General features: G+C 40.3%; 49 protein-coding genes and 1 pseudogene (1 of these 50 running past the window's edge). 14 read left to right on the forward strand and 36 right to left on the reverse strand.

The window, feature by feature from the left end; translation table 11 throughout:
- Positions 1-689: 689 nt before the first annotated feature.
- The 6 genes from H6G08_RS17940 to H6G08_RS17965 form a co-directional block, all read right to left on the reverse strand.
- Positions 690-1,202, reverse strand: coding sequence for a PAAR domain-containing protein (locus tag H6G08_RS17940; protein WP_190545346.1), 513 nt, complete (start codon positions 1,200-1,202; stop codon positions 690-692).
- A gap of 263 nt (positions 1,203-1,465) precedes the next feature.
- Positions 1,466-3,205 (reverse strand): VgrG-related protein, encoded by a 1,740-nt coding sequence (locus H6G08_RS17945; RefSeq protein ID WP_190545348.1) that lies wholly within the window; start codon positions 3,203-3,205, stop codon positions 1,466-1,468.
- A gap of 94 nt (positions 3,206-3,299) precedes the next feature.
- A complete protein-coding gene (locus tag H6G08_RS17950; RefSeq protein WP_190545350.1) occupies positions 3,300-3,848 on the reverse strand; it encodes a CIS tube protein in 549 nt (182 codons plus the stop codon).
- 41 nt (positions 3,849-3,889) lie between these two features.
- The gene (locus H6G08_RS17955) at positions 3,890-7,756 is read right to left on the reverse strand and encodes a hypothetical protein (RefSeq protein WP_190545352.1); all 3,867 of its coding nucleotides are present in this window, start codon (positions 7,754-7,756) and stop codon (positions 3,890-3,892) included.
- A 109-nt stretch (positions 7,757-7,865) separates the two neighbouring features.
- The gene (locus H6G08_RS17960; RefSeq protein ID WP_190545354.1) at positions 7,866-8,387 is read right to left on the reverse strand and encodes a contractile injection system inner tube protein; all 522 of its coding nucleotides are present in this window, start codon (positions 8,385-8,387) and stop codon (positions 7,866-7,868) included.
- Positions 8,387-8,626, reverse strand: a complete 240-nt coding sequence (locus tag H6G08_RS17965) for a hypothetical protein (protein WP_096641634.1) — start codon at positions 8,624-8,626, stop codon at positions 8,387-8,389. Before H6G08_RS17965 ends, H6G08_RS17960 begins: the two co-directional genes overlap by 1 nt.
- A 190-nt stretch (positions 8,627-8,816) precedes the next feature.
- On the opposite strand from H6G08_RS17965, the gene H6G08_RS17970 reads away from it, so the two are divergent.
- On the forward strand, positions 8,817-9,701 hold the full coding sequence (locus H6G08_RS17970) for an eCIS core domain-containing protein (protein WP_199322644.1): 885 nt from the start codon (positions 8,817-8,819) through the stop codon (positions 9,699-9,701).
- 143 nt (positions 9,702-9,844) lie between these two features.
- On the opposite strand, the gene H6G08_RS17975 is transcribed toward H6G08_RS17970, so the two are convergent.
- Genes H6G08_RS17975 through H6G08_RS17990 form a run of 4 tightly spaced genes read right to left on the reverse strand, consistent with a single transcriptional unit; the run spans position 9,845 to position 14,610 of the window.
- On the reverse strand, positions 9,845-10,606 hold the full coding sequence (locus H6G08_RS17975) for an FHA domain-containing protein (protein WP_190545357.1): 762 nt from the start codon (positions 10,604-10,606) through the stop codon (positions 9,845-9,847).
- Positions 10,584-12,782 (reverse strand): substrate-binding domain-containing protein, encoded by a 2,199-nt coding sequence (locus H6G08_RS17980; RefSeq protein ID WP_242046184.1) that lies wholly within the window; start codon positions 12,780-12,782, stop codon positions 10,584-10,586. Before H6G08_RS17980 ends, H6G08_RS17975 begins: the two co-directional genes overlap by 23 nt.
- A gap of 15 nt (positions 12,783-12,797) precedes the next feature.
- Entirely contained in the window at positions 12,798-13,481 is a 684-nt protein-coding gene (locus H6G08_RS17985; RefSeq protein ID WP_190545359.1) for a response regulator transcription factor, read from the reverse strand.
- Positions 13,474-14,610: a sensor histidine kinase gene (locus H6G08_RS17990; RefSeq protein ID WP_190545361.1), complete on the reverse strand. Its 1,137-nt coding sequence runs from the start codon at positions 14,608-14,610 to the stop codon at positions 13,474-13,476. Before H6G08_RS17990 ends, H6G08_RS17985 begins: the two co-directional genes overlap by 8 nt.
- Before the next feature lie 738 nt (positions 14,611-15,348).
- Between H6G08_RS17990 and H6G08_RS17995 the strand changes: the two genes are divergently transcribed.
- A complete protein-coding gene (locus H6G08_RS17995; RefSeq protein WP_190545364.1) occupies positions 15,349-15,945 on the forward strand; it encodes a hypothetical protein in 597 nt (198 codons plus the stop codon).
- Positions 15,946-15,965: 20 nt separating this feature from the next.
- Here H6G08_RS17995 and H6G08_RS18000 read toward each other — a convergent pair whose 3' ends face one another.
- The 5 genes from H6G08_RS18000 to H6G08_RS18020 form a co-directional block, all read right to left on the reverse strand.
- Entirely contained in the window at positions 15,966-16,787 is an 822-nt protein-coding gene (locus H6G08_RS18000; RefSeq protein ID WP_190545366.1) for an SDR family oxidoreductase, read from the reverse strand.
- Between the two features lie 598 nt (positions 16,788-17,385).
- Complete coding sequence (locus tag H6G08_RS18005) at positions 17,386-17,871, reverse strand: glutathione peroxidase (RefSeq protein ID WP_190545368.1); 486 nt, start codon at positions 17,869-17,871, stop codon at positions 17,386-17,388.
- 26 nt (positions 17,872-17,897) lie between these two features.
- The gene (locus tag H6G08_RS18010; protein ID WP_190545370.1) at positions 17,898-18,791 is read right to left on the reverse strand and encodes an isocitrate lyase/PEP mutase family protein; all 894 of its coding nucleotides are present in this window, start codon (positions 18,789-18,791) and stop codon (positions 17,898-17,900) included.
- Between the two features lie 125 nt (positions 18,792-18,916).
- Positions 18,917-19,198: a GIY-YIG nuclease family protein gene (locus tag H6G08_RS18015; protein ID WP_242046185.1), complete on the reverse strand. Its 282-nt coding sequence runs from the start codon at positions 19,196-19,198 to the stop codon at positions 18,917-18,919.
- A 94-nt stretch (positions 19,199-19,292) separates the two neighbouring features.
- The gene (locus tag H6G08_RS18020; RefSeq protein WP_190545372.1) at positions 19,293-21,290 is read right to left on the reverse strand and encodes a hypothetical protein; all 1,998 of its coding nucleotides are present in this window, start codon (positions 21,288-21,290) and stop codon (positions 19,293-19,295) included.
- A gap of 632 nt (positions 21,291-21,922) precedes the next feature.
- Between H6G08_RS18020 and H6G08_RS18025 the strand changes: the two genes are divergently transcribed.
- The 3 genes from H6G08_RS18025 (at position 21,923) to H6G08_RS18030 (ending at position 24,610) form a co-directional block, all read left to right on the forward strand.
- Positions 21,923-23,149 (forward strand): succinate--CoA ligase subunit beta, encoded by a 1,227-nt coding sequence (locus H6G08_RS18025; protein ID WP_190545374.1) that lies wholly within the window; start codon positions 21,923-21,925, stop codon positions 23,147-23,149.
- A gap of 86 nt (positions 23,150-23,235) precedes the next feature.
- The gene (locus tag H6G08_RS37210) at positions 23,236-23,433 is read left to right on the forward strand and encodes a hypothetical protein (RefSeq protein ID WP_190555571.1); all 198 of its coding nucleotides are present in this window, start codon (positions 23,236-23,238) and stop codon (positions 23,431-23,433) included.
- A gap of 295 nt (positions 23,434-23,728) precedes the next feature.
- Positions 23,729-24,610, forward strand: coding sequence for a succinate--CoA ligase subunit alpha (locus H6G08_RS18030; RefSeq protein WP_190545376.1), 882 nt, complete (start codon positions 23,729-23,731; stop codon positions 24,608-24,610).
- A 167-nt stretch (positions 24,611-24,777) separates the two neighbouring features.
- Here the strand turns inward: H6G08_RS18030 and H6G08_RS18035 are convergent, their stop codons facing one another.
- Positions 24,778-27,048 (reverse strand): RelA/SpoT family protein, encoded by a 2,271-nt coding sequence (locus H6G08_RS18035; protein WP_190545379.1) that lies wholly within the window; start codon positions 27,046-27,048, stop codon positions 24,778-24,780.
- A gap of 296 nt (positions 27,049-27,344) precedes the next feature.
- On the opposite strand from H6G08_RS18035, the gene patD reads away from it, so the two are divergent.
- A complete protein-coding gene (patD, locus tag H6G08_RS18040; RefSeq protein ID WP_190545381.1) occupies positions 27,345-27,701 on the forward strand; it encodes a heterocyst frequency control protein PatD in 357 nt (118 codons plus the stop codon).
- A 436-nt stretch (positions 27,702-28,137) separates the two neighbouring features.
- On the opposite strand, the gene H6G08_RS18045 is transcribed toward patD, so the two are convergent.
- Positions 28,138-29,034 (reverse strand): LysR family transcriptional regulator, encoded by an 897-nt coding sequence (locus H6G08_RS18045; RefSeq protein WP_190545383.1) that lies wholly within the window; start codon positions 29,032-29,034, stop codon positions 28,138-28,140.
- A gap of 243 nt (positions 29,035-29,277) precedes the next feature.
- Between H6G08_RS18045 and H6G08_RS18050 the strand changes: the two genes are divergently transcribed.
- Entirely contained in the window at positions 29,278-29,550 is a 273-nt protein-coding gene (locus tag H6G08_RS18050; protein WP_242046186.1) for a hypothetical protein, read from the forward strand.
- Between the two features lie 11 nt (positions 29,551-29,561).
- The gene (locus H6G08_RS18055) at positions 29,562-30,221 is read left to right on the forward strand and encodes a glutathione S-transferase family protein (protein ID WP_190545385.1); all 660 of its coding nucleotides are present in this window, start codon (positions 29,562-29,564) and stop codon (positions 30,219-30,221) included.
- A gap of 365 nt (positions 30,222-30,586) precedes the next feature.
- Here H6G08_RS18055 and H6G08_RS18060 read toward each other — a convergent pair whose 3' ends face one another.
- The 5 genes from H6G08_RS18060 to H6G08_RS38710 all read right to left on the reverse strand — a co-directional run bounded on the left by H6G08_RS18060 (position 30,587) and on the right by H6G08_RS38710 (position 32,816).
- Entirely contained in the window at positions 30,587-31,099 is a 513-nt protein-coding gene (locus H6G08_RS18060; protein WP_190545386.1) for a GNAT family N-acetyltransferase, read from the reverse strand.
- 213 nt (positions 31,100-31,312) lie between these two features.
- Positions 31,313-31,873 carry a pyridoxamine 5'-phosphate oxidase family protein gene (locus H6G08_RS18065; protein WP_190545388.1) on the reverse strand — a complete coding sequence of 187 codons (561 nt, stop codon included), beginning with the start codon at positions 31,871-31,873 and terminating at the stop codon, positions 31,313-31,315.
- 237 nt (positions 31,874-32,110) lie between these two features.
- Positions 32,111-32,521, reverse strand: a complete 411-nt coding sequence (locus tag H6G08_RS18070) for a hypothetical protein (RefSeq protein WP_190545391.1) — start codon at positions 32,519-32,521, stop codon at positions 32,111-32,113.
- Position 32,522: 1 nt separating this feature from the next.
- Positions 32,523-32,585, reverse strand: coding sequence for a hypothetical protein (locus H6G08_RS38705; RefSeq protein ID WP_339381896.1), 63 nt, complete (start codon positions 32,583-32,585; stop codon positions 32,523-32,525).
- 63 nt (positions 32,586-32,648) lie between these two features.
- Positions 32,649-32,816 carry a cupin domain-containing protein gene (locus tag H6G08_RS38710; protein ID WP_339381701.1) on the reverse strand — a complete coding sequence of 56 codons (168 nt, stop codon included), beginning with the start codon at positions 32,814-32,816 and terminating at the stop codon, positions 32,649-32,651.
- Positions 32,817-32,959: 143 nt separating this feature from the next.
- Here H6G08_RS38710 and H6G08_RS18080 point away from each other — a divergent pair, with 143 nt between their 5' ends.
- Entirely contained in the window at positions 32,960-33,499 is a 540-nt protein-coding gene (locus H6G08_RS18080; protein ID WP_190545393.1) for a PadR family transcriptional regulator, read from the forward strand.
- On the opposite strand, the gene H6G08_RS18085 is transcribed toward H6G08_RS18080, so the two are convergent.
- The 7 genes from H6G08_RS18085 to H6G08_RS18115 all read right to left on the reverse strand — a co-directional run bounded on the left by H6G08_RS18085 (position 33,496) and on the right by H6G08_RS18115 (position 41,131).
- Positions 33,496-34,767 carry an ATP-grasp domain-containing protein gene (locus H6G08_RS18085; RefSeq protein WP_190545394.1) on the reverse strand — a complete coding sequence of 424 codons (1,272 nt, stop codon included), beginning with the start codon at positions 34,765-34,767 and terminating at the stop codon, positions 33,496-33,498. The two genes, H6G08_RS18080 and H6G08_RS18085, sit on opposite strands and share 4 nt — an antisense overlap.
- Positions 34,768-35,167: 400 nt before the next feature.
- A complete protein-coding gene (aroF, locus tag H6G08_RS18090) occupies positions 35,168-36,223 on the reverse strand; it encodes a 3-deoxy-7-phosphoheptulonate synthase (protein WP_190545396.1) in 1,056 nt (351 codons plus the stop codon).
- Between the two features lie 442 nt (positions 36,224-36,665).
- Complete coding sequence (locus H6G08_RS18095) at positions 36,666-37,145, reverse strand: PAM68 family protein (protein ID WP_190545398.1); 480 nt, start codon at positions 37,143-37,145, stop codon at positions 36,666-36,668.
- An 11-nt stretch (positions 37,146-37,156) separates the two neighbouring features.
- Complete coding sequence (gene rpsO / locus H6G08_RS18100; protein WP_190545401.1) at positions 37,157-37,426, reverse strand: 30S ribosomal protein S15; 270 nt, start codon at positions 37,424-37,426, stop codon at positions 37,157-37,159.
- Positions 37,427-37,793: 367 nt separating this feature from the next.
- Positions 37,794-39,464, reverse strand: a complete 1,671-nt coding sequence (locus H6G08_RS18105; RefSeq protein ID WP_190545403.1) for an alpha-amylase family glycosyl hydrolase — start codon at positions 39,462-39,464, stop codon at positions 37,794-37,796.
- Positions 39,465-39,661: 197 nt separating this feature from the next.
- Positions 39,662-40,516: a cyanophycinase gene (locus tag H6G08_RS18110; protein ID WP_190545405.1), complete on the reverse strand. Its 855-nt coding sequence runs from the start codon at positions 40,514-40,516 to the stop codon at positions 39,662-39,664.
- A 411-nt stretch (positions 40,517-40,927) separates the two neighbouring features.
- On the reverse strand, positions 40,928-41,131 hold the full coding sequence (locus tag H6G08_RS18115; protein ID WP_190545407.1) for a hypothetical protein: 204 nt from the start codon (positions 41,129-41,131) through the stop codon (positions 40,928-40,930).
- A gap of 345 nt (positions 41,132-41,476) precedes the next feature.
- Here H6G08_RS18115 and H6G08_RS18120 point away from each other — a divergent pair, with 345 nt between their 5' ends.
- Positions 41,477-43,387 (forward strand): ATP-binding protein, encoded by a 1,911-nt coding sequence (locus H6G08_RS18120; RefSeq protein WP_190545409.1) that lies wholly within the window; start codon positions 41,477-41,479, stop codon positions 43,385-43,387.
- 36 nt (positions 43,388-43,423) lie between these two features.
- On the opposite strand, the pseudogene H6G08_RS18125 reads toward H6G08_RS18120, so the two are convergent.
- Positions 43,424-44,547, reverse strand: a pseudogene (locus H6G08_RS18125) (RNA-guided endonuclease InsQ/TnpB family protein).
- A 491-nt stretch (positions 44,548-45,038) separates the two neighbouring features.
- On the reverse strand, positions 45,039-46,361 hold the full coding sequence (locus H6G08_RS18130; RefSeq protein ID WP_190545411.1) for a DUF58 domain-containing protein: 1,323 nt from the start codon (positions 46,359-46,361) through the stop codon (positions 45,039-45,041).
- 786 nt (positions 46,362-47,147) lie between these two features.
- On the opposite strand from H6G08_RS18130, the gene H6G08_RS18135 reads away from it, so the two are divergent.
- From H6G08_RS18135 to H6G08_RS18145, 3 genes are all read left to right on the forward strand, one after another.
- Complete coding sequence (locus tag H6G08_RS18135; protein WP_190545473.1) at positions 47,148-49,031, forward strand: glycoside hydrolase family 2 protein; 1,884 nt, start codon at positions 47,148-47,150, stop codon at positions 49,029-49,031.
- Positions 49,010-50,110: a galactose-1-phosphate uridylyltransferase gene (gene galT / locus H6G08_RS18140; RefSeq protein WP_190545413.1), complete on the forward strand. Its 1,101-nt coding sequence runs from the start codon at positions 49,010-49,012 to the stop codon at positions 50,108-50,110. Before H6G08_RS18135 ends, galT begins: the two co-directional genes overlap by 22 nt.
- Before the next feature lie 353 nt (positions 50,111-50,463).
- Positions 50,464-51,930 (forward strand): MFS transporter, encoded by a 1,467-nt coding sequence (locus H6G08_RS18145; RefSeq protein WP_190545415.1) that lies wholly within the window; start codon positions 50,464-50,466, stop codon positions 51,928-51,930.
- Between the two features lie 400 nt (positions 51,931-52,330).
- Here the strand turns inward: H6G08_RS18145 and H6G08_RS18150 are convergent, their stop codons facing one another.
- Positions 52,331-52,528 (reverse strand): hypothetical protein, encoded by a 198-nt coding sequence (locus H6G08_RS18150; protein WP_190545417.1) that lies wholly within the window; start codon positions 52,526-52,528, stop codon positions 52,331-52,333.
- 262 nt (positions 52,529-52,790) lie between these two features.
- Here H6G08_RS18150 and H6G08_RS18155 point away from each other — a divergent pair, with 262 nt between their 5' ends.
- Entirely contained in the window at positions 52,791-53,339 is a 549-nt protein-coding gene (locus H6G08_RS18155; RefSeq protein ID WP_242046188.1) for a pentapeptide repeat-containing protein, read from the forward strand.
- 259 nt (positions 53,340-53,598) lie between these two features.
- Here the strand turns inward: H6G08_RS18155 and H6G08_RS18160 are convergent, their stop codons facing one another.
- The 4 genes from H6G08_RS18160 to galE form a co-directional block, all read right to left on the reverse strand.
- Positions 53,599-53,808, reverse strand: coding sequence for a hypothetical protein (locus H6G08_RS18160; protein WP_190545422.1), 210 nt, complete (start codon positions 53,806-53,808; stop codon positions 53,599-53,601).
- A gap of 372 nt (positions 53,809-54,180) precedes the next feature.
- Complete coding sequence (locus H6G08_RS18165; RefSeq protein ID WP_190545424.1) at positions 54,181-55,053, reverse strand: isoaspartyl peptidase/L-asparaginase family protein; 873 nt, start codon at positions 55,051-55,053, stop codon at positions 54,181-54,183.
- 14 nt (positions 55,054-55,067) lie between these two features.
- Positions 55,068-56,756: a GTPase HflX gene (hflX, locus tag H6G08_RS18170; protein ID WP_190545426.1), complete on the reverse strand. Its 1,689-nt coding sequence runs from the start codon at positions 56,754-56,756 to the stop codon at positions 55,068-55,070.
- A gap of 302 nt (positions 56,757-57,058) precedes the next feature.
- On the reverse strand, positions 57,059-57,671 hold the 3' portion of the coding sequence (galE, locus tag H6G08_RS18175) for a UDP-glucose 4-epimerase GalE (protein WP_190545428.1). The gene runs 377 nt beyond the window's last position; only the last 613 of its 990 coding nucleotides appear in the window; its start codon lies beyond the right edge, outside the window; its stop codon occupies positions 57,059-57,061.

The raw sequence follows: 57,671 nt of genomic DNA on the forward strand, positions 1-57,671 counted from the left end.
GGGGCAGGGGGCAGGGGGACAAGGGGGACAAGGGGGACAAGGGGGACAAGGAAGGGGCGGGGTGCTATGCCCTGAAGTGAAATCTATGATGTATTAGTGTTTTTCAATTACCTAATTTGTTTTGAGAACAAATGGGTAGGCGTAGCCTGCCTTCGGCATTGCAAAAAACTACAAAGGGTAGCTAGACAGCTGCTTATTGTCAAACATGGCAATTTTTGAGCAATTGATATACCTTTTTATCTGCGGAAAATACTAAAACGAGTGCGCGATTTACCTAAATGGGTAGGTGAAATAGTATTTTACCTGCGGAAAACACCAAAATGACTGCGTGATTTACCGAAACGAGTAAGCGATAAGGCTTTTTAAGTAGGTGAAATGGTGTTTTACTTGCGGAAAACACAATAATGAGTAGGCGATAAGGCTTTTTGAGTAGGTGAAATGGCTTTTTGCTTACTTAAAACAGGAAAATGAGTACTTGATTTCGATAAACGAGAAAGCGATCGCCTTTTTTGTTTACAAAAAATTTAAAAATGAGTACTGAATATGTGTAAATGATAAAGGGCATTGGGCAAATAGAATTCTTAATTTTGAATTTTGAATTTTGAATTTTGAATTATTTTTCCCCCTTCCGCCTTTCATACATGGCGATGAAATTTGTTTCATAAAGACTGCCCTCTGCCTTTCTTCCATCAACCCCCAATTAAAACAGTCGTTTCACCTTTGGTAATTTTATTGGGCGGGCCTAGTGCTTCTAAAACAGTGTCACCCAGGCGACAAGCGGGTAGTCCGTTAATTAATACTGTCTTACTTCCATCAATGACTACACCAGGGCCGTGGGGAGGTACGGGTAAGGGTGTAGTACATTGATGAATATCTGCGCCAGGAATAGCAGATGCAGCCGCAGCAGAAATCATACTACCCATACTCGCCCCTAAAGATGTTTTCAGGGTTTGTTCTGCTGAATAAGCGGCTGGTGCCCCTGGTGTTCCTGCTGCCGCCGCCGTCGCTGCTTCAGCTGTTTGAATAGCTACATCGGCTGCTTGTTTTGCAGACTGCAAAGCTGGAACCGCCGCAGCTGGTATTCCTCGCCAAGCTGGTAAATTGCCAATTAACACATCTTTACTACCAGGCCCCGGTGTCAGAACTGGCGGTAAGGGATGGGCTACAGAATCTGTAATTCTTGCTGCTGGTTTTCCTGGCATAATAACAATTCAAAATTCAAAATTCAAAATTCAAAATTCAAAATTACAACAGTTTTCACCTATTTAAACCACATCTGTCGTAGGGGCACGGCACCGACAATCTTTTGGCACATAAAATAATTTTACTGGTGCCGTGCCCCTACAGTGTGGTCTATTTACAGGAAGATGCTGTAAGGACATTTTTTGTCGGGGATTTAAACCCTTGAATGTACGATAAATTCTTTGCGCCTTTGCGCCTTGGCGTGAGTAAAAATATACAAATATTAATTCAACTTAATCAACGTACCTTTAACGGTTACAGTCATCCCGGCGCTAATATCGATATTGCCCTTTGGTGCATTTAATGACAAGTCGCCTGTGGATTCTACGGTAATTTTTGCTTTGCCTTGATCGTCCATTTTAATTTTATGACCGCCGTTGGTTTGAATTTCAATACAGCGATCGCTATCGTTAAGATAAATTTTATGCCCGCCTTTGGTTTGGACGCGCACTCCGGCTTTACTGCTTCCTTGAGCTTCTTCGACAAATTGTAAGGTATGTCCTGTACGGGTTTTGACGGTGCGTAATCTAACTTTACCGCCGACAACTGTATCATTCACGCCTTCTGGTGGCGCGTCTTTACCATTCCAAACGCCGCCTAGTATATAGGGGCGATGAATATCACCATGTTCAAACCCGACTAATACCTCATCGTTGATTTCTGGTAAACAATCAAACCCCCGTTGATTTCCTGCGCCCGCAGCTACGATTCGCGCCCAGTGGCTAGCATGTTCTTCTGTGAGGGTGGGGAATTTAACTTTTACTCTCCCCAATCCCTTGGGATCTTTGTTGTCGGTAACAATTCCGACTAAGAAGGTTTGTCCGGGTTGGAGACGGGTTTGACTGGAAAGAGTGGTAAATAAGTTACCCGCCCGCAATCCGCGAATGCTAAATTCTGTGGTGTAAATGCGCTGGGTGTAGAAATGCCGAGTTTCGGTGACATAATATTTACCACTATAGCGTTTACCCAAACCTTCAATTTCAATGATTTTTCCCGGCCTAACTTTGGGATTACCGACAGCTTTTGCATCTGCGTAGACAAATTCTCCGCCAAGTTCATCACACAAAGCTTGCGCCATTTTTTGGGCTTGGTTAGGGGTAGCAATGGGTTGATCGACTACTGTCATTTTCGGCGCTTTTAAGTTGGCAAACTTGCTACTACTACTGCTACCTTTATTGTTACCTGTCTCCGTGATTACCTTCTCGGCTTTGGCTGTAGATGCGATCGCTTGTTTTTGAGTATAGTCCCAACCGCGCACTTCTACAGAACTCACCTGTTCTGCGCTGGTAACGCGGGTACTAAATTTACTAATATCCACTAGCCATTTTAATTGAATAGATTCCTGGCTTTCTGGTTTGCGAAAATATAATTTATTATTCTGAATAAATAACTCAAAACCTATTCTCGCCGCCCGTTCTCGCAAGAATTCCATATTAGTTTGGTTTTCTTGAAAGACATATTCATGAACTTCTCCACTGGGTTCTATTTTACCAATTCCTATTCCCGCTTCTGAAGCTATGTCTTTAACGATATCGCTATCAGTTTTATTTAAAAATGAGCGATTATAACGACCTCTATGGAGACGATGGGAGATATCGTAACCGCGTATAATCATGTGGGCTTCCGATTTTTCATTGAAGTGAACTTCCATTGCTGTAATTTCTGCTTCAATCAAATAATCATCTAATTTTTTCTGAAAATTCCCGTCTTGCGTCGTACTAGAAGTAAAACCTATTTTAATTTTTTTACCAATTTCAAAGAGATTTTCATGTCGCCAAGGTTTATATTCTGCACGGTCAACCGTGGGCATATAACTATTATGCACAACCAGCGTAAACATCGCTGGTAAATGTAAACTTTCTTCTACAGTAATTTGTAATAAATCTTTCATTAATTCAGGAGAAGCGGCTTGTCCTCCTAATTCTATTTTTGGTTGACTTAAATAGAGAGTTGGATCAGGCATAATTGGTATTGGGCATGGGGCATGGGTAATGGGGCATGGGAAGATTTATGATAATTAAAATTATTAAAATATAACTATTAAGTTAGATTAATTTTTATTTACTCAGACGGGAATCTTGGGCGCGATCTGAGCCTGTGGAAGCTGATTGTCTGTTACCGGGGAGGTTGTTTTTATCTACTTCTTGTAAGGCAATATCTACCATTGCTCTGACTGGTGTACCATCGGTGAGAAACATGGTTAAATTGTATGTTAGACTAGTAATTACACAGTAAAAATATTCGGTTCCCCAGGTAAAAATGTACACTGGCGGGCGTTTGTCGGGATTTCCTTCAATAGTTTCTACTCCTTTTTTGATAATATTGATATGTTCATCTATGACTGATTTTTTGGTTTCATAAGTATCAAAAAGTAATTGTTTTAAAGTAAATTTAAAAGGCTCGACACCAGAAAAGTTAACTTTAGGTAACAGCGTAGTTCCTCTATTGCCTGGATCGCTTTTCCAGCTAACAGTACGCGTAAAACTGATTTCTGTGGGATTAAACATAACTTCTATATCTGGCGCTTCGCCGTTATAACCCACAAGTTTAGCTTTTTGCAGTTGGGGATTGCGTTTGGTGGGAATGAAAATTGATGGATTAGCCATTTTAATTTTTCTCCTTCTTTGGGGTGACTTTGAGATAAAATTTACCAAGGTAAGCGTCCTAAATAGATACCTTGACGTTCTCGCTCAACTTCTATTTTTTGTCGCAACCTGTTATATATTTCATAGGCTAAAGCTTCTAAATTTGCAGATTCATCAGCTTCAGGATTAGCTACAGATGGATTTTGGATTGTTTGAGTAACTGGTGGTATATCTGTAGCTATATCAGGCGCTTTAACTTCACCACCATTAGCAAAGCCTTGGGGAGATAGGCGTTTAGTAAATACCTGTGGTGATGTTGATGATGTTTGGTAACTTTGAGAATCTGCAGAATTTTGCCAATTAGATTCTCCTTCATTATTTAAGTTAAAAAATGTAAATGGATCGTTACTTCCATTCAGCAATTCTTCTACAGTTGACCATTGATTAGGAGTCTCATAAGCTGTGTTACGATCAACGCTTGGTTTGCGGAATATTAATGTTGGTAGGGAGTAATGCTGTGAGGCTGGATTTGCTGCTGTAGCTTGACGATTTACATGATTCGACTGCAAAGAATGATGTGGAGACAACCTTTGCTGACTAATTTCTGTTCCCAAGTCAGCAGGATGACGCTGTAATGAAGTGTCGGGAAAAGAATCGACTTTAGTCGGATTTTCTTGAGTAGGTATTTCTAAACTGGGAAGAACTATATCTTCTGCTGCACCACCTGTATTAATATGCCGGAGTATGTGAAGATTTTTTTGGGCATCGTTAGCGTTAACCACAAACTCCCCAGGTGTGAGCATAGCAGGTACAGTATCCGAAGATGCTATGTGTGGCTTCTCTACTGAGGAATGCGTGACTTGTCCCCCTGTGGCGTAACCTTGAGGTGCTGGTAAATTCTCTAGGTTTTGTGTCTGATTTTGGGCAAAAGTAAATTTAGTAAATTTAGATGCTGTATTTGTATCTATTTCTGTATTTTCACTGAAAATAGGCGGAGTCACACCAGTGGGAATATCTGTGTTGACTTGGCTATTATCTAATGCTGAAACCTGACTTACTGGCGCATCTGACAAATTTAGCGTCTGGGAAGCGACTGTTAGATTATCTACAATTACGGGTGGTGTGGGAGTTAACTCGACGGGTATATTGGGATTTTCTGGTTTTTGCGCGATCGCATTTTCCCTCAAATCCACATTCACCGATTGGGAAGTAACTGTTGGTTGATTGGGAATGATATTATCGGTGTCTGTTGGTTGCTCTATGACTTCCACCGGATTGAAGATTACAGGTGGAGTGGGAGTTAAATCGACGGGGATATTGGGATTTTCTGTTTGGCGCGCGATCGCATTTTCTGACACATTCAAATTTACAAGATTATCTGCAATTACAGGTATATTGGGATTTTCTGTGGTTTGCGCGATCGCATTTTCCCTAACATCCACATTCACAGATTGGGAAGTAACTATTGGTTGATTGGGAATGATATTATCGCTGTCTGTTGGTTCTTCCGTTACTTCCACCGGATTGAAGATGACAGGTGGAGTGGGAGTTAAATCGACAGGTGTATTGGGATTTTCCCTAACATGCAAATTTACAGGATTATCTGCAATTACAGGCATATTGGGATTTTCTGTGGTTTGCGCGATCGCATTTTCCCTAACATCCACATTCACAGATTGGGAAGTAACTGTTGGTTGATTGGGAATGATATTATCGGTGTCTGTTGGTTGCTCTATGACTTCCACCGGATTGAAGATTATAGGTGGAGTGGGAGTGAACTCGACAGGGATATTGGGATTTTCTGATTTTTGCGCGATCGCATTTTCCCTAACATCCAAATTTACAGGATTATCTGCAATTACAGGGATATTGGGATTTTCTGTGGTTTGCGCGATCGCATTTTCTGAAACATCAACATTCACCGCTTGGGAAGTAACTGTTAGTTGATTGGGAATGATATTATCGGTGTCTGTTGGTTGCTCTATGACTTCCACCGGATTGAAGATGACAGGTGGAGTTGGTGCTAATTCCACAGGTATATTGGGATTTTCTGTTTGGCGCGCGATCGCATTTTCCCTAACATCTAAATTCACAGATTGGGAAGTAACTATTGGCTGGTCTGTAGTGATATTATCGGTGTCAAATTCCCGATGAATCACAAGTTTCTCTGTTTGTGTGTCTGTTGGTTGCGCTGTCACTTCCACCGGATTGAAGATGACAGGTGGTGTGGGAGTTAAATCGACGGGGATATTTTCTGATTTGCGCGCGATCGCATTTTCTGACACATTCAAATTTACTGAATTATCCGCAATTACAGGTGGAGTAGGAGTTAACTCTACAGGTACATGAGGATTTTCTGATTTTTTTGCGATCGTATTTTCTGACACATCCAAATTCACAGATTGAGAAGCAACTGTTGGTTGATTGGGAATGATATTATCAGTGTCTATTGCTTCCTCTGTCACTTCCACCGGATTGAAGATTACAGGTGGAGTTGGTGTTAACTCGACGGGTAAATGAGGATTTTCTGTTTGGCGCGCGATCGCATTTTCTGAAACATTCAAATTTACTGAATTATCCGCAATTACAGGGATATTGGGATTTTCTGTGGTTTGCGCGATCGCATTTTCTGACACATCCAAATTCACAGATTGGGAAGCAACTGTTGGTTGATAGGAAATGATATTATCGCTGTTTATTGCTTCCTCTGTTACTGCCACCGGATTGAAGATTACAGGTGGAGTGGGAGTTAACTCTACAGGGATATTTTCTGATTTTCGCACGATCGCATTTTCTGAGACATCCAAATTCACCGATTGGGAAGCAACTGTTGGTTGATGGGGAATGATATTATCGCTGTTTATTGGTTGCTGTGTTACTGCCACCGGATTGAAGATTACAGGTGGAGTGGGAGTTAACTCTACAGGGATATTTTCTGATTTTCGCGCGATCGCATTTTCTGACACATCCACATTCACCGCTTGATTGGCGATAAAATTGGCAGAATTATCAACCTCTTGTTGTTGGGGAATTTGGCGAATATTAATATCCGATGAGACTGTATTTTTAACAGCTTTTTCAATATTATTTTCTGTTACTGGAGTCGGAAACCCCTGATTTATGGGAGTTGGCGACGTTGTATGTTCTGGCGATCGCGTTAGATTATCAGATATATTTTCATCATGAAATATCACTCCTGACTCAGCAGTCACATTACTAACAGCAGCATCAGTCAATCCTGATGTTTCCTCACCAATTAAATTTTCTCCTAAAGGCGAATCTAAAAATATAGTATTGGGAATTGTGCTGGCTGTATCTCTATCATTATTATTATCTGTGAATTTAGGTGCTTGATTATTTTCTAAATTTATAGCTGTACTTGCAGCATTATCTACTGCACTCAAGTTAATTTGCTGATCCTGCTTGTTACCTTTATCCTTAACCGATGATTTAGCTTTTTTCGTCGTTTTAGATTTAGCTGTTGATTTTTCTTGGTTGCTAGAACTTTTTTGAGATTTTTTAGACTTAGACTGAGATTGATGATTTAAGTCTGACGGATGATTATCTATATTTTGATTATCTAAACTATTGCTAATCTCTTCATTGACATCAGCATTATCAAAATCAATAAAAGTAACCCCAGTATTAATATAATCCGGTTCAGCAGCATGATGATCATCTATTATCGGTTCGCTGAAAGTGGGATTTTCTGGAGATAGTAAAAATTGTGAATATGTAACTAATGGGGAATGATTTATTAAAGACTTGTTAGCACTGCTTTGTCCAGGCACAGAACTAAATTCTTTCCGCGATAAAAGGCTATGCTTTTGACCTAAAGGCTTTCTTACCCCAAGACCAATTAATGCTATTCTGTTTCCTAAGTATAGCGGTGCATTTAAAGATAGCTGAGAAGGGCTGTCATTAGTCATTTGTCATTGGGAAGAGTTCAAGATTAGTGATATTGTTTAATATACTTGTATAAAATTACAGAATTTATTTAATAATAATTGGCATGATTTTCACATGAAAAATTGCCAATTAATTAGACAAGAAAAATCCTGATTTTTTCTCCCTAGTTTGCGGATTACCGCCTCCATTAGATTTACCTAATTGCAAACCTTCATAAGCTAGAGTTAATTCTTCTATCGCAACTGCATTACCATCTGCTTGTAAATTTGGGGTTTTCCAAGCAATGGGAATTGCGCCAATTAAAGTCCAACTCATCATAGTTTCACCAGCTTGATTAAAAACCAGAATATTGACATTACGCCGCTTTGTAGAATTTTCATCAAACATGGCATTAATCCAGTTCCAAAAACCAGGATTATCGGTAATTCCACGTTTTAAAGTAACATCAGAAAATTCCGCATGTCCTAAATAAATTCTTTGCTGATCGTTGACACCTCCTTCCATAAAAACATTTTTCTTGATTTGTAAACTTAAGCCAGAGCATTCTGTAAAAGACGCAGCAATCGTACTATCTATTTCTAAATAGAAGTGATTGGTAGTGACATACTTTAATTCGTGAGTAACATTGCCGTTATTATTACCTTCAGGCATTACAACCACCTTTGATGAGTATAGTTACTAAATCTTTCCTGTTGACAACGCAAGTCTGTCAGTAAAAGTTCATACACGCGATCCGTCAGCTTATTTAACAGCAATGAATCTTTAAGATACTTATCAGCCGCTTTAGCCGCCTGTTTGCCGTTAGAGGTGATAGGTACACCCCCATAAGCAACAGAACCCCCAACCTCGCCAACAGGTGTAAAAAAAGTTTGCTTGTCTTGGGAATCCATACTAAAAATCAAAAATCTATCCTAAAATCAAGGCTAAAGGTACTGCCGCAGAATCAACATTAGCCAAAAGTCGAACTTGAGTGACAGCAAATTAGACTTTGGCAGAATAGTTTGAGAAATGCGATCGCAGTATCCTAGATATTCATATTGGTAAAAAATTTGCTTGCTGCTAGGGCATTAGGAGAAAATTATGAAAGAACGGATATTAGCCCAGCGTCAGAAGACTAATAATACAGCTATTCCACCCATTTCCATACCTACACTCAAGCAACCAAAACGCGGCTTTGGTTCCCAATCTGCTGAAACTACACCTCAAGCCTTGACTCAGGTACAACGCCAAAGTCAACCATTAACCCATGATATTAGCCGCATCTCCCTGCGTCCTCAAGCTAAACTAACAGTTAGTCAGCCTAACGATATGTACGAACAGGAAGCAGATAGAGTAGCACAGCAGGTAATGCAAAACATGAGTCAACCTGCAAATCAGCAGTCGATTCAACGGGAAGCAATGCCACAAGAAGATGAAGAGCAATTGCAAGCAAAATCTCTCGCAAATTCTATCACTCCCCTAGTGCAACGGGAAGAAATGCCAGAAGAAGATGAAGAGCAATTGCAAGCAAAATCTCTGACAAATTCTATCACTTCCCTACAACGAGAAGAAATGCCAGAAGAAGATGAAGAGCAAGTACAAGCAAAATCTCTCGCAAATTCTCTCACTCCCCTACAACGAGAAGAAATGCCAGAAGAAGATCAAGAATTACAAGCAAAATCTACTGGAAGTGGAATCCAAACCTCATCAAATCTAGAAAGTTCTATCCAACAAGCGCGCGGAAGCGGACAAAACCTTGGCGATGATGTCAGACAACCGATGGAGCAAGCATTTGGTTATGATTTCAGTAGTGTTAAAATCCACAACGATTCTAACTCCGACCAAATGAACAAATCAATTCAAGCACGCGCTTTCACCACAGGACAAGATATTTTCTTCCGTCAAGGTGAATATAAACCAGGAAGCAAATCAGGTCAAGAATTACTGGCGCACGAATTAACCCACGTTGTTCAGCAAAATCATTGAAATTGTTGACGGTGGACGGTTGACGGTTGACGGTTGACGGTTGACGGTTGACGGTTGACGGTTGACCATTGACCAAATAAAAAATCCCCCGTAATATCTACGAAGGATGGGAATTTATTTGTCTATAAGCAAAGTAATTATTGCTACATAATATACGCCGTAAATCTTACGAGATTATCCTGACCAAACTGCACTGAATCGCCATTGAGTAAACGATATGGCACGCCAGGATTTAAAGGTGTGTTGTTTAAATAGATACCATTTGTACTCATATCAACGATCATATAAGCATTGAGCGACCAGTCCCAATTGACGCGCGCATGGCGACGAGATACTATCCCCTCATTGGGAATCCCTGTTAAGTCAATTTCTGGGGGAACTGTCATACTTTGACTGCGACGACCAATAAAACCGGCTTCTCCCGACCAAATAAATTCTCTACCCGTGGTGTGAATCAGCTTGAGAACTGGTAGCCTTGGTGGTGGGGGATAACCTGGTTGTACAGGTGGAATATATGGATTCCCTCGTTGCTGATATTCTGTAGCATAATCAGCTGGGGGTTGATAGGTGGGTTGATTTACCCCAGGTATAGAACTTGGTTGGGGTGGAATTGGCTGTTGGGGAATTGGCTGTTGGGGAATTGGCTGTTGGGGAATTGGCTGTTGGGGAATTTGTTGCTGTGGATGTGGTTGGGGTGGATGTGGTTGGGGTGGATGTGGTTGGGGTGGAATTGGCTGCTGGGGATGTGCTTGGGGTGATGTTGGTTGTGGCGAAACTTGTTTGGTTGGTGTGGGTGAAATTACATTCCCCAAGGGAGTTGAACACCAAGGACAAACTTTGGCGTTGTTGGGCAAAGCCCGGTTAAAATATTCACAACTAGGATTAGGGCACCGATTTGCAGGCATAGGACTTTATATCATCAGGTATATTTTGTAAAGCGACAAGACCTACTTTACTAAGTAAACACTGGCCCTGACGAGTAGTTAGTATCTCAGCAAATGTAGACCCCGGTGGTTGACGACTTTTGTCTTTAGGGTAGACCACAAATATAGGGTATCTTAAAGGATAGCGTTGAAAAGCCGTGACATCAAAAAAATAGTTATCATGCTGACACAGGTCATCAGCAGGGTTAATGGGACGGCGATCGCGTTTTTGAAATAGGGGTTGACTAGGATTGTTATTACCATTAACTATCGCCAAAGGATAGCCGGTACACTGGGCCCAGGTTTTGGTTAAAATCCCAAAACCAATAATTCCCGTTTGTTTACCCTCCAAAATTTCACTGCGGATGGTGTTTTGCGTTTTGGTTGTATCCAGTCTGGGGATATTTTTAAATAAAGCTACATCTTGAGGATCGTTTTGCAAAACTAATTTTTGAAATTGATATATCGCTTCCGGTTCAGTCGGTGCGTATGGTTTAATTGGTAAATTCGGCAATTTAGGATTAACTTGTTGCCAATTGGTAATTTTACCCGTATAAATTTGGCGTAATTGCTCTAGGGTAATTTTTCCGCCTAAAGCATTGGCTAAATTAGAATCTTTTTTATTAAATGCTACATATACAAGTAACCCATCATCAGCAAAGGACTTTTTTTCTAATTTATCTGTGATTTTATCAACTACACTCGTAATTGCAAAGTTTTGCTCGCCGCTAATTACTGCTTCTAAAGATTGATTAACATTATCTAAATCTTGAGCCTTAACTGGTTGATAGTTAAATTCGGCTTTAACTTCTGGTTTGGGATTTGTTAACCATTTTTCCAGGGTCTGATCTTCAATTTGTTGCTTAAGAATAAAACTCCAGGTGCCATCTCTTTCACCTGTATAGCTGAATTTCCCTGAAGGTACATTATTTACTTCCGAAAATCTGCGCACTAGTCCCAGCCAAACTGCATATTTGCTTTTATCTTCTGTTGGTTGGCGCTGGGATAAATAATACCAAATTCCCCCGCCTAGTAATAATAAGACAAAGATTAACAGCCAAATTAATTTTTTTCGGAAATCTTTTTCTTTATCTTCTGATGCTGATAATTGCGTTACATTATTTACTTGATTTTCTTGGGGAAGTTGGAGTAAAGCTTGACGCGCCGCTTCCGCAGTAGCAAAGGGATTTTCGAGTCTTAATAGGCGGTAGATAAACTTTTTTAAATGATTATCTGTATGAGGCCAATGATCGTTGTCTCTAGGGTTGAGAGGTTCATTAGAATAAGTTGTGGTTCTTCCTACCAATAAATAAAACGCCACTAATCCTAATGCTTCTAAATCTTGTTCTCGCTTGCAAGGTGCAGGTTGGGTTTTAGCCGGAGGAATAAAGACATTTTCCCAAATAGCTAAATCGTCAAAATAGATATATGGTTGATTATTTTCTAGTTGAATTAAGATACTATCTAAACTCAGGTTACCATGTGCTAATCCTTGCTGCACTTGATTGGAAGGAAACCGCAGTTTTTGACTATGTAAAAATTCTAAAGTTTGCAGAGCTTGATTGAGTAATTCGCGCACTTGTAGGGCTGTCATTGCCCCATTTTGGGTAATATATTGACGTAAAGTTTGGGCGGTTTCTGTACCTTTAGTAATTAAATAGCAGCGTTCGCCTTTTTCATCCGCGATCGCTTCCCAGGTATTGACAAGTCGGAAATTTTGTGTTCTGCTATCTGCTAACGTTACCCCTCCCACCCGCTTAAAAGTGTCCTTGCGTTCGCGAGTTTCTTGTTCGTTAAAACAACGGCTGGGGAGGAGGTATTCTTTAATAATTACAGGCTGGCGATCCTTAAGTTGAATCCCTGTATATAATCGCCCATTTCCCCGCGTTCCCAAAAAATTACCTACCTGATAATTATCCCGATTTCCCTTAATCACAGCTTCTTCGGGTAAAGTCGCCGGAAAACCGCATTCTAAACAAAATTTAGCACCTTTGATTTCCTGCGCAGTTTGAAAAGGGCGATCGCAATTTAAAGGAGCATTGTACGAACAAGGATATTCTTGATAAAATTCCGCAGGCATAAGGTTGGAAACTATGGACTGTTGACTGTTGACTGTTGACTGTTGACTGTTGACTGTGACTTTTTTAACAACTGACAACTGACAACTGACAAATCACGCTTTTACTAACCCTAACTTCAGCGCCGCTACAATAGCTTGAGTTCGGCTAGTAACTTTTAACTTATCAAAAATACTCGTGAGATGGGCTTTGACTGTAGCAACTGTCACATATAAATGCTTGGCAATTTCCTCATTAGAAGCACCTTGAGTTAACCAATATAAAACTTCTTGTTCTCTTTCTGTTAAGTGTAACTGATGGCAAGCTCTTAAAGCCGAATCGGAGTAAGCTTGAAAAAAGCGGAAAAATCGGCTAGCAACTTCTGAAGGTAAGTAAATCTCCGATTGCATCACTGTATTAATAGCATCACCTAATTGGGTAGCCAAACGATTTTTAAACACGTAACCAGCAGCACCCGCTTGCATAGCGCGAAAAATCCAATCATCTTCTTGATGTGCTGATAATACTAAAACTTTACCAGTGTAAGCAATTTCTTTCAGCCTGAGTAAAACTGTAATGCCATCACTACCGCTTAATTGTAAATCTAGTAAGATTAAATCTGGTGAATTTTTTAGCGTAAATTTTAACACCTGTTCTACAGAATCAGCTTCACCTACCACTTCTATTGGTAATGCTGCACTAATACTATAAAAATTTAAGAGAGTACGTATACCTTGACGAAAACGTTCTTCATCATCTACGAGCAGAACAGTAAGTTTGTTACTATTACTATTAACCATCTTCCAGACTCCTAGACATTTTCAGTCGAGGTAAAACTACACAAAATTGCGCACCACCTTCTGCTACACTTTGTGCCCATAGGTTTCCGCGATGGTCTAAAATAATTTTTCTCGCAATAGTTAAACCTAATCCTGTACCTCCAGGACGCCGAGAATAAAAAGGCGTAAATATTTTTTGAATATCTTCTGGCGATAATCCCGTCCCGCGATCGCTAATTTTAATTAAAATTTCCTCTTGGAAAATCTGCCAGCTACAAGTTACCGTTGCACCATGAGGACTAAAGTAAACTGCATTACTTAAAAGATTATCAAAAACCTGCTTCATTTGTAAGCGGTCTATGAGGAGATTGGTAGATGTTGTGGGAATATTAATGTTGATTTGTTTTTGTTGAATTAATGGTTCTAATCCTTTGATACTTTCTAGCACTAAAGTTCTTAAATCTTGAGGAGATTTTCTTAATTTCGCCCCTTGACCGCAATCTATTAATTGACTTAAATTAGTCTCTAAATCTTCTATGCCTTCACGAATAATTGTAGCTTGTTCTTGGCATTTATTCCCGGACAAACCCAAGTATAAATTGTGAGCGTAAAGTCCAATCATTGCCAAAGAATTACGCAACTGATGCCCAATTTTATGGATTAACTCTTCTAGTAATTGGATTTCGGTTTTTTGTCTACCATATATTAGATATATGCTGGCATACTTACTCAGTAACATTGCAGATTGCTGTAATTGCTGTTGCTTGTCTAATGCAAGTGCTTCCTTTGTAATTATCTGAATATATTCTGGTTTTTGATTTCTATAACCTATGGGGCAAATATAAGCGAAAGTGGCAATATCATGCAAATTACTTGGTTGTACCTCAAATACTGCTGGATAATTATTCAGCCAACGTTCCGAACGAAGATAAGCTAATTCTTTAGCAGAAAATGGCGGTTGATTTGGTGCATAACTAATAACTTCTTGATGAGTTTTTCCCAGACTATCATAATAGACAATCCGCGCAAATATAATGGGATAGTGACTAATTAATTGCTCAGATTGCAGCTGACAAAAACTTTGAATATTGAATGAATTTAAATCATCAAAATCCTGTTCTGTGTGCTGGGGAGAAAAGCCTGTTTTCATAGCTTGACTCACTTGTGCGAATAAAGATTTATACCTAATCGAATAAATACACCCAAAAAAACGAATACTGACTACTGAATAAACTCATCAGCAGACAGATTGCGATCGCCTACTTCAGTTAAGCACCTCCACCCCTCAGTAAAAACTTGCCTGTGTATAGCAGAACAGCATAAAACTATACAAGGCAAAAAATATTTAATTTTTTTGAAGACATCATCCAGCAGGAGGATCAAAAAGTTAATCCAAACAGGCGATCGCTCGTCAAAGCAATCAAAACCTCTTCCAGGTGAAGGATTTTAGCAGGAGGGGTTAACTATAATTAGATATTATCATTTGCCTCCAGCTCAATGTTGGACGTTTACCAACGTTAATCAAGAGTGGACTGCTGTAATATTTCTTCAGCCTTGAATAATTCACTGAGCGCTAATTTCTAAAATAAATATTAAGTCTCAAAAAATAATTATGATTGGTAAGTCAGCGTAATTAAATATAACTAGCAAAGGCTGTCATTTGTCATTTGTCATTTGTCATTTGTCATTGGTAAGAGGTTAAAGTCTATTTACATTTCTTAATATAGTTGGGTTGATTTATACCGAATTACTTACAGCAGATTACAATTTGCTGAATATAGATAATTCTCAGACAGCACCGTACCCCTACAATAATCAATGACTATTGACTATTGACTATTGACTATTGACTATTGACTATTGACTATTGACTATTGACTATTGACCAATGACAGCCATTTCCATTACACCAAGCAAATTATTATTGTTTTATGCGATTTTCACCTGTGCTTTAACCTTGGTGTTGAGTATTTATCCTGGTGTTATTAATGGATTGTTAGGTTTTATTGCGATCGCATTTCTTTGGTTAATTTTGTTAGCTGCTTGTGCGATCGCGGGAATTAAACTTTGGTTAAGGCGCAAAGAACCATCCCTCAAGTCAGAATTCCAAAGGTTAACAGTCACATTCCTCATTATTATAGTTTCCTATAGTTTGCTAAAGTTTTATGTACCCCGAAGAATTGGCTTCTTTTTTTCTCGCCCAGCTTTTGTACAATGGTTAGCAAAAAATCCCAGCAAAACTAATCAACCGCGATTAATTGAGGCTAAATTAGGTATTTATCAAGTTGATGAATATGCCTCAAGTTCTAATGGTGGTAACTATTTTAGAGTTTATAGTCATGGTGATGGATTAGGCCCGGATACAGTTTCTTACGGCTTTGCATATCAACCAAATTCGCAAACTAGCCCTTTTGGTGCTGCTAATTACCATATTTATCCATTAGGCGATCGCTGGTATTGGTTTCAAGCATCTAATGATTGGTAATAGAGAAAATCATATATCAATTAAAAAATCATTTGCGGGTGGATTAATTCATATCCAGCATCTTTGATTTTTTGATTCGATACCCAAACATTATATGGGCGGTTACTTTCTTGGGAAGCATCCCAACTAATTGACGGTAAATTATGTTTTGCAAATAACTGAGCAAAAAATTCTCGATTAATTAAATGTGCATCATCTACTACATTATAAATACCTTGCCAATTATCTTCCCGCGCCAAGTCAATTACACCCACAATATCATCAAGATGAATCCAATTAGCGATATCATCACCAGTACCAGGACGAGTTGTACCCGCAACGCGCTTAAATATTTTTATCAATTCTCTACCAGGGCCATAAATACCGCCTAAACGCAAAATACAAACGCGAAGATTTTCAGTAGCTGCTGATAGTAATACTTCTTCAGTTTGTCGCATTATAATACTATTAGGGTTGCTAGGATTCACGATTGTTTCTTCATCGACAACCGCGCCATTTCTATTACCATATACAGAATAAGAGCCTGTATATATAACTTGCTGAATAGTAGATATTTCTGGTAAAATGGACACTAAAGTTTTAGCCGTTTGTAAATAGGCTGTTTCATAATCACCACCTTTAGCAGAGACAGTTAACAGCACTACATCTTGATTTGTTAATGCTGCTTTTAAACCCTCATAGTCGTTGCCTTTTGTGACGATAACGTTTTGGGATACGGTTTCTAATTCTGAGATTCTTGCAGGTGTGGTTGTAGTTGCAGTCACGACAAAGTTATTTTTTTCTTGCCAATATTTAGCAACTGCACAACCAACATAACCACAACCAATAATTGCAATATTCATAAAGATAGGGGCTAGGGATTAGGGGCTAGGGGCTAGGGATGAGAAAAGATAGATTTTTATTGTTTTTAAGAATTACGCAAAATTATATAGCAATACGGTTCATTTAAGTATAATTGTAGGTTGGGTTGAACGAAGTGAAACCCAACAAATCCCTGGAAATGTTGGGTTTCGTTCCTCAACCCAACCTACGCAGCTTAATGTTTTTGGCGCTAACTGAACTAGGGGCTAGGGGCTAGGGATGAGAAAAAAAGATTTTTATTGTTTTTAACAATTACGCAAAATTATATAGCAAGACGGTTCAGTTAAGGATCATTGTAGGTTGGGTTGAACGAAGTGAAACCCAACAAACCGATGGAAATGTTGGGTTTCGTTCCTCAACCCAACCTACGCAGCTGTATTGATAATCATAAAATTTAAAGATGAAGGATAAAGTATAAGTAAGTCAGTCAAAATCAACCAAAATATTTTACCAAAAGTAAAGAAAATAAAATAAAATCTTTACCAATGACCAATGACAAATGACAAATGACAAATGACAAATGACCAATGACAAATGACCAATGACACCTACCTACTTTATCCTTCATCCTTGAATTGATTATTTTGCTAATTCACTTTCGAGAGTTGCAATTAATTCGGGTGAATATGGCTTAACACTACTTTTAAACCGCGCGACAACTTCACCTTGCTTATTAACTACAAACTTTTCAAAATTCCAAGCTACAGGCCCGGTTGGTTCAACTGCATTTGTGAGTCTGGCATAAAGTGGGTGTTCTTGCGCCCCTTTAGTTTGCACTTTATCGAATAGTTCAAAACTAACTCCATACTTACTAGTACAGAATTGAACAATTTCTTCGTTGCTACCTGGTTCTTGTGCGCCAAAATCATTGCAAGGAAAAGCCAGAATGCTTAATCCCGCATCTTGATATTCTTGGTTCAACTTTTCTAACCCCTCATATTGAGGAGTATAACCACAGTAGGATGCGACATTCACAATTAAGAGTACTTTACCCTGATACTCGCTTAATTGCTTATTCTCACCATTGATGGTTGTAACTGTAATGTCAGAAATGTTAGCGCTCATGTTAAATTTTTGCTGGTGAATTATTACTAAATTTTGTCAGAAATTGGCTGGTAATTTTCTGCCGCAAACTCCTTTTCAATTTGCAGATATTGCGGAACGCCAACCAGTGCTTGAAAATCTTGAAAGCTGACTAATTCTGAAAAATTCGCTGTGTTTCCCTCGGCTTTAAGCTGCTCAAAGCAAGCAGTCATAATTTTTGTGACGGCTAATAAAGCAGTTAAGGGGAAAAAGACGATTTTGAAACCTAATTGCTGTAACTCAGCCGGAGACATCTGCGGAGTTTTACCACCTTCAACGATATTAGCGACTAGTGGCACGTTGGGAAAAGCGGTGGCGATCGCTTTTAATTCTTCAACAGATTGGGGCGCTTCCACAAATAGTATATCTGCACCAGCTGCAATATAAGCACGACCGCGAGCGATCGCTTCTTCTAAACCTAGTGGCGCGCGGGCATCAGTCCGGGCAATAATAACTAAATCGCTATCACCTCTAGCTTCTACAGCCGCGCGGATTTTACCTGCATGTTCTGCCAGGGAAACCACACGCTTACCTTCAAAATGACCGCACTTTTTCGGCCATTCCTGATCCTCTAACAGTACCCCAGCCAAACCCAACTGTACAGCATCCTTGATAGTCCGCATCACATTCAAGGCGTTACCATAGCCAGTATCTAAATCCGCAATCAACGGTACATCAATTGACTGAGCAATTCGCCCTACACTGTAGAGCATTTCTGTAGCCGTGAGAAAACCGTAATCTGGTAAACCCAAGGTAGAAGCAGCAATACCGAAACCGCTAGTAGCTACTACTTCAAAACCTGACTTTTGGGCTAGTTTCGCACCCAAACAGTCATAAACCCCAGGAATCACAATAATTTCAGGACGCGCTAATAACTGACGCAGTTTTTGTCCAGCTGACATAGAGTAATTTTTAAATCGAGAATTCCCCTATTTGAGAATACAGCCTTATACCAATTCAAAATTCAAAATTCAAAATTCAAAATTAAGAATCCAGACAGGATCGGGCTTTGGTTATGTATAAACTATTACGCTTTTAAATCGCGCGTGTCAGTTGTCAGCTGCTCAATACCAACAATTTCTGGATTGTTTTGAATTTCTTGGTGGGTGTGAAATGTGAAATGTCGCTGCTGTGAGACTTGTCGCCATTCTTGTTGCAATGCTGTGTGGGGATAACTACCACTGTTCAGCATGTCCAAGATTCCCGGCCAAACTAGTTTAATACTATGGACATCACCAACAAACACTTTAAACCGACCAATGTTAGCGATCGCATAAATTCCACTAGCCATAAGCATAAGAAAATCCATTAGTCTCCGATAAAAAATCCTCAGGACAAGCACAAACAAAGACACAGGGCAATCAATGCCCCATGCCCACTTGCCCCATGCCCTATAATCAAATCTACCCTTCTAGCGATCGCTTATATACTGGTCTGCCTTGGGAATCGTAGATAGCTAAAGACATATTCGCATTGTCACTAATTACACCTAAAGCTTGCTGTAAAACTTCCAAGTGTCTATTGCCATTGGCAATCATCCCCGGATTTCCTGAATTTGCTGGTATATTACTTTGCCTTGCTTGGTCATATTCACGGGTTAATTGGACATTAATTTCTTGATTACTGATAGTAAAAGTACATATCCGTAGCCCCTGAGTACAAACTTTATTGAGATCTGTACGAGTTTTTTGCAAATTATTCGCGATTTCTAGTTTTGCTTGTGCTTGCTTGAGGGTTGTAGAATAAGGTTCAATTAAAGATTGCGCTTGACGATATTGAAAGCTATCCTCATTTATTTGTTTAGCAGACTGTAAAGCTAGTTCCCATTGAGCAACTGCCCCTTGCCATTGTTGCTTCTGCTCAAACTCTTTAGCTTGCTTGGCGGCGTTAATAGCTTGTTGATAGGTTTTTGCGGCTAGTTGTTCTTTAGTGGCGCGATTGCGTGCTGTTGCTAATTTTGGTTTATATTCTTTTAACAGTTCTTGTGCTTGTTGATATTCTGAGCTACTAGGCGGAATGATAATCAAAGCATTAACTGCTACTTGCCAAGTAGACTGAACTTTGATTAAATCCCTTAAGGATTTAATTGTGGTTTCTTGTTGGGTGGCGGCATTCGCTACAGCTTTTGCTGCGGTCAGTTTTTTGAGCCATTTCTCAGCTACGAGTAATTGCTGATTAATACTGTTTAATCCAGCACGATAACTCATCAATTTTACTTGAGCTAAATTGTACAATTCGCTACTATTAGATATGGCTTCTAATGGAGCGATCGCTCTTCGCCATAGTTTTTGTCTCGCCTGTAATTCTTCTAAGTTAGTAGTAGGCGTTTGGGTTTTCTTGATAGCCAAAGTTCCTGCTTGTAAAGCTTTGACTACCCCATCGATTTTTTCGCTCGAACTAGTTAAATTAGCTTGTAGTTCCTCAATTTTGCCCTTATTCAGCGACCAGCCAGGAATCTGTGCTAGTTCAGTCTTGGAAGCTTCGATTTGTTGTTGTACTGCGACTAATTGCTGCTCAGATTTCGCCTGACGCATCAAGCGTTTAGATTCAGTTGTTAATTGTTCCGCATTTTGTATTGCTGGACAATTTGAAAGAATACAAGGATTGGCGAGAAAGTAAATTCCGCTACCTAAAACCAAAGTTCCTACACCAGCTACAGCCAACAATATTAACTTGATGGGTTTTTTGGACTTAGAAGTTAATAAATTTGGTGAGTCTGCGAAGGGATCGAAGGGTGCTTCTTCCTCAATGTCATCGCTAAAAGAACCATTGGAGATAGTAGAAGCAAAGGCTGCATCGGATTCGTGGTTGAAATCGCTGAATGTTGGTGTGGAATCAGGGGGAGTGACTGACTCGTCAAATTCATCAGCAAATGAACGGCCAAATACAGGTGGTGTAAAAGGTAAGTCAGTCTCATCACTGAATGCAGTTTTGGCATTAGTTGGCGTGAAGTCGGAATTCACTGCATCGCTTCTGTTCTCCGGTATAGGATCGGATAAAGAAGGGAAGATTAACTCATTACCAAAGGCATTATCCGTAGATTCTTGCGCAACACTTGCCTGTTGCAGATTATAGGCATTTATCTCATCAATTTCTACCCTCTGATTAATATAGAGGGAACGTTTGGTATAAGGACGTTTTTCACCCAATACTCGCAGAAAGCATTGTATAGGTTCATGCCGATGACTTAGTAGTGACTGGATGGCATCCTCAAGTACTTGAAAGACTGTGTGAGTGTCAACTGTCAAGCCTGTTGGATGTTGAATGAGAATCATTAATTCATCATTATTGACAGCACACTTCACTTGGAAGGCTCCACCAAACGGGACTTCGGCCAGAAATAGTTCCTGCAAAGTTTTGGTTAGTAGCTGTAGGTCATCTTGCTGAACTGCTACTTTCATAGAGGTTTCTTCTATATAGTGTTTCTTATCTTCGAGAGAGGGAAAGTTAGGACTTTCGTTTTTGGAATGCAGATGCACAGTTTAAGCAACCAGAGCCAGAGAATCAGATTGACCAACTTTCTAACACAAATTCTGAGTTTTCACCAAAAATATATAGAACAGGAATTACCTGTCTCTACCTAGTTGTCCCCCAATTCAAGTACTATTTGACAATCTTACGGAAATGAGAAATTACTCCTAAAAAATGGGCATAATAAAATCTTTGGTTATTTTCCCTCAGTTCCCAAGGCAGATAAAATGCATCGCTGCTACTGAGCTTGAGTTGAGCATTTACAGTACACTAAGAATTGTCAAAAGCTAAATATACCTGACGATCGCGGTTGCTGATGAATATGATGATTCACTGACAACCTGGGAAATTTACTGAGGAGATTAATTACCTATTGGGGAACTACTACTAATTTTTGACGGGGAAAGTTTAATTTACCTTATTGACTGAATTAGATAAAATTGATTGATGAAATTAAATTTTTATAGGTATGCATAGCTAAGTTTGTCATCAAGTTGCTGTGAAAGATTAACAGCAATAGTTACAGAAATACTCTGCAAATGTCGCTACCAGGTGCGTGTTCATGGATTTATTAGAATACCAAGTTAAAGAATGGTTTGGGAAAATCGGCATTCCTGTATTGCCATCTCAAAGAATCGATCATCCCACCGATCTCAAGCGGTTAAAAATTCGTTATCCTGTAGTGTTAAAATCGCAAGTCCATGCAGCTGAACGGGCGAAAGCAGGTGGAGTCAGGATTGTAGAAACAACCATCGATGCGATCGCAGCTGCGCAAACAATCTTCAATTTGCCAATTTGGGGCGAGTTACCAGAGGTGGTATTGGCAGAGTCAAAATATGATGCCAAGCAAGAATTATATTTAGCAGTAGTTTTAGATACTGCGGTCTGTCGCCCAGTGCTTTTAGGCTGCAAGGAAGCTGATATTGATTGGGAATCAGCCGGGGAAAAAATGGAATATGTGGTGGTAGAACAGGAGTTTTCGCCCTTTTATGCCCGCAGACTAGCTTTAAAGTTGGGTTTAGAAGGTACCTTGATGCAGTCGATTAGCGATGCGATCGAAAAAATGTATCAGTTATTCATCCAGAAAGATTTAGACTTAGTCGAAATTAATCCTCTAGGGGTGAGTGCTTCCGGCCAAGTTATGGCTTTGAATGGTAAAGTCAGAGTTAATGAACGAGCGATTGGGCGACATCCAGAAATTTCCCAAATGGCAGCAAAAATTGTCAAATCTCACGGTAATAGCGAGAATAACGGGCATGGGGGTAAATGGGATAGTGGAGAAACACACGGTAAAATCGGCATTCTCGGTAATGGTACGGGTTCGGTATTGGCAACTTTAGATTTAGTTGTCAATTCTGGGGGTAAGCCGGGATTGTGCTTAAATTTACGTCATGCTTTTTTAAGCGATACAGCCGAGACGACATTTTGCGATCGCTTAGATACCAGTTTAAAAATCTTGACTGCTGATAAAAGCATACAAGTAATTTTGATCAATCTCTTAGGTAGCAGTTCCCAAGATACAGAATTGGCTGAGGTGATTGGCAAATTTATTCAACAAGATAAAACGGAAATTAAACCCCAAGCTGTCCGTTCTAATGGGCAAAGAAGCCGTCGTGATAGTGGTTCTCCCCGATTAGTAGTCCGGCTGGCTGGTTCAGAATTTGACACAGCTAGAAAATATTTAGCTAGCTTGAAAACCCAAAGTGATAGCCCGATCGTAGTCGAAAATCTAGACGAAGCAGTAGCAGAATCAGTACGTTTGGCTAAGTCAACTGTATCTAAACGGTAGAGTCGGCGAATCAAAATAGCTGCAATCCAGACATACACTAGATGTTGAATGAGTATTGTAATTAACAACTAATACCAATTTGAAGAATGATCGCTACAAATGTAGGTTGGGTTGAGGAACGTAGACGCGGAGCGGCTTCCCGAAGGGTAACCCAACACCCCAACGCCTTGTATATGTTGGGTTTCACTCCGTTTAACCCAACCTACGCATCTGTCGCATTCTTTTTTAAAATTGGTATAACTTGTGTTGACGATCCCAATTCATTGGAACTTTGGGAAAAGTAACAATAAGTGAATGTGTTATGCAATACTTGTTTAACATTTTTGTAGCATAACCTAGAATTAATCAGTTTTTTTCCACAATATTTGTAAAATATAGTCAAAATTATCTGTTGTAAACTCGTGTAATCTAAAACACATATTTATTGTGCGATCGCTTTATCTATCATTGGTTATTGCTATTTTCACAACTAATGACTGTCTTAACCCAAGATTGTGCAAATTAGACGATCGTTAACTCATGTATTGATATCTTCCCCGTACTTATAGCGCTGGGATGGCAAAATTACCGTAATTTTTTATGAATTTAACCCTAGACAGTAAAGTCATCATCCAAGGTTTCAGTGAATTTATCACAGCAACTCATGTGACGCAAATGAAAGCTTATGGTACTAATTTAGTTGCTGGTGTAAATCCTGGATTTGGTGGAAAACAATTGTACGATCTGCCAGTCTTCGATTTAGTGGAGGAAGTTGTCAAACAGTTTGGGCCTATTGACACAACTATTATATGTGTTAATCCTTACCAAGTTCTAGATGCAGCCTTAGAAGCGATCGCCTCGAATATTCGCCAGATTATCATCATCTCGGCTGGCGTGCCACCTTTAGATATGGTGCAATTACTCCGCAAAGCCGAAGCTTGTGAAACTTTGGTAGTCGGCCCTAACAGTCCGGGGATCATCGTTCCGGGGAAAATTATTCTCGGTACTCACCCCAGTGAATTTTATACCCCTGGCAATGTGGGAATTGTCAGCCGTAGCAGTACTCTCACCTACGAAGTTGCTTGGGAATTAACCAAAGCCGGTTTAGGGCAATCGATTAGCGTCAGTATTGGCAGCGATACCATAGTTGGCTCATCATTTCTGCAATGGCTGCAAATTCTCGATGAGGATGAAAGCACACAAGCAATTGTTTTAGTCGGGCAACCAGGCGGCGGTAGTGAAGAAGCCGCAGCCCGCTACATTGCCGAAGCCATTGATAAACCAGTAATTGCCTATATTGCCGGGAAACACGCCCCCCCAGGCAAACATTGGCGGCAAACTGGCACTTTAGCCACCATTATCGGCCGCGATCCCAACTTTGGCACAGCACAACATAAATTATTGGCTTTCCAAGAAGCACATGTACCCGTAGCCGAACGCCCTTCCCAAATTCCCGAATTGGTGAGGAAAGCGATTAAGTGATGGGCATGGGGCATTGGGCATGGAGGACAAGGGGGACAAGGGGGACAAGGGGGACAAGGAGGACAAATGACCATTGACCATTGACCATTGACCATTGACCATTGACCATTGACCATTGACAATTGACCATTGACCATTGGCACAAAGGGCGGGATAAAACCCCGCCCCTACTCGTCAATTTGACCGATGCGCCGAATATTGAGAATGTCGCTCATTTTTTTAATTTGCACAAACACTTGTTCTAGTTGGGGGCGATCGCGTATATCTATACCCAAGTCCATTAATGCTGGTTGTCCAATGGCTGTTTTTACCTGGGCATAACGGACGTTAATTCCCTGGTCGCTTAACCGCGATAAAATATCCTTTAAAACACCCACTCGGTCTAATGCTTCAATTTGAACATTCACCGGGTAAGTATGGGGACGAGAACTATGTTCGGCGGCCGGGTTCCAACCTACTGGTACTAGGCGTTCATATTCTACGCATTCGAGGTTATGACAGCCTTGGCGGTGGATGGAAATGCCTTTACCTCTGGTCACTACACCAATAATTGGTTCGCCAGGAATGGGCGTACAACAGCCAGCTAGATGATATACCAAACCTTCTACCCCAACAATTGGCGAATCGCTGGCACGGGAGGTTGCAGGCGCATCGCGTAAAGCTTTGTTAGCTGCGGCTGATTCTTTGGGGAGAAATGGCTGAACAACAGCAAGGGGTTGTTGGGCTTTGACTACTTCACGCCAACGGTTTAATACTAGATTTAAGGTGATTTCACCGTAACCTAAACCGGCAAGTAAATCTTCTACGCTGTGGTAATTACATTTTTCGGCGACACTCTGCATTGCATCTGATTTCAGCAGGCTATCAAAACCGGTTTTACCCAGTTCTTTTTCTAGTAATTCCCGACCGCGAGCTACATTTTCTTCCCGGCGCGATCGCTTGTACCATTGTTTAATCCGGTATTTAGCGGCGGAGGTTCTGACAAAGTTCAACCAATCCAAGCTGGGGTGGCTGTTCTTTTGCGTCATGATTTCCACAATATCCCCGTTTTGCAAGCGGGTTGATAGGGGAACCATCCGCCCGTTCACTTTTGCCCCGGCGCAGTGGTTGCCAACTTCAGTATGAATGTGGTAAGCAAAATCTATACTGGTGGCACCAGGGCTTAAGGGTATGACATCACCTTTAGGGGTGAATACATATACATCATCTTCAAATAAATTATCTTTGACGCTATCTAAATACTCTTGGGCATCTTTTAAATCGCTTTGCCATTCCAGTAATTGCCGCAACCAAGTAAATTTTTCATCAGTAGCACTTAAATGGCTATTATTAGAATTGCCTGTTTCTTTATATTTCCAATGGGCAGCAATTCCGTACTCCGCAATATGGTGCATTTCCATTGTGCGAATTTGTACTTCTAACGGACGACCTGTCAGCCCAATTACACCAGTATGCAATGACTGGTAACGGTTTGGTTTTGGTAGTCCAATGTAATCTTTAAATCTACCAGGAATTGGGCGAAAGGCATCATGAACTATGGCTAAAGCACGGTAACATTCTTCGTTAGTTTCAACAATTATTCGCAATGCTGCTAAGTCATAAATCTCATGAAATTCTTTTTGCTGTCGTTGCATCTTTTGGTAGATACTATAAAGATGCTTGGGACGACCGCTAATATCCAGGCATTTGATGCTGGCTTGTTGCAAGCGATCGCGTAAAATGGCTGTGGCTTTAGCTAATTTTTCTTCTCGCGATGTGCGTTTCTCAGAAACGTGCTGTTGAATTTGCCGGAAAGCATCAGGCTCTAAATATTTAAAAGATAAATCTTCTAGTTCCCATTTAAAATGCCAGATCCCCAAACGATTAGCTAAGGGCGCAAAAATATCTCTGGTTTCTTGGGCAATACGGCGGCGTTTTTCATCTGGCATTACTTGTAAAGTTCGCATATTATGTAAACGGTCTGCTAACTTCACCACAATGACGCGAATATCTTGCGCCATTGCTAAAAACATCCGCCGAAAGTTTTCCGCTTGACTTTCTGTTTTACTTTTGAAATTAATTTTAGAAAGTTTGGTGACGCCTTCAACTAATTGTCTAACTTCTGCGCCAAAAAGCTCTCCTATTTGCTCAATTGTGATATCTGTATCTTCCACTACATCATGGAGAAATCCAGCTGCTATCATAGCAGGACTACCACCTAAATCATGTAGTAATCCCGCTACAGCGACGGGATGACAAATGTAAGGTTCGCCAGATTTACGGTATTGTCCTTGATGCAGTTGATAAGCAAATTCAAATGCACGACAAATTAAATTAGCATCGTTAAACCTGCGATCGCTTTCAGCATTGCCATTATTAGTTGATGAATGGACTATGCATTTCTTAAGCCAATCCGGAAGGGGAATATCAACTGAAGAATTAAGAACTATAGTGCTCATACAAAGGGGACTAGAGGTGATCTGTGGTTAATTTCAGATAGGGACAAAAATTACAGCATTGTCGATAGCAAATGCTGTTGTCCAAAGGCTAGTTCATCAAGTCATATAAATCTGATACCTTTATTGCCTATGGTAATCATCCAGTGCGGGTTTCTTGCTGCATCATCCCAAATATATATTGCTGGCAAATGAAGCCTCAAAGCGTAATTTGAGGCTTCTAGTTCTAAAAAGAGCTTAAGAAAGTTTATTGTAGAAAAAAAATTACTTGACATTAATACTATCTTAACTAGCACTGGATGTCTCTAAATACAGATAAATATCAGGTATTGGCTAGCTTTCTAGAGGAGTTCCGCTCTGATGCTACTAACACCCCACTCAATGCGAATCAACTGCGACAGCGTTTAGCCTCCTTAAAACAATTGTTTGTACAGCAGATTGTACCTTTAACTGAGGAAGACTCAAAGGAGCAGTCTTATCGGACAGAGATGAGTAAGCAGCTACGGTTGTTGGAAATTGACATTATGTTTTTCCAAGGTGCAAGGCAGGTGTCAACTGCACAAGCAAGGCTGCAAACAATTAGCGATCGCTTGACAACTCTGATCCGATATTGCGATGCTATCCTACGACCAGAAGAAACAAGGGAAGAATCATAATTAATCCCTGCTCTCTGTTGTTACTTTATCATCCCATTTAAAACTGATTGTTGACAGCTATTTTCGCCACAAGTTCTCCAATCAGTTATCTATCCCTTGAACTTACGCGATCCCCACGGCAGACTCGGCAATTACAACTGTGGAGAAAATTTACAAAAACTTTGATCCCCAAATATACGTTTTCCTGATACTCAAAATCTGAAATTCTGATGTGTAAAGGTTTTCATTATCCCACACCTGAGTCAAAAAAACTTTTTTGCCATATAATATTTTTCTCTAATCAGAGTATATAAAACTAAACTTTAATTGATTATTTATTGGCAAGACAAGAAGGAAAAGGGAGACGACGAGAAACCGATGACTATTGACTATTGACTATTGACTATTGACTATTGACAGCCCTTGCCAGTTATATATTTAATTACGCCAACCTTGACTATAAATAAGCAGATTTAGCCAAAGTGTAAAAATCAAATTTCTTTAGCATTTCTAAAAATGTGAATACAGCCGGAATTTGCAACCCATTAGCTAAAATTGCAACACCCATGATTCTTTCCAGGGGTGTTGGTAAACTATATACCTGGACATTGTGAGGAATTGGTACGGCTGCTAATTGGGGAATAATAGCAGCCCTTAGTCCCTGATTGACTAGGCTGACAATCGTAGAGTCTTCTTGAATATCGCTGTTAGTCTGGATAAAATTAGCGACAAACTTCATGTGATTGTGGAGATTGCGCCCGCAGGGTAAACAAGATAACAATACTGGTGAATATACTGCTATATCTTCCCAAGTAATTTGTGGGCTGCTAACCTTGGCGTTTGGTGGTAGCAACGCGACATATTCATCTCTGATAATTTCCCAGGCTTCAAATTCATCACTAGTAGGTAAATAAGTGACGCCCAAATCGGCTCGTCCTTCGCGCAAACAATGTTCTACCTCTAAGTAGGAAAGACATTCTATGATTGTTACAGCTACTTCTGGGAATTGATCGTGAAATTGTGCGATCGCTTTTGGTAATAAATGAGTAGCAACACTGCGAAAGGCTGCAATCCGCACATGTCCACCATGCAACCCTTTAGACAGATTCGCTTCTTGTTCCATCATCTCTAGATGATGCAATGATTGACGCGCATGATAGACAATACGCTCTCCCGCAGGTGTAAGTATCGCACCATGACGACCTCTTGCAAACAAAGGTACACCTAATTCTTCTTCTAAAGTAGCGATCGCATGACTAATAGCAGGTTGGGAAAGTTGCAATTTTAAAGCTGCCTCACTAAAGTTACCACAATCTGCTACAGCAACTACGGCTCGAAGTTGGGAGAGTTTCATGGCGAATTGATCTAGGGGTTAGGGGCTAGGAGTTAGGAGCTAGGTGTGAGGGAAGAAAGATTTTTATACTTAGTTATGCTAAAACACAGCGTAAATAGCTGACTTAGTTTTGTCAAAAATATTATATTCGTGTTTTTTATATGTATAAATGGCATTTATAGCAACTATACAAGCCATGTTTTGATTATTTAGTCAAGTGTTGTTAGAGTTTTGTTGTCACGAGCATCTATCAGGAATAATGATATGAGGAATGAATTGAGATGCCTACAACCAGAAGAGATAAAAATAACTTCTAAAGCTAGTAATATCCTCACTTCAATCAAAGAAATACTGCATAAATTCTGGCAGAACACCGTAAAAATACTACTATCAGATTCTCAAGAATTAGAGGTTATCAAAAAGGTTGATCGCCAAGGTCATATTTATTGGCAAGCTTACGATCCTGTAAGCGGAAAATCCTACTCTTCCGGTTCGGAAGTTGATGTATGTATGTGGATTGAGCAGTTGTACAGGTAATAAAAATCAACATGACGCAACTTAGATTAGTAATTGGTAATAAAAATTATTCATCTTGGTCATTACGTCCTTGGTTAGCTTTAAAGCAGTTTGGGGTGCAATTTGAGGAAATTCGCATTCCTCTTTACACCCCAGAAACTGCATCTCAACTTCAGGAATATTCGCCTTCAAAAAAAGTACCTGTACTTTTAGATAATAATCAAAGTATCTGGGATTCTCTGGCTATTTGCGAATACCTAGCTGAAGAATTTCCTGATTTGCATTGGTGGCCAGAAGATAAAATTAATCGAGCCTTAGCTCGTTCTATTAGTGCAGAAATGCACTCAGGATTTCTCAATCTGCGGCAGAATATGCCAATGAATTGTCGTGCTAAATTTCCTGGAAAAGGGTTAACATCGGAAGTGCAAAAAGATATTGACCGGATTACTAGTATTTGGCAAGAATTTCGCCAAAAATTTGCAGCAGATGGCGATATGTTATTTGGTAAATTTACCATTGCTGATGCTATGTTTGCCCCTGTGGTATTGCGGTTTGTGACTTACGATGTGCAATTAGATCATATTTCTCGGAAATATGCAGAGGCAATTTTAGAACTACCTGCTATGCAAGAATGGATAGAAGCAGCTAAACAAGAAACAGAAGTGCTTTTACAATACGAATTGTATGTGTAGGGGACTTCCAAATAAAAAACATCGCGATCGTTAACTTACCAAGCTTGCAACCCGTAGGAGCGGGGTGACTCCCATAGGTGCCAACTTAAGCTAAAAATATCCTCTGTCTTAGCTTTGTCATCCGCCTGAGAATGAATTCTCAGGCTAATAACCCAAGTAGGGGCGGGTTAAGCGAGATAGTCGTGAATTATTGGAGCATATCTGTGAACCCGCCCCTACGGAAGTAGACTCAAGATTTTGAGGATATTTAGTCATCTTGAGATGACTTTGACTATTAGCAAGGAACTTCAGTTCCTTGCGGTAGAAGGGTTTCACGTTAAGTTCACACCAATGGGGCTTACCCTGCCCCTAAAATTTAGGATAATTTATTTTGATAAATCAAGTTTCATTTTGAAAGAAGTACCGCCGACTCGGTTGATGACTTCACTACCATCAACCGCTCGCCAACCAAGTTTTTGATATAAAAGTAAAGCAGGATTTGAACTTCTGATACTCAATGATATTGAGGGGTAAAAGGCTTTGGCTGCGGCTAATAAATGAGTGATTAATTGCGTACCTATACCTTGATTTCTATATTCTGGCAGAATTGCGATCGCCAGTTCTGGAGTTTCGTCATTAATATATCCATAACCGCGATTTTCGCCAGTCAGTAACCGTATCCATGCAGCGCCTACAGGCTGATTATTATCTACTAAACTAGCCAGAAATCCCATATCACCATTAGCACCCCAGTTTTTCACATATCTAGCTAGTTCGGGATGATTTATGGCATCCTGTATAGTTAAATTCCCTTCTTCAGCCATGTGTGCCGCTTCATATAGCATTTGCCAAAGAAAAGGTTCATCTTCTTGTATAAGTGGACGAATTGAATAATTCATAAATTATGGGGCATGGGGCATGGGGCATGGGGCATTGGGCATTGGGCATTGGGCATTGGGTAATACCGTTTCACTTTAAGTTTGATACAAATGGGTTTGCAGGGGGGCAGGGAGCAGGGAGCAGGGGGAAAGAATTAAAAAGCATTGGATTTGTATCAAGATTTTCGTGAATTGGTATAAGAAGAAAATAGTAATTTTTTTTGCTTATTTCCCCTAATCTCTAGGTAAATTGCTTAATGGAGTTGGTAAGCCATCAATACTGATGAGATTTTTTTGCTGTTGATATTCTTTAACGCCTTGTTTGCCTTTTTTATTTGCCCAATCGACTAAAATCTCGCGTTGTCCTTGATATTCATAAAGTGGTACGCCAAAACCACAAGAAGTTTGCACTCGTTCAATATCAGCTATGATGATTTGGCGGTATCCAGGAAGCGTTGTAAAAAGAGGATAAAAGGAGTCCCATTCTGGGGAATCTGGTAATACTGTATACCCGCGACCGTAAAGGCGTAAAATTCGAGCAGCGCCTTGAAAAGCACAAAATAAAAACGTAATGCGCCCATTTTCTTGCAAATGTGCTGAGGTTTCGTTACCGCTACCTGTTAAATCTAAATAGCCTACTCGGTTGGGGGAGAGAATGCGAAAACTATCTAATCCTTTGGGAGATAGATTAATATGACCTGTGGGGTTTAAAGGTGCGCTACCCACAAAAAAAAGGTGCTGCTGGTTAATAAATTCTTGCAATTCTTCTGTAATACAATCAAAAAGTTTAGCCATAAATTCCAATTATGTCCGCTCTACAATCGAATTTTAAGATGGCTAGTTAGAAGTCGTGTAAAAATAAGTTGAACAATTTAATATTTTTAGTGCGGGCAGCGTTCGACTGAGCGCTCACGCCGAAGTCTTGCCCGCGCGAGCAAGATGCTCGCACTACTTCTTTTTACTTGATGCCTTAGTGAAGCAAAACCCACCTTGAGGAAGGTGGGTTGAGTGCATTGCCAGATTGAAAATAACTTATTTGGATGCCAGAAGTTGTGATACTGCTGCATGTGCTAAGACAACATCAGGTTCGCGCTGGAGAGCCGCATAGTATTTTCTGGCAAAAACATTGCCTAATTCTGAAGGTACAATGAGTCTTTGCGCATCGGCAATTAACTTTTGCAGAGATTCCGGTAGTATGGGTTCGTCTGCTGCTAGCATTTCATCAATTTGCACAACTAGCTCCGAAATTTTATGTAACCAAGCAAATTGTTCGTGATCGATAACTAGTTGCAAAAGTTCTGCGCTGGATACTCTACCGCTTACTTGTTCGTAAGCGATGCGTTCTGTATCCAATAAGGTGGAATGCAAATTGAGGAATTTATTGCGCAAATTACGTAAAAATTGCTGTTGATCGATGCGTTGTAGAAGTGTTTTAGAAGTCAATTTAACCCATCCTCCCGTTACGATAGTCGGCTATTGCTTGAATGATTTTGGCTTCAGTGTTCATTACAAATAGGCCACATAGCGAACAACTGTTTTTTTAGCGGTACAACAGCGATGAGTAGGAAGTCTAATGGTGATGTGGCGTTCGATGAATTAGCGATCGCACTATTTCTTCTTTGTCTTGTACAAACAATACCATTTGCCCAACTCCTGCCGATTCTTTTTCTGTACCAAATAAGCCTTCACCATCAAGCACATATATAAAAGCATTGTATTCTTTTGGCAGTGGTTGCACTGCGATCGCTCTTGGTTGGAGTGTGAAATAAAAACTTAGTTTTTATTTGTTTTATCCTATATATGATTAATCTTATAATAGCATAAGATGATGTGAAAAATGATAGATTGAGTTTCCCCTACTTTAGCTTCGGAAAACCGCCTATGTCCTTAGCTCATACAATTCTCGGACTACTTCAGCAAGAGGAGATGACAGGTTACGATCTGAAAACTACTTGTTTCGATCAATGTGTTGCACATTTATGGCCTGCAGATCAAGCACAAATTTACAGAACCCTAGATAAATTGGTTGAGCAGGGTTGGATTAGTTGTAGCGTTGAAATTCAGAGCGATCGCCCTAATCGTAAGGTATATTCTCTTACAGAAGCTGGAAAAGCCGAATTTAGCAGATGGTTGCAATGTCATCAGCCTTTACCAACAATCAGAGAACCGTTGCTAGTGCAGTTATTTTTCGCCGCTCAATTACCGAATGCAGCTATTATTAAATTGCTAGAACAACAGCTAGCTATACGCAACAAAAAACGGGCTGAGTGTGACAATATTCAACTACCAAAACTAGAAGATTGCACAAATCGCGAACAGATCATGCAACGACTGGTACTAGATTTAGTCAGTCAACGAGAACAGACTTATATTGATTGGCTAAAAACAGCAATTGATATGATTGAGCGTACACCTAATTAGAGACAATGCAAGCCTTTATTTTGCATTTTCTGCTCAATTTGTTGCATTTCGGCAAGGGTTTCTCCGGTAACAATGCCATAAATTTCGGTGTAAATTTTGCCGTATTTCACCTTTTCTAAAGCTGACAAAATAATTAAATCTTTACGATCTAATTCTGGTTTGAAAGCGGTTAAAACAGCGTCTAATGTGCCATCTATCCGGTAGTCACTGGAATATTTAGCCACTTCCTTTCCTAGTTCTAGCAAGGTATGACGCTGCAAACAAAGTGGTGTGGAGCCATTAACGCGAAAATTGGCATCAATTGTATAAAGTTGTCCATCCTGGGTTTCTAGGACATCAAAACCAATTACTCCAAAATAACCTTGTTGATGAGCATACTGACCAATAGTAGCAATCATTTCAAAAAACTTACTCATATCAGTTTCGCGGTAATTAATTAGTCCGCCTAAATAATTACCTTCTGAGGTGACAAGTTGTGTTGTTGTCCCAATTAGGGTTATTTCTCCGGTTTTGCTGACATAGAATTGTACGCAGTAATTCTGTACAGCATTTTTGATGAATTCTGAGACAATAATCCAATCGAGTAACTTAATCTCCAGATATTTCTTTAATTCTTTATAGCAATAGTTTAAATCGCTATTGCTTTTGATAATATAAGTACCTTCTCCTGAGAGTCCGTGAGAGGTTTTAATTAAATAGGGAAATTGCTCTGGTAAATGAATATTTTCCAAACTAACGTTATGGAGATTGTAGCTGTTGTATGCTGGACATTGTACCCCCAGTTCAGCTAGGGTGACTTTACTTAGTAGATGGTAGTGTGTATGAGGTGCGATCGCGTGTTTTTCATATTGTAAATTATCAAAGGGAAATAGGGTGATGATTTTGTCAAAGCGATCGCTATGGCTGAGTTCTTCTAAATAAACAGAGCAATCAAACATTTCCATGTTGACGTAGTTAAAGTCAAAATGCTCTCGCCAGTAGTCAACCAGTAAGTTGTGCGGGGGAATGATCGTAATTCCAGGAAGGAACTCACCAAGCACAGCTAAATTTTTCCAAGCTTCTTTTTGGCAAATTTTATCAAATGAGGTTTTAGTAGCTTCACTACTGCCATCTTGAATATAGTATTTTTTTGTATTAGGGTAAGCTGCCCAACTAGCAGTAGCCGGATAATTGGGGATAAAAGCATAACTTTCATCGATGATATCTTGTGCAAATAAATCTGATAAAGAACTGCCTTGAAAGTAATCAAACTTGTATTTTGCGCTCATAAAAAAATCTAATCTTTGTTGTATTTAAATATTTTTATATCCAAAAAATAGTTTATAATTAAGCATAAACCGAGTTATACCAATTTTCTATGAAGATGCATATAATTAGCCTGCCTTTGCAGGCTTTGTTTGTTTAGCCCCACCCTTCTAGGGTGAGGGCGTTAATGTGCAGCCTCACATATAATTGGTATTATGCATAAATTACGATATTAACGACAATCTGCTAATTAAATTAACAATAAATGCTGAGTTTTAGTTAAACTTCTACTATAGGAATATGTTTATCTATACCAAAAGTTTTATTTTTACCAATTCAATAAATTTAAAGAAAAAAGATGCACGCAGATAAATGTTGGTGTTTACCTGCGTACATTTGTAGTTATGTTTTGACTGATGAGAATTAAACTACAGCAACTGCTGTTTGCCAACGTCCTACAGCTTTACCAACTACGGCTAATTCTTGCATTAAATGGTCAAAAGCGTCTGGTGTCAGGGATTGAGGCCCGTCTGACAAAGCTTTTTTGGGGTTGGGGTGAACCTCAATCATGAGAGAATCAGTACCAGCTGCGATCGCGGCCATAGACATCGAAGGTACAAACTCAGACCAACCCGTACCATGACTAGGATCGATCATAATTGGTAGGTGAGTTAACTTGCGTAAAACAGGCACTACCGATAAATCTAGGGTATTGCGAGTATACTGACGGTCAAAGGTGCGAATTCCGCGCTCGCATAAAATTACATTCGGATTACCTGCGGCTAACACATACTCAGCAGCCATCAACCAATCCTCAATTGTCGCCGCCATTCCCCGCTTTAAAAGTACTGGTTTCGATTGCGCGCCTACTTTTTTCAGTAGCGAGAAATTTTGCATATTTCTCGCGCCTACCTGAATCATATCGGCAACTTCCGCGATTTTATCCAGGTCGGCGGCATCCATCACTTCTGTGATAATTCCTAATCCGCTAACTTCCCTAGCTTTCGCCAATAATTCCAAAGCACTCTCACCATGTCCTTGGAAAGCGTAAGGAGAAGTCCGGGGTTTGTATGCACCACCACGTAAAAACTTGGCTCCAGAGGCTTTAACGCGCTGCGCCGTCTCAATAATCATTTCCTCATTTTCTACGGAGCAGGGGCCAGCAACTACAACTACCGGATGATGTTCGCTAAAAACAACAGGCCCGTCAGGGGTGCTAACAATCACTTCCGAAGCTTCCCCGTGGCGGTATTGACGACTAGCACGTTTATAAGGCAACTCTACCCGCAAAACTTGCTCAATCCAAGGGCTAACTTCTTGAATTTGTAGGGGATCTAAATCCGCAGTCTCACCAACTAAACCAATAACTACTTTATGTTTACCAACAATTTTTTCTGGTGTCAGTCCCCAACCGATTAATTCTTCATTAATCCGATTGATTTCTGCCTCTGGGGAACCAATTTTCATTACAACAATCATATTAAATTCCCTGATTAGTTGAGTTGTTTGTTAGCGTGGTTTTCAAAAGAAGCTTGAGTTAGTAAATAAGCCGTCACCTAAAATTTATTAGTAGGTCTATGACAGCAGAATGTATACTTCCTCTGAGTTTTAGGTATTTTCTTTAATGTAATACACTGCCACTGGGGACAACATGAGAAACCTGATTTAATATTGTTTCTCAACCTAATCTGAGGAGCGTAATCTGATGAATTATCAATGGTTTAGCAGAAATATTGATTTTTTATTAAATATTAAAATTCAATTTTAAAAATATAGCGCTCAGTATATTTATGACTGAAGATTGGGGATATAAATAAACATAAATTTTTAATTAGCAATGTTGAAGTTATCAATTTCAACTTCAACATTTACTTTAAAATTTACCCAAAATTACAGTCTTCTGATATCTGAGCGCCAAAAATCACACCTTTTTCTGCCGAGTTTCTCGCCAAACATCCACCATGCGTCCCCAATTGGTGCCGAACTCAGCCGCACCCAGCCAACTACCAACTCTGTCTTCATCCCAAGAAGCAGAAAGCACGCCATAGGTGATTCCTAATACTCCCAAGCCAAACAAGGCCATGTTGACCAACAACACGGCAATGGGAGCTAATCTGATGTCGGTATAAATGGTCAGTATGTAGCTAGCAACTAACGTGGCAATACCTAAAGCTGTTGGTATACCACAAAATGCCGCTACTCGGCGAATCATCCTTTGGCTGACAACCTTGGGGATGGCCATTTCCTCTTTGGTGTAGGGTGGCTGCTTGGTTGTTTTTGTGGTCTTTTCACCAGACTCTTTAGACTGTGCTGGTGGTTGACTTTTAGCCTTTGCTGGCTTTTGGCGCTTTGTGTTCGGTTCAAAAGGTAAGCGGCTGCGTTCAGATTCTTCAGCAGACATAAGCGGTATCCTTAACCACGAATTCCCAAACGACCAATTAAAGCTTGATATTTTTCTCTGCTTTCCTTTTGGACATAAGCAAGAAGGCGCTTACGATGTCCAATCAGCTTTAACAAGCCTCTGCGAGAAGAATGGTCTTTTTTGTTTGCTTGCAGATGTTCGCTGAGACGGTTAATCCGTTCAGTAAGCATTGCAATTTGGACATCGGCAGAGCCTGTATCAGTTTCGTGAACTTGATAGCTGGAAATGAGTTCTTGTTTGCGCTGTTGCGTCAGAGCCATGATCGGATTTAATTTCTAGTGTTTCTAAATTTATGCAGCAGTCTCTAATAATATCACAGGCCTTAAGCTGTGGGGTGAATCAAGCTGAGATACCTGAGTTATTGAGGAAGTTGGGGATGTAAGTACTGCTTTGCATAAATTTATCACTTTTTAAACGCAGAGGAACGCGGAGGTTAGCGCAAAGTTTCGCTGAGTATTTCACCAGCCAATTCGCTATGAATTAATGAAATTGTGTACTAATAAGACTTACGCACACTCTACGAACTCTTGGCGTTCTTGGCGTCTTGGCGGTTCCATAAATTAAGCTTTTTGGCAATTTTTGCGTAAGTCCTGACTAAGCAAAGTTAATCTAGGACTGAAGTTCTGATTACGCAGTAATGAATATTTTGGCTGTGTAGGGTTGGATATCGGTAATTAAAGCATCTTCGCTTACTTCTACAGGCGTGTTTGTGAACCAATCTTGCCAATTTTCGGCTTTTGGGAAGTTGGGAATTTGATAATCGTTGAGATAATCATCAGCGAAATTGACGACAACGACTACTTGCGAACCTTGGTTATCCCAGCGAAGGTAGCTTAAGAGTTTCGCCTGTGTATCTTCGTGGAAAAACTCTATATTGTCACTTTGCAAAGCTAGATTATGTTTACGTAGGGCAATGAGTTTTTTGTAATAATCGAATAAATCGCGGTTTTGGGGGTTTTCTAACAATGGCCAAGCGATTTTCTTTGGCTGAGTGACTTTTTCGCTTTTGCGCTTGTGTTCGCCAAATTCTTCACCCATCCATAACATAGGTATACCCACTGCTGTCATTAATAGGACTGCGGCTAATTTGGCGCGGGTAAATGCAGCTTGATCAAAAATTCCGCGATCGCCTAATTCTCTAAATAAACGTTCGCGATCGTGTGTGGATATATAATTGATCGCATTAGTACCAGTTTTATAACCCTGCTGTCGCGGATCTAAAACTTGCTTGAGATGATCTAGTTCAAATTTTTCGCCACAAACATGAGGCACTATAAAGTAATGAAAACTTTCATGCCAACATGCATCTAAGGGCCCTTCTGGTGCTGTAACTTTGTTAGTATCAGGAATATGTTCGGCAATGTTATAAAACGGTTTTTTAACAGTATTCTTTTTTGCTTGTTGAGCCAGCCAATGCAAAAAGTCAAAGTTAGCTAATTGGCGCACCGCATCAAAGCGAATCCCATCAATATGATATTCTTGTACCCAAAACCGCACTACATCACCAACATATTGCCAAGCAGGTTTAACATCTAATTTTTCGTCATAATTATCATAGTTAAACTCTGGCCCCCAGTAATTATCCGGGTCTTCCGGATAGTGCATGTATTCGTAATACCAGTAATTTCTATCTATCAGCATTAACGGGCATTCTTCATCAGTATGATTATAAATTCCATCCATAAATACCCGAATGCCTCGACTATGACATTCATCAATTAATCGCTTTAAATCTGCTGTGGAACCATAACTAGATTCTGTGGCGAAAAAATGGCGAACTTTGTAACCCCAGCTATAATCGCCAGGGTATTCATTCACTGGCATTAATTCAACAGCATTAATTCCTAATTCTTGGAGATAATCTAATTTTTCAATCGCATCTAAATATTGTCCTCGTTTTTCCCTATCAACTTCACCACCAGTAAAATCAGCAATGTGCATTTCATATATTACTAATTCATTATTTTCTGGTAATGGGATATCGTCATACTGCCAACTATAACTATCAACTATTCTTTTACCATTCTTAATTTGTACTAAACCCACTTTTTGCTGTTCGTCAACATCTGTGGCATAAGGATCTATGACATCTACCCATTCATCTGGGGAAAAATTAGGACTTTGACTTTGGACGCGAAATTTATATTGATAAATACCATCTGCTAAATTTACTTGGGTATAAAAATAACCATCTACATTTTTCTCCATTGGCGTTTCTTGCCAATCAGAAAAAGAGCCGATTAAACTAGCTTTTTGATTACGAGGTGCAAATAATTTAAAATCAATTAAGCTACCCATTTTGAATCCTTATTTTTTCATTACAATAAATTCTGTCAAGCAGGGCTGATGTTATGGCTACATACATTGCTGATTAAAACGTAAAGTTAATGTTATAAATCCCCCTAACTTTCCAGGAGTTGGGGGAATATTAGCAGTCAACATTACTAAAAAATAAATATTTACTTTCTAGTGAGTCCAAATACATCTACTAAAAGTTAGATATTACCTGAACCGACAGGTACAGATGCATCAGCAATAGAAGCATTTTGTAAGATAGGTTGACGAGTTTTTAAATCAAATTTATAGCCATTTGGCAAAATATGAAGCTTTGCTCCGAAAATTGCCAAAGGTTCATCCTTCAAAATTTCGTCAATATTGTTGTGTGTGGCGTCTGATTCATCAACAATCGTCACTGCACCTTCACCAACAACTTCAATTTGGTTATCGGTAACCACCATAGCGGTATTTTCATCAATACCAAATCCTAAGTCTGCTGGTTCTTGTAATAAAGCAGAAATTAAGCGCCCTAAACGACCGCGTTGGGAAAAATGTTGATCGATAATTACTCCAGGTAAAAAGCCCATACCAGGGCCAATATCAACTATTTCAATTCGGGGATTTGTTTCGGAATCTCCTTCAACAATCATAGTGTCAGGCATCACTGCAGCGCCAGCACTTGTACCCGCAACCACAACACCTTCAGCAAATCTTTTATGAATAGCTTCATCAATTTGAGTGTCTTTAAGAATGCTGGTAATCCGTGCTTGATCGCCGCCAGTGAAAAATATTCCCGTTGCATCGTTAACGGCTTCTAAAGCTGTTGAGGAAGCTGCATCTTCACGAGTTTCTGTATCAACTATGCGAACTTTTTCTGCTCCTAAGCGTTCAAAAACTCGAATATAATTTTCGCCAACTTCTCTCGGTAGTTCTGTTGCTGCTGTCATAATGACAATATGAGCTTTGGTACCGCCTGCACGCCGTAAAAACTCCCGCAGGATTTGACAATCTCCTTCTTTATCTTCAGCTCCACCAATTATCACTAGCTGCCGTTTAATATCTGTTGTTACCACGATCTCACCTAAAATTTTCTGTAAGTATTTTCAATAAAGCATGACAATTACAGCGATAAAATCATCCATTTGGTAGATTATTAACAATTCAAAATTCAAAATTCAAAATTCAAAATTAAAGACATTTTTAGTCGGGGATTTCGACCCTCACTAGTTGAGCTACCACAAGCTTAAGGGGTCTTAAAGCCTTAAATTGACGATGAATTAAGTAAGAAAAATTAAGTTTTATCAACAAATCTTACTATATTAATCTAGACTTAATCTATCCTATATATGCTTTATTTTATAAGCCCATAGAAATTATTCTATGAGCTTATGAGATAATTGTTATTTATTTAATTGGTAAAAATTTGTGGTGTTGAGTATAATTGAGAGAAAATATGCATCCCGATCAAAAAAGTGTTTTTTAACTTAATGAACTTGACTTCTATAAATCAAGTTGAGTAAAAAAAGACGAGCTTGTTCGAGGGGAAGATGTCTAGGTTTACCTTGATAAACAATTTGGTATTCATCGATATCTGGGCCATCTCCATGACCAGAAATTAGCTTAAGGTGAAATGCTCGATCGGCAAGTTCCCGAACTTCATTTCTTAAAGAAACTTGTGAACTGTTCATACTTTGCTGTTTATTAATAAACCGTATTTTAGATATATAAAACTTGCAAATAGTTTGCACCTTTCAAAGGTTATATTTTTGAAGGGGAATATGAATGGAAAAATATTCTCAATCTTGTCCATACTGAGTGAGAAATAAAGAAACTGCTTGATTATGCCCTTAGATAGCTGAAGATTTCTTTGAGTAAGGTTAAGCTGTCTCAGTGAAGGTTGAGTTTTATACTCTGAACAGTCGTTAAGCGATCGCTTCTCCAAGCGTAAATCGAATCAATTGCTCATCGATAGGTCTGGGTAAACGCCTTTGAGCGTCCCGACTTCAGGGTGTTTAGCTAGAGGTTTATCATCAATGCTTCAAGAAAAAAGCACCGATGCAGTTCGCATCAACGCTAGAAAAACTGACGTATTCGATATTTTCAAGTTCAAGCATTACATGGGCCCTAATCCCTATCTGGAAGTAGGGGCTTTAGTGTTCAACTTTGTACTGACGGAGTATAGAACACCTGTGCCCATTGAGGACTATGTTGCGATGATTAGCGATCGCTATCCTCATTTAGGCAATCGAGAATACGAATCCTACGCCCATTTATTTGCTCAAACTCTATCGGAAGTCGGAAAGCTAGAAATGGGGTTACACCTCACCCGTTGGAGTATCCAGCCAAATGCAGATAATGTGCGTATCGCTATTCAATCGCTGCACGAACGCACAACCAGGGGAGTAGTCTATTTTGTCTGGGATTGGTTTGAGGCGATTAACCGAGATGCAGACTTTCTGTTTGAGGATGAGCTAGCAAGGCTGCAAAATAAATTTAGACAATCGGCTTACGGTGGCCCCACAGTTTACGCTTTATTACGCACAGCCTATGAAAAAGCTATTCCCACTTTTTATTTGTGGGAAGAAGGCTTAATGCAATACGGCTATGGTAAAAAACATATTCGCGGTATTGCTACAACTTTTGACTGTGATAGTCATATAGATTCTGACTTTACCACTCGTAAAGATGACTGCAAAGCTTTCTTAAAAACCTTGGGTTTCCCCGTACCGGAAGGTGATATTGTCAATACCCAAAAAGATGCTTTAGCTGTAGCTAGAGAAATCGGCTATCCGGTTGCTGTCAAGCCTGTAGTCGGACATAAAGGAATTGGTGTCACAGCCGAAGTCCAAGACTCAGAAGAACTAGAATCAGCTTATGATAGAGCGTTAGCGGCAATTCCAGAAGAACAAGCCACAAGGATAATTGTCGAAAAAAGCATATCTGGGGCAGATTTTCGCTTGCTGTGCGTTAATGGTAAATTTGTCGCCGCGACAGAAAGGCGTCCCGCTTCCGTTGTGGGTGATGGCTATTCCACTATTGATGAGTTAATTCGCGAAGAAAACCGCAAACCTGCACGTTGGGATACACCAACTTCTCCTATGAGTAAAATCCAGCGTGATGAAGCGATGGAATTATATTTAAGAGAACAGCGTTTGACATTAGATAGTGTAATTGAAAAAGACCAGACTGTTTATCTGCGCAAAGTAGCTAATCTTTCTGCTGGTGGGATTAGTATTAATGCTACTCACACAGTTCACCATGACAACATTATTTTGGCGCAGGATATTGCCCAACACTTTCGGTTAACTTGTTTGGGGATTGATGTGATTACCAAAAGTCTGGCGGAATCTTGGAAAGATGGTAACTTTGCCATCTTAGAAATTAACGCTGCACCCGGTATTTTGATGCATCTTAACCCGGCGGTTGGCGATAGTGTGGATGTACCTTCCCATATTTTAAGTACATTTTTTGAGTCAGGTACAGAGGCAAGAATCCCAATTATCACTTTTAATAAAATCTCCGTCCATGATTTGCAAGAAACCATAGATCATATTCTGTTACAACATCCTGATTGGACAGTTGGCGCTGTTTGTCGTGAAGGAGTTTTTGTTAATCGCTCGAAAAAAGTTTTAAGCAAAGATTACAATACCAACGTTCAAAGTTTGTTACGCAATCCCAAGTTAGATTTGTTAATTGCCGCATACGATGAGGAAATTTTAGATCGGGATGGAATGTTTTACCAAGGTAGTAATATGGTGGTTCTCGATAATCCCAGCGAAATAGAAATGATGTTAGTTCGGGATATTTTAGAAGGCTCTACTGTCGTGATTAAAAAAGGAGACAGTGTTTCGATTAGTCGTAAAGGATTAATTGAAGATTACACCTTGGGAGAAGATGAACCTTTTACAAGGGTTTATTTAAAAGAAGTGGGGACACTTTTTTGACATACTCCCCACCCTTGAAGGGTGAGGATTCTGGGGTCAAACAGCAATTGCAGGCACAGCCAGACTTACATCGCCTAACCCAATGGTTGATGCCCCAACCACTTGAATATTACGTGCGGCGTTTTCGTCTCTTGGGTTAACTGACTGGCAGGAAGGACAACGCCACTGTCTGACCGACAAATCCAGGCTTTCTAAGATATGACCGCAATTTGAGCAAGTTTTACTACTGGGACACCACTGGTCGATAAAAACAACTAATTTGTTCTTCTTTTTGGCAACCCATTCTAGGTATGCCATGAACTCACCAAAAGCTAAGTCTGATATTTTTCTACCCCAAAGTCGCTGCATTCCCTTGAGGTTTAAAGTCTCAAAGCAGAGAACATCAAACTTATCAGTTAACTCATGAGCTAGTTTCCAAAACCAATCACGCCGACGATGAGAAATATCCTCATATTTGCGTACTAAATTCTTTCTTGCTCGTTCTCTATTGGAGGAACTTTTTAGTTTTTTAGACTGTTGCCTACTGGCTTTTTTGATGGCGTTTAGGGATTGCTTGAAGAATTGGGGAGACTCAATCTTAGTGCCGTCTGAGCAGGTGAGAAATGTCTTCAATCCGAAGTCAAAGCCAGCGATTTTACCCGTCTTAACTTCAACTTCTGGGTTATTCCCATCGTCAACAACCAAAACCATAAACAATTCACCTAACGGAGTACGTTTAATGGTTAGGGTTTTGACTTTTCCCTCAATTTCTCTAGACTGACAAAATTGATAAACACGCAGGCCAATTTTTACTTGGTTCCCACCAAAGATTTATAACCTGCTTGCTTAAGGGTGAAAGATTTGTACTTCTTAACCTTTTTAAATCCTGGCGGACGAACCCCCTTCTTATTGTGTTTAAAAAATAATTGGTAGGCTTTCTCAATGCGTTGACAAATATCTTGTACCGCCTGAGAACCTACTGATTGCCAGAAAGAATTACGCTTCCTTAACTTGGCGATATGAGACTGAAGTTTTGCGCTCCGTAAATGCTTGCCAAACATCCGATAATACCGTTTATGTAGGGCAATACAATGGTTGTATATCACCCCAGCAGCGTTGATTATGCGCTTAAGGTGTCTATTCCGTTTGTGCTGATATAACTTAAACTTCAGTGTTTTCATAATATCCATGATACCATAAACGGGTAGCCGATGGATAGCGCGATGAAAGAGAGATTAAGTGTACGAGTTGACCCTCAAAGGCTTGAAAAATTAAGAAGGATTGCCAAACAGAAACGCAAAACAATGACTCAAATGATTGAAGACTGGATTGATAGACTACAGGAAGAAAAGTCGCCCTAGAAGGGCGAGGCTTTAGACCCAGATTTTTGGTAAGTTCATATACTATAGCCATCCTATTTGAGATGCAAACAAAAGGGAAAAGGAAGATAAGTATTTATAAATCATTTAGGATTGCTATATATTGCTGGAATTACACCCGTTATGGGAGCATCCCAAATGTGCAAAAACGCCCTCACCCTATAAGGGTGGGGCTAGAAATACGAAGCCTGCCTTCGCAGGCTATCAAACTTTTAGCCTGGGAAGGCAGGCTTTGTTGGTATAGCAATACCCTAGAAGGGTATTGCGTCAAAATTGGGATGCTCCCCCAGTTGTTAAAGCTGATTCCGCGCTTTAAGTTGTAAGTATCTTTCCACTAATTGATCTGTAATTTGATGTGCTGGTGCGTCAAGTACCAACACACCTTTTTGTTTTAATTGGGCAAATGCAACTTGACGCTGTGCTAATAAATCTAAAGCTACCGCTCTGATATAAGCCTCTGTAACATCTTCTGTAAATGTATGCGCCCGCCGATCGACTTGCGGATCGCGCAAAGTCACGCAAAAGGGGAGATAACGGGGTGCTAGGCGAGAAAGGGCGGCGAGGAGTTCGGTGGAGGCGGTGACATCAACTATGTCGGTAATTAATACTACTAATGCCCGCCTTGTTTGTTGTTGGACGACGCTGGTAACGGCTCCTAAATAATCAGATTCTAGTAATACTGGTTGAATTGGGGTGAGGCGGTCAATTAAGTGTGTGAGATAATTTTGACCGCGTTCTGGTGGAATCCACGTATGCATTTGGCGATCGAATACACCCACGCCAACGCGATCGCCTCGATGTAATCCCGCCAAAGCTAAAGCTAAAGTTGCATTTAACCCCCAATCAAAGCGCTGCAAACCCTGCACTTTCGCTGTCATCAATCTTCCCCGATCCAGCAAAATCAGCAGGGTTTGTTCTTGTTCTGGTTCTAAAACCCTAACTAAGGGGGCTGTATTTCCATAAGCGCCAACTTTGCGGGCGGTAGCTTTCCAATCAATTAAGCGTAAGTCATCACCAGTACGATAGTTACGCAGTTCGGCAAATTCTGTGCCAATTCCCATGCGCCGTTGGCGAATCGCTCCAGATGATTGCAAGGCGAGGCGAATAGAAAGCGATCGCAATCCCACTAAATCTGGATAAACTTTAACTGTCAGTTTTTGGGGAATCTGCCAATCATTCCACGCTAACCCCCATAAACCTAACTGTCTTACCTGAATATTTCCCCAGTCAAATTCTCCTCGTTGTGTGGGGTGGACGGTATAGGTTAATTCATGATTAGTGTTAGCAGCTACATTTGCTCTCAGTTTTGCTGCGGATACGCCAAAGTCTGTAGGGTAGTAATCGCAGATTTCAAGAATGGCATTAGAATTTGCAGAGGTGATATTTAGCACTACTGGGTTGTCTCGCCCAATAGATAAACGTGAGGGAATTTCCCGGTTGATTTGCACGCGATCGCGTTTTACCCGCAAACCATCCACAACCATTAATCCTAATACCAGGACATCAAATAAAAGCGCGATCGCAATACTAGTGGGAATACCCAAAACCATAGCCAAGATAGGGGCGATGGCAATTCCTATCAGCAATAATAAATAAACTCTATTGGCTGGAACCATTTTTAATTAATCAAATATAGCGATAATCATCAGCAATTTCTGGCATTTTAAGCTAAACCTAGAGATTTTGCCAGTAATTACTTCTTTAACAGCTATGGCAGATAATTTTATTAGTAATGGCGGTCAAATTATCTCATAAGCTTTATAGCAATCCTATCGGAGTTGTGAAAAATTTTTTTTAATGAACCGCCCTTCGGGTTCAGCAGTTCCTCATGGGGGAAACCCCCAAGAACGGACTGCTTCACCAAGTACGCTAAGTACGCCAAGGATAAGAGAAAAAAACTGAGAGGTTGCAAATTTCACAAATAATTTAGGATTGCTTTAACATTAAAATAATTAATATAGAACTTAAATTTCGAGATTCATTTTCTACTGTAGAGTTCGTTATTAATCCCCAAAATCGTGATGAATGGTGTGACATGCTGTCGCTGACACAGCCTAACATCTAAGATTAAAATTATTAATCTAGGGCTATGATTTCGGTATAAGGTAGTAAAAAATTTATTTCCAATTTAGTCAAAAATAATTATTAACTTTTGTCTCGAATATGCCATAATGTCACGAGTCAAAAGGTAGTACCTAATTAAATACCCCTAAGTCAAATAGGGGTAAATTACTAATTTTCTGATAAGCAAGCTCGACAATTAGTTTCCCTATCTTAAAGCAGAGCCTGGTTAGCAGATAGTAAATATTTTTAGGTATTTATATAGTTTTGACTCTAGAAATATTGACCAAAAGCCAAGTTTTTTAAACTCTTTTACAAAGCAAATTTAGGAATATATGATGATGAATTTGTTGGAGTTGGCGAATAATCCTGTGGATTTAAAATCTCATGCAGTTACTCAGCCAAGTTTAGAGTTAATTGATATAGCTTATCCGCGTCCCCAATTGCAGCGCCTTTCTACTACCGATGCAACGCGATCGCCTTGGCAAAATCTCAACGGTCAGTGGAAGTTCGCATTTGATGACCAAGGCAAATGCGCTCAACCAAGTGACCTCAAGCAATGGACACATGATATACAAGTTCCCTTTGCTCCTGAATCTATCAAAAGTGGGATTGGCGATACAGGATTTCATGCTAACTGCTGGTATGAGAGAGAATTTACCACTCCCGAAGGTGAGGGTAGGTTATTACTGCACTTTGGCGCTGTAGATTATCGCGCTCGTGTTTGGGTGAACGATCGATATATTGGTGAGCATGAAGGCGGACACACCAATTTCACAATGGATATTACTGCTGCTTTAAATGACAGTGGCATCACAAAAGTTACAGTCTGGGCGCAGGACGATCCGCAAGACTTAGCCAAGCCGCGCGGAAAGCAGGATTGGCAACTAGAACCCCACAGTATTTGGTATCCGCGTACAAGTGGAATTTGGCAGACAGTTTGGGTAGAACGTGTGGGCGCGACTTATATCGATCACATCCGTTGGACTCCTGACTTTGAACGCTGGGAAATTGGTTGTTATGCGGCGCTGGCAGGGGATACACCCGCAGCTGGCGTACAAATGAAGATGAAATTAACTGTAGGCGATCGCATTCTGGCTAATGATATTTATGAAGTATTCAATGGCGAGATTAACCGCCGCATTTCCCTATCAGACCCAGGTATCGATGACTACCGCAATGAATTGTTATGGAGTCCGGAAAAACCGACGTTAATCAAGGCAGAGATTGATTTATCCCATAACGGACAATTATTAGATAAAGTCATATCTTATACAGCCTTGCGGACTGTCAGTATTCAGCGCGATCGCTTTATGCTCAATGGTCGCCCCTACTATTTGCGCTTAGTGCTAGACCAAGGTTACTGGGCTGATAGTCTGATGACTGCACCCGATGATTTAGCATTGCGGCGAGATGTGGAACTAGCCAAAGCGATGGGTTTCAACGGAGTTCGCAAGCACCAAAAAATAGAAGACCCGCGATTTTTATATTGGGCAGATGTGTTGGGATTGCTAGTATGGGAGGAGATGCCAAGCGCTTATCGCTTCTCCCCCAGAGCAGTGGAACGCATGACTCATGAGTGGACAGAAGTTATTAAGCGTGATGCCAATCACCCCTGTATTGTTGCTTGGGTACCATTTAATGAGTCTTGGGGGGTGCCAAATTTAGTTGAGACACAAGCTCACCGGAACTATGTTTTGGCTATGTATCACTTAACCAAGACCCTCGATCCGACTCGTCCGGTGATTGGTAATGATGGTTGGGAAAGTACAGATACGGATATTCTCGCCATTCATGATTACGATACAAATCCCCAGCATTTAGCTCGTAGGTACGGGCCAGAAGTCCAGCTATCAGATTTATTTAATCGCCAACGTCCCGGAGGCAGAATCCTCACACTGGATAACTACCCACATCAGGGACAGCCAGTCATGTTGACCGAGTTTGGCGGTATAGCCTACGCGCCAGAAGAACAGCCTGATGCTAACAAAGCTTGGGGATATGAGCGCTGCTGGAATCTCTCAGAGTTAGAAATCAAATACACTGCTCTGTTAGAAAGTGTGAATCACATCGATATGTTTAGCGGTTTCTGCTATACACAATTTGCCGATACCTTCCAAGAAGCTAACGGGTTATTGTACAGCGATCGCACGCCGAAAATTCCCCTGGAGAAGATACGCGCAGCCACCCTTTCTGGAGGTTTATGTACTCCCACAAGTTGTTAAAGCCAGATGGACGCCAACTGACTTTATATAGTCGCTATCCAATTTCCCCAGATATTACAGCTACTAGCCCCAGTAATGAGCCAGTGCAAGCCAATCCCCACCTGCGCTGGCACCCCTTACGGGGGGAATGGGTAGCTTACGCCAGTCACCGTCAAGGGCGGACTTTTATGCCGCCGCCAGAATATAACCCCCTCGCACCCACCAGTAACCGAGAGTTTCCCACAGAACTACCCCCAGGGAAATATGATATTGCTGTGTTTGATAACCGCTTTCCTTCAATGGCACTCACGGCACATAATCCACCAGCGAGTATTGTGGAAACCTTACCTGCTAATGGTGCTTGCGAGGTAGTGGTTTTTACTCAAGACCCCCATGCTTCCCTCAGTTCCTTGGAATTAGCCCACCTAGAATTGCTGTTACAAGTTTGGGGCGATCGCGATCGCGAACTCGGCGCAAATCCCCAAATTCAGTATGTTTTGCCCTTTGAAAATAAAGGTGTTGAGGTAGGGGTAACTTTACACCATCCCCACGGGCAAATTTATGCATATCCGTTTATACCACCAGTTCCCGCCAGAATCTTGGAAATGCAACGGCAATTTTATCAAGAACAGCAACGGGGTTTGTTAGCGGATTTAATTCAAAAAGAGATAGCCGATAACCAGCGTATTCTATATCAAGATGAAGATGCGATCGCCTTCGTCCCCGTCTGTGCGCGTTATCCCTACGAAGTATGGATTGCGCCTAAACAACCAGTTCCTAACTTTCAAGACTTGAGTGCAAAGCAACGTCAGGGATTAGCCAAAGCATTAAAAACCGTCACTCTTAAATATGATGGTTTGTGGAATCGCCCATTTCCCTATCTCATGGCTTGGTTCGGCGCGCCAACCGACGGTAAACCCCATCCAGAAGCCCATTTACACGCCCAGTTTTATCCACCCTATCGCACCAGCGACAGACTCAAGTATTTAGCAGGAACCGAACTCGCCGCCGGTATGTTTGCTAATGACGCCTTACCAGAGGAGAAAGCCAAAGAGTTACAGGCGATCGCTGTGAATCTACAAATGCCAATTTCCGCATAAAGTGAAAATTGGGAAATTACAACCAGCGCATCTTCTAAAAGATGCGCTGATTAAACCTTTGAGAAAACTCATATTTTAATACCAATTGATTTCTGAAAAATTTAAGTATATGTATTAGACTGACAAGCATAAAAAGTTGCAATAAATCTCTTCTTTTTTCTCTGCTTCCTCTGCGCCTCTGCGGTTTATTAATAAATCCTAAATCATTTGTGAAATTTACTAATTCTCAATTTTTTCTCTTATCCTTGGCGTACTTGGCGTCTTCTCTGCGAGACGCTGCGCGTTGGCGGAAGCCTCTCGCAGAGAAGGCGGTTCATTAAAAAATTAAATCTTTAATTATTACGCAATAATTCATGGAACTGCACCCAGAAGATACCATTTTAATAGAAGTAACCTCTTTTCCTCCTATTCCGATTCAAGAAATACCAGAAGATAGAGCGTTAACAGAAACGGTAATTTCTCCGACGCCAAAACAATTTTTAAAATTTATTTCTAAACCCGAAATTCGCATCAGTTTGCGGGCGTTAACTTGTGAAAGCATCTTCGCTAGTATTTTTTATAGTATTATCGGCGGCGCATTGTTGAGTAATTTCTTACTAGAGTTAGGTGCAGGCCCTGTAGAAATTGGTCTGGTAGCAGCTATTCCGCAAATGGTGAATCTGCTGCAACCAATAGGAGCATATTTGATTAATCGAAGTCAAAGCTTTCGCTGGTATTTTGTCAGCATATTTCTCCCAGCCCGGATGTTGTGGTTGATTCTTGTACCAGCGATTTGGTTAGTTAATTCATCTTGGCTTGCTGGCTATCAAGTAGTCCAGTTAACATTAGGAATTCTGTTAGTAGCTAATATTATCGAAGCTTTTGGTCGTGCGCCTTGGCTTGGTTGGTCGGCTGTATTAGTACCGCAGCGATTGCGGGGGAGATATTTCGGTTTTCGCAATAGTATTCTTGGTTTAATCAACTTTTTTGCTGTACCACTGCTAGGATTGGCGGTATCTGCTTGGCCTGGGGGAACCCTTCAAGGTTACAGCGTAATTTTAATTTTAGGAATCATCCTTGGAGTCACAAGTATAATTTGTCAAACTTGGATGAAAGATGTAAATCCACAACTTTTAAAAGTTGCACATTCAGACATATCTGAACCACAGCCGCAAGGGATAAATTTTAGTTTTCTCCAAGATGGTAATTTTTTGAAATTTGTATTTTATCTGAGCATTTGGTGTTTTTCTGTTAATATCAGCGCCCCCTTCTTTAACCTCTATTTGCTCGATGATTTAGATATAGATATTAGTGTAGTTACTATTTATAACGGTCTGGGAACTGCGGCGAATATGTTAATGCTGCTGTTGTGGGGAAAGCTAGCTGACCGAGTAGGGAATCGTCCATTATTGCTATTAGTAGGAGTTTTGGTAGCGGTGACACCTCTACTATGGTTATTTGTCAGCAGTAATGAAATTTCCTTTTGGGTATGGTTACCCTTTTTGCATATGCTAGCTGGAGGAACATGGGCTGCAATTGACCTCTGTACTAACAATTTGATGATGGGGATAGCGCCGTTGCGTCATCAGTCGAATTATTTTGCGATCGCAGGTGCAATTGCTGGAATTACTGGCGCGATGGGTACGACTTGCGGTAGTTTTCTCGCCAGTATACCTGTAGCTGGGGGATTGCTGGGATTGTTTGTAGTTTCTGGCTTATTGCGCATGATTGCACTTCTACCTTTGCTTTTTGTGCAAGAACAGCGTTCTACACCATTAAGTCAGATCCTGCGAGTTCTATTCCCAATTAAGCAAAGAATAGATTTAATTGAAGCAGAGTAAAGAATTATAAGTAAAAAATATAACTATAGGATTCATTTTTGATTTTTGAAGAAATACGTAGGGGAGCCAGTCGCATGGGCGGGTTTCCCACGCCAGTCCGCACAACGGGGGGAACCCCCGCAAGCGGCTGGCTCGACTTGAGCGAACTGGCGTTGTGTTGTCGCGCAGCGCAACGCACCAACTCCCATAATACGGTGCGTTACACTTCGTGATAACGCACCCTACATATACTTAGATTTTTTCAGAAATCAAATCGGATTCCTATAGTTGAAGTAAAATTACAAGAAGGTTAAAAATCTTTGCATATACAAAGATTTACCTATTTAGCCTAAATTAACCCCAATTAACTGAATAAGTTAACAACGCCAACAGACTTAATTTGCGTATAATCCGCATTTGCTTACGTATAAATACTGATGTAAATACGTATATAAGCTGTTGATAATAAATCTTGGTTATTGTTAATGCAGAACTCCCTGATAACAAGTAATTTTTGACTATTAGGTAAGTTTTTCACATCTGAGGTCGAAAATATGCGGAGCGATCGCTTCTCATATCGTCCAGCTTTGGTATGCGATCGCCTGGTATCAAAAGCCAAAATAGTCGCAAGATATGGGTATTGAGGAGAACGATTTAACTTTTATTGTCAGTTCCCAAACCTATCCGACGATTGGCGTTAACCCTCTTCTGCAAAAGTTCACTGACACAATCACCACAAAACCTTAATTCTCAAATCTAATATGAGTATGACCTCTTGGTTTCGTAGACTCTCTGCTATTGCTTTTGCCATTATCGTTAGCTTAACGTTCTCTACATTGTCGGCTAACGCTGTCGTTTCAAGTGATTACAATAAGTTGCTTATGACTAACGCATGTGTTAAATGCGATTTATCAGGAGCCGATTTATCGAATAAAGATTTATATGGTAGCGCTCTCAGTGGCGCAAATCTATCAAACGCCAATCTCTCTGGTGCTTTACTCAATGATGCAACACTCGAAGGCGCTAACCTAACGGGAGCCAATTTATCGGGAGGCATCCTCATGGGGACAAACTTAAAGGAGGCTCATCTAACAGGGGCTAATCTAGCTGAGGCAGATTTATATAATGCTCTGATGAGTAATACAAGGCTATCAAATGCCAATCTCACCTCAGCCGATTTAACAGAGGCTATTCTCTCTGATGCAGATTTGTCTAATGCATCGCTGAAAAATGCCAAGCTAAGGGGAGTAATTCTCTCTCGCGCTAATCTATCAGGAACAGATTTGTCCAATACTGAAATGAGAAGATCAAGGTTATCAAATGCCAACCTTAAGCAAACTAAGCTATTTGGTGCAGATCTGTCTAATTCTCTCATGCCTGATGGAACTACCTATAATGGAGATGTCACTAGGTTTGGTGCCTATCAGTAAGCTGAGAAAAGCTCAGAATTCAGCATAAAATGTTAGGTGGGTTGCAACTTTTGCTAACCCACTATGCAGCAAAAATTCTTCTTAATATCAGACAGATTTAAGAAATTCAAACTCAACCAATACCTCTACAATTAGTTGAGTTTGAGCGTAATATTTTCACACCATACAACAATATTTGTGATAACTTTTTTATCACTTGCTGTTAATTGTTATCAACTCATCAAGGGTTGCTATTTTCTCCATCGCCTTGCTCTCATATTTAAGCTAGTACAATATTGTGTTTGAATTCTTGGAGTTGACCTTGCACCCAATTACCACCCTTAGCTGTACATTGGTGGCAAATTTCCCCGTAGCCGTCTCCATCATCATTACAGACAATTAATCTGGCTGCTAGCATCTGAAAAGTTTGGCGACAAATTAAACAAACTTGACTACTTTTTTCACTATTGCATTCTATTTGAAATTGCATATTAATTCTCCTGGCTAAAAGCATTTAAATATGTTTATCAATAACACATTCTTTTGTATATCTCGCATCTGCAATACGAAGTGAATTCTGTAAATATTGCATGTGAGTTTAACTACAACAAATTCGTAAATCAGAAAATACAGTCAGCATTTCCTGATTTACCTTTTTTGTAATTAATTCAAGTTTCTAAGATACGGCACCCATAATACAGCCCACTATATCCGGGTTTCCGTAAGCGTTGCCAACCTTACAGATACGGATATTTTTTTCATAAATTAAATGGGATTTCTATATTATTCAATTCTCTGAGTAACCGCATCTATTTATGGGTAGGATTATGAAAATTAAAAGTTTTATTTTAGAATCTATGAGTTATTTTTGGGTAAAGAAAGCCACCTGATCTAGTTCTGGAGTCATATAAGCACAAGCCATGTGTGATGAGTTATACGCCCAGCCTACCCTTCCTTGACGATCTATCAGGATACATCCCGCTTCACCTTTAACTTTAGATTTCAAAGCCTCTATTGCCATTTTTGCAGCTTCGTCTGGGTGTCTGTCACCAGTGAGAAAATCGATCGCAGTTTTCGCCAAAACCACCGGGATAATCGATTCGCCATCACCTGTGGTTGAGCAACCACCAAGTTTATTATCTGCGTATAAACCACAACCAACAAGGGCAGTGTCACCGACGCGACTACACTGTTGCTTCGTAGTTCCGCCTGTGGAAGTACCAGCAACTAAGAGACCGCTTGCATCTAAAGCTACACAACCTACGGTGTTAGGGCGATCGCTAACTTCTCGATCCTCTTTCCACTGTTCCCATTGCTCTTGGGCAATCAAGTCTTCTTTATTACACATTTCTGCACCGCATTCGGTAGCGAAGCGTTCTGCACCCCGCGCTACTAGTAGCCTGGGTTTGTCATCCATAATTTTACGTGCTACAGAGATGGGATGACGGATACCTTGAACAGCTGCAACTGCTCCCCAATTTAAAGAGCCTTCCATAATCGCTGCGTCTAACTCTACTTCGCCATCGCTGTTGAGAGTTGCGCCCAAACTAGCATTAAATGTTGGATCGGCTTCTAATACACGAATGGCTGCTTCCACTGCTTCTGCAGCGCTACCGCCACTAATCAATACTGCCCAGCCAGCTTCTGCGGCGGCTGTACAACCGGCATGATTTGCAGCAACTTTTTCATCAGAAATGGTTTTTGCTCCACCGTGAACGATGATAGTCGGTATCATAGAATTTCCTTTAATTAGTAAGAATTTTGCGGAATTGTAATTGATTCTGTAGGTTCATCGATGAGTTCAAGCGATCGCCTTTTTAATGTCTCTAAACCTAAGTGCTGAGTCGCTGATATAAACACAGATTCTGGGTATCTTTCCTGTGCTGCTACTAAAGTTTCCTTGGTGACGCGATCGGTTTTGTTAAAAGCAATCAGACTCTTTTCGGGAATTTCTGGCATTTCTGCGAGTATTTCTTCAACGCTGACAATATGGTTTTCCCAAGCTGGGTGAGATAAATCCACAACATGAATTAAAGCGTCTGCCTCTATCACTTCCTCTAAGGTGGCGCGAAAAGCATCCATTAGCGGTGGTGGGAGCTCGTGAATAAACCCGACTGTATCTGTCAGCAGAATTGAGCGGCGTTGTTTTGTTTCCGGTTCAATAATTACCACCTTACGTGTTGTCGGATCGAGGGTGGCGAAGAGTTGATCTGCGGTGTAAACCTCGGCATTAGTTAATACATTCAATAAAGTAGATTTACCTGCATTTGTATAACCGACTAATGCCACAACGGGAATTTCTTGTTCTTGTCGTTGTTGTCGAATCCGGGCGCGATGTGCTTGTAATTGGTTAACTTCTTCTTGTAGTTGGGCAATTCGCCGTTGAATCACTCGCCGTTCCGTCTCTAGCTTAGTTTCACCAGGCCCCCGCGTTCCAATCCCCGCACCTAATCTAGACATTTCCTGACCGCGACCGCGCAGGCGAGGTAACATATATTCGAGTTGTGCCAATTCTACTTGTAATTTTCCCTCTTGAGTACGCGCCCGTTGAGCGAAAATATCGAGAATTACCTCTGTACGATCTACAACTCTTATACCTATTTCTTGTTCCAAATTGCGGGCTTGAGATGCAGAAATATCTCTATCGAAAACAATCAAATTAGCACCAACTTTTTGGGCTAAAAGCTTGACTTCTTCCACCTTTCCTTTACCAACAACAGTTTGCGGATGGGGGCGATCGCGCTTTTGTCGCATGACATCGAGGACAATTCCCCCAGCACTTTCAACTAAACGCACCAGTTCCGCAAGTCCATCTTCAAACCTTTGGGTAGATACATCATCGGTATGTACTCCAACTAATAAAACTCTATCTTGGTCAGATATGATGTCTTGAGAAAGAAATACACTCCCTCCAGCATCAGCAATTTCTTTTTCCCATTCCGCAACTAAAATATCGAATTCTTGTTCAGTTAAATCATCCAAAGTTAGAGGAGGCGAAATTATCCAAGGATTTTCTGGATCGGGGAAAAGATAAGCTAAAAAAGCGTCATCTATTTCACCATCAATTATAGTTAACATTACCAAAGCATCTAAGCGCTGATTTGTCATTGCTACCAACGCTGATAAATCAGGCAATTCGGATTTAAATTGAGTAGTAATACAACGAATTCCGCTTAAACGTTCTGCACTGCGACGGGGTAATTCATCAGTTGGAATTTGCGTCTGGCTTGGTGTTCCTACTGCAACGCGGATAACTTGTCCGCGCCGATTTATATAACAACAAATTTGGTGATGGATATCGGTACTTAAATTAGCTAAAGTTTGAGCAAACTCTGCCGTAATAAATCTATCTCCCGGTTCCCTTTGCTCGTAAAGCTGCTGTAATCGTTTGATTTGGCTAGCTTTTATTCCTTGAATATTGCCATAAATATTTTGCATAAAGTAAATAATTCACAATTAACTTTTTAATTCCGTACCTTATATTTTGATTCCTTTTAAGTTAATTTAATCTACCAAAGGAAATAGGCACTAAATCTTTACATCTTGCTTATTTTATGTATTGAATAGTGTGATTTTCTTAATTACGAATTATGAAAAACTCCGATCCTTGGTTAGAGTTGTTGGACATAAGGAAGAGAGCATGGCAAAGAATTACCAATGCCCAATACCCCAAGTCGGCGGGCAGCTATCCCTCTCCACCCAGGGATCGGAGTTTCCCGCCGACTTCTGATGAACTGGTGTTATTTGTGCCTTTTTATGTGCCATTCCCAAGCATGGCGAATAATCTCATTTAAATTGGGGTATTCAGGTCGCCAACCTAATTTTTGTCTGGCTTTATCGCTACTACCGACTAAAATAGGCGGGTCACCAGGGCGGCGATCGCGTTCTTCGATTTTGAGAACTTTTCCTGTAACTTCCTTAGCAGTTTCTATTACTTCCCTAACCGAAAAGCCGCTACCATTGCCGAGATTAAATACTTCACTTTCTCCACCTTTAAGCAGATATTCTAAACCTAAAATATGTGCTTGTGCCAAGTCAGTTACATGAATATAATCTCGGATACAAGTACCATCTGTTGTCGGGTAATCAGTACCGAAAATAACAATAGATTCCCGTTTACCTAAAGCAGCTAATAGCACCAATGGTATCAGATGAGTTTCTGGTTCGTGGTCTTCACCTAACAAGCCATTGGGGTCAGCACCAGCAGCATTAAAATAGCGGAAACGTACAGACTTTAAATTGTAAGCTGTATCAAAATCAGATAAAATTCGCTCTACCATCCATTTGCTAGTAGCATAAGGGCTAATTGGGTCTTGGGGATGGTTTTCTGTTAGGGGAATAAACTGAGGAACA

The sequence above is a fragment of the Calothrix anomala FACHB-343 genome (genome assembly GCF_014696435.1).
GTDB classification, from domain to species: domain Bacteria; phylum Cyanobacteriota; class Cyanobacteriia; order Cyanobacteriales; family Nostocaceae; genus Aulosira; species Aulosira anomala_A.

Coding starts and splice junctions, on each gene's coding strand:
- H6G08_RS17940 (WP_190545346.1), bottom strand. CDS start 1,202: ATGCCAGGAAAACCAGCAGCAAGAATTACAGATTCTGTAGCCCATCCC.
- H6G08_RS17945 (WP_190545348.1), bottom strand. CDS start 3,205: ATGCCTGATCCAACTCTCTATTTAAGTCAACCAAAAATAGAATTAGGA.
- H6G08_RS17950 (WP_190545350.1), bottom strand. CDS start 3,848: ATGGCTAATCCATCAATTTTCATTCCCACCAAACGCAATCCCCAACTG.
- H6G08_RS17955 (WP_190545352.1), bottom strand. CDS start 7,756: ATGACTAATGACAGCCCTTCTCAGCTATCTTTAAATGCACCGCTATAC.
- H6G08_RS17960 (WP_190545354.1), bottom strand. CDS start 8,387: ATGCCTGAAGGTAATAATAACGGCAATGTTACTCACGAATTAAAGTAT.
- H6G08_RS17965 (WP_096641634.1), bottom strand. CDS start 8,626: ATGGATTCCCAAGACAAGCAAACTTTTTTTACACCTGTTGGCGAGGTT.
- H6G08_RS17970 (WP_199322644.1), top strand. CDS start 8,817: ATGAAAGAACGGATATTAGCCCAGCGTCAGAAGACTAATAATACAGCT.
- H6G08_RS17975 (WP_190545357.1), bottom strand. CDS start 10,606: ATGCCTGCAAATCGGTGCCCTAATCCTAGTTGTGAATATTTTAACCGG.
- H6G08_RS17985 (WP_190545359.1), bottom strand. CDS start 13,481: ATGGTTAATAGTAATAGTAACAAACTTACTGTTCTGCTCGTAGATGAT.
- H6G08_RS17990 (WP_190545361.1), bottom strand. CDS start 14,610: ATGAAAACAGGCTTTTCTCCCCAGCACACAGAACAGGATTTTGATGAT.
- H6G08_RS17995 (WP_190545364.1), top strand. CDS start 15,349: ATGACAGCCATTTCCATTACACCAAGCAAATTATTATTGTTTTATGCG.
- H6G08_RS18000 (WP_190545366.1), bottom strand. CDS start 16,787: ATGAATATTGCAATTATTGGTTGTGGTTATGTTGGTTGTGCAGTTGCT.
- H6G08_RS18005 (WP_190545368.1), bottom strand. CDS start 17,871: ATGAGCGCTAACATTTCTGACATTACAGTTACAACCATCAATGGTGAG.
- H6G08_RS18010 (WP_190545370.1), bottom strand. CDS start 18,791: ATGTCAGCTGGACAAAAACTGCGTCAGTTATTAGCGCGTCCTGAAATT.
- H6G08_RS18015 (WP_242046185.1), bottom strand. CDS start 19,198: ATGGATTTTCTTATGCTTATGGCTAGTGGAATTTATGCGATCGCTAAC.
- H6G08_RS18020 (WP_190545372.1), bottom strand. CDS start 21,290: ATGAAAGTAGCAGTTCAGCAAGATGACCTACAGCTACTAACCAAAACT.
- H6G08_RS18025 (WP_190545374.1), top strand. CDS start 21,923: ATGGATTTATTAGAATACCAAGTTAAAGAATGGTTTGGGAAAATCGGC.
- H6G08_RS37210 (WP_190555571.1), top strand. CDS start 23,236: ATGATCGCTACAAATGTAGGTTGGGTTGAGGAACGTAGACGCGGAGCG.
- H6G08_RS18030 (WP_190545376.1), top strand. CDS start 23,729: ATGAATTTAACCCTAGACAGTAAAGTCATCATCCAAGGTTTCAGTGAA.
- H6G08_RS18035 (WP_190545379.1), bottom strand. CDS start 27,048: ATGAGCACTATAGTTCTTAATTCTTCAGTTGATATTCCCCTTCCGGAT.
- patD (WP_190545381.1), top strand. CDS start 27,345: ATGTCTCTAAATACAGATAAATATCAGGTATTGGCTAGCTTTCTAGAG.
- H6G08_RS18045 (WP_190545383.1), bottom strand. CDS start 29,034: ATGAAACTCTCCCAACTTCGAGCCGTAGTTGCTGTAGCAGATTGTGGT.
- H6G08_RS18050 (WP_242046186.1), top strand. CDS start 29,278: ATGAGGAATGAATTGAGATGCCTACAACCAGAAGAGATAAAAATAACT.
- H6G08_RS18055 (WP_190545385.1), top strand. CDS start 29,562: ATGACGCAACTTAGATTAGTAATTGGTAATAAAAATTATTCATCTTGG.
- H6G08_RS18060 (WP_190545386.1), bottom strand. CDS start 31,099: ATGAATTATTCAATTCGTCCACTTATACAAGAAGATGAACCTTTTCTT.
- H6G08_RS18065 (WP_190545388.1), bottom strand. CDS start 31,873: ATGGCTAAACTTTTTGATTGTATTACAGAAGAATTGCAAGAATTTATT.
- H6G08_RS18080 (WP_190545393.1), top strand. CDS start 32,960: ATGTCCTTAGCTCATACAATTCTCGGACTACTTCAGCAAGAGGAGATG.
- H6G08_RS18085 (WP_190545394.1), bottom strand. CDS start 34,767: ATGAGCGCAAAATACAAGTTTGATTACTTTCAAGGCAGTTCTTTATCA.
- aroF (WP_190545396.1), bottom strand. CDS start 36,223: ATGATTGTTGTAATGAAAATTGGTTCCCCAGAGGCAGAAATCAATCGG.
- H6G08_RS18095 (WP_190545398.1), bottom strand. CDS start 37,145: ATGTCTGCTGAAGAATCTGAACGCAGCCGCTTACCTTTTGAACCGAAC.
- rpsO (WP_190545401.1), bottom strand. CDS start 37,426: ATGGCTCTGACGCAACAGCGCAAACAAGAACTCATTTCCAGCTATCAA.
- H6G08_RS18105 (WP_190545403.1), bottom strand. CDS start 39,464: ATGGGTAGCTTAATTGATTTTAAATTATTTGCACCTCGTAATCAAAAA.
- H6G08_RS18115 (WP_190545407.1), bottom strand. CDS start 41,131: ATGAACAGTTCACAAGTTTCTTTAAGAAATGAAGTTCGGGAACTTGCC.
- H6G08_RS18120 (WP_190545409.1), top strand. CDS start 41,477: ATGCTTCAAGAAAAAAGCACCGATGCAGTTCGCATCAACGCTAGAAAA.
- H6G08_RS18130 (WP_190545411.1), bottom strand. CDS start 46,361: ATGGTTCCAGCCAATAGAGTTTATTTATTATTGCTGATAGGAATTGCC.
- H6G08_RS18135 (WP_190545473.1), top strand. CDS start 47,148: ATGAATTTGTTGGAGTTGGCGAATAATCCTGTGGATTTAAAATCTCAT.
- galT (WP_190545413.1), top strand. CDS start 49,010: ATGTACTCCCACAAGTTGTTAAAGCCAGATGGACGCCAACTGACTTTA.
- H6G08_RS18145 (WP_190545415.1), top strand. CDS start 50,464: ATGGAACTGCACCCAGAAGATACCATTTTAATAGAAGTAACCTCTTTT.
- H6G08_RS18155 (WP_242046188.1), top strand. CDS start 52,791: ATGACTAACGCATGTGTTAAATGCGATTTATCAGGAGCCGATTTATCG.
- H6G08_RS18160 (WP_190545422.1), bottom strand. CDS start 53,808: ATGCAATTTCAAATAGAATGCAATAGTGAAAAAAGTAGTCAAGTTTGT.
- H6G08_RS18165 (WP_190545424.1), bottom strand. CDS start 55,053: ATGATACCGACTATCATCGTTCACGGTGGAGCAAAAACCATTTCTGAT.
- hflX (WP_190545426.1), bottom strand. CDS start 56,756: ATGCAAAATATTTATGGCAATATTCAAGGAATAAAAGCTAGCCAAATC.